Source organism: Bacillus sp. BML-BC051, assembly GCF_019656175.1.
Taxonomy (GTDB): Bacteria; Bacillota; Bacilli; order Bacillales; family Bacillaceae_G; genus Bacillus_A; species Bacillus_A mobilis.
On sequence record NZ_BPLI01000073.1, the window covers coordinates 1 to 44,153 of the forward strand.

34 protein-coding genes, 4 pseudogenes and 3 riboswitches are annotated in these 44,153 nt (G+C 33.9%); of the genes and pseudogenes, 28 read left to right on the forward strand and 10 right to left on the reverse strand.

What is annotated here, in order from left to right:
- Nucleotides 1-44 precede the first annotated feature (44 nt).
- The gene (locus K5S59_RS24325) at nucleotides 45-1,571 is read right to left on the reverse strand and encodes an FAD-dependent oxidoreductase (RefSeq protein ID WP_000199941.1); all 1,527 of its coding nucleotides are present in this window, start codon (nucleotides 1,569-1,571) and stop codon (nucleotides 45-47) included.
- Between the two features lie 582 nt (nucleotides 1,572-2,153).
- On the opposite strand from K5S59_RS24325, the gene desB reads away from it, so the two are divergent.
- Nucleotides 2,154-3,239: a Delta(10) desaturase DesB gene (gene desB / locus K5S59_RS24330; protein ID WP_098258448.1), complete on the forward strand. Its 1,086-nt coding sequence runs from the start codon at nucleotides 2,154-2,156 to the stop codon at nucleotides 3,237-3,239.
- A 52-nt stretch (nucleotides 3,240-3,291) separates the two neighbouring features.
- Here desB and K5S59_RS24335 read toward each other — a convergent pair whose 3' ends face one another.
- The 4 genes and pseudogenes from K5S59_RS24335 to K5S59_RS24350 form a co-directional block, all read right to left on the reverse strand.
- Nucleotides 3,292-3,984 (reverse strand): amino acid ABC transporter permease, encoded by a 693-nt coding sequence (locus tag K5S59_RS24335; protein WP_000461617.1) that lies wholly within the window; start codon nucleotides 3,982-3,984, stop codon nucleotides 3,292-3,294.
- Nucleotides 3,985-4,077: 93 nt separating this feature from the next.
- Nucleotides 4,078-4,872 carry an ABC transporter substrate-binding protein gene (locus K5S59_RS24340; protein WP_000823732.1) on the reverse strand — a complete coding sequence of 265 codons (795 nt, stop codon included), beginning with the start codon at nucleotides 4,870-4,872 and terminating at the stop codon, nucleotides 4,078-4,080.
- 100 nt (nucleotides 4,873-4,972) lie between these two features.
- The gene (locus K5S59_RS24345) at nucleotides 4,973-5,695 is read right to left on the reverse strand and encodes an amino acid ABC transporter ATP-binding protein (protein WP_120449413.1); all 723 of its coding nucleotides are present in this window, start codon (nucleotides 5,693-5,695) and stop codon (nucleotides 4,973-4,975) included.
- A gap of 170 nt (nucleotides 5,696-5,865) precedes the next feature.
- Nucleotides 5,866-7,590 (reverse strand): annotated as a pseudogene (locus K5S59_RS24350) (methyl-accepting chemotaxis protein).
- Between the two features lie 203 nt (nucleotides 7,591-7,793).
- Between K5S59_RS24350 and K5S59_RS24355 the strand changes: the two are divergent.
- A complete protein-coding gene (locus K5S59_RS24355) occupies nucleotides 7,794-9,086 on the forward strand; it encodes a methyl-accepting chemotaxis protein (RefSeq protein ID WP_000410020.1) in 1,293 nt (430 codons plus the stop codon).
- Nucleotides 9,087-9,117: 31 nt separating this feature from the next.
- Here K5S59_RS24355 and K5S59_RS24360 read toward each other — a convergent pair.
- Nucleotides 9,118-9,327, reverse strand: a pseudogene (locus K5S59_RS24360) (BBE domain-containing protein); the annotation flags it as partial.
- A gap of 178 nt (nucleotides 9,328-9,505) precedes the next feature.
- On the opposite strand from K5S59_RS24360, the gene K5S59_RS24365 reads away from it, so the two are divergent.
- The 6 genes and pseudogenes from K5S59_RS24365 to K5S59_RS24390 all read left to right on the forward strand — a co-directional run.
- Nucleotides 9,506-11,170, forward strand: coding sequence for a glycoside hydrolase family 13 protein (locus K5S59_RS24365; protein ID WP_000754570.1), 1,665 nt, complete (start codon nucleotides 9,506-9,508; stop codon nucleotides 11,168-11,170).
- Between the two features lie 205 nt (nucleotides 11,171-11,375).
- Entirely contained in the window at nucleotides 11,376-13,013 is a 1,638-nt protein-coding gene (locus K5S59_RS24370; protein WP_000705545.1) for a PTS transporter subunit IIBC, read from the forward strand.
- Between the two features lie 4 nt (nucleotides 13,014-13,017).
- Entirely contained in the window at nucleotides 13,018-13,809 is a 792-nt protein-coding gene (locus K5S59_RS24375) for an endonuclease/exonuclease/phosphatase family protein (protein ID WP_001238540.1), read from the forward strand.
- Between the two features lie 306 nt (nucleotides 13,810-14,115).
- Nucleotides 14,116-16,941: a YhgE/Pip domain-containing protein gene (locus K5S59_RS24380; protein WP_000810071.1), complete on the forward strand. Its 2,826-nt coding sequence runs from the start codon at nucleotides 14,116-14,118 to the stop codon at nucleotides 16,939-16,941.
- A gap of 192 nt (nucleotides 16,942-17,133) precedes the next feature.
- Complete coding sequence (gene topB / locus K5S59_RS24385) at nucleotides 17,134-19,323, forward strand: DNA topoisomerase III (RefSeq protein WP_120449415.1); 2,190 nt, start codon at nucleotides 17,134-17,136, stop codon at nucleotides 19,321-19,323.
- Between the two features lie 107 nt (nucleotides 19,324-19,430).
- Nucleotides 19,431-19,837 (forward strand): annotated as a pseudogene (locus K5S59_RS24390) (DDE-type integrase/transposase/recombinase); the annotation flags it as partial.
- A gap of 69 nt (nucleotides 19,838-19,906) precedes the next feature.
- Here the strand turns inward: K5S59_RS24390 and K5S59_RS24395 are convergent.
- Nucleotides 19,907-20,227 (reverse strand): PadR family transcriptional regulator, encoded by a 321-nt coding sequence (locus tag K5S59_RS24395; RefSeq protein WP_063262218.1) that lies wholly within the window; start codon nucleotides 20,225-20,227, stop codon nucleotides 19,907-19,909.
- Between the two features lie 463 nt (nucleotides 20,228-20,690).
- Between K5S59_RS24395 and K5S59_RS30305 the strand changes: the two genes are divergently transcribed.
- From K5S59_RS30305 to K5S59_RS24430, 10 genes are all read left to right on the forward strand, one after another.
- Nucleotides 20,691-20,819, forward strand: a complete 129-nt coding sequence (locus K5S59_RS30305) for a hypothetical protein (RefSeq protein WP_257145086.1) — start codon at nucleotides 20,691-20,693, stop codon at nucleotides 20,817-20,819.
- A gap of 18 nt (nucleotides 20,820-20,837) precedes the next feature.
- Nucleotides 20,838-20,966 carry a hypothetical protein gene (locus K5S59_RS30310; protein ID WP_257150070.1) on the forward strand — a complete coding sequence of 43 codons (129 nt, stop codon included), beginning with the start codon at nucleotides 20,838-20,840 and terminating at the stop codon, nucleotides 20,964-20,966.
- A gap of 204 nt (nucleotides 20,967-21,170) precedes the next feature.
- The gene (locus K5S59_RS30315) at nucleotides 21,171-21,305 is read left to right on the forward strand and encodes a hypothetical protein (protein ID WP_257145089.1); all 135 of its coding nucleotides are present in this window, start codon (nucleotides 21,171-21,173) and stop codon (nucleotides 21,303-21,305) included.
- A gap of 235 nt (nucleotides 21,306-21,540) precedes the next feature.
- On the forward strand, nucleotides 21,541-22,776 hold the full coding sequence (locus tag K5S59_RS24400; RefSeq protein ID WP_120449417.1) for a hypothetical protein: 1,236 nt from the start codon (nucleotides 21,541-21,543) through the stop codon (nucleotides 22,774-22,776).
- Between the two features lie 46 nt (nucleotides 22,777-22,822).
- A complete protein-coding gene (locus K5S59_RS24405; protein ID WP_235608005.1) occupies nucleotides 22,823-23,518 on the forward strand; it encodes a methyltransferase domain-containing protein in 696 nt (231 codons plus the stop codon).
- Nucleotides 23,508-24,743 carry an aminotransferase class III-fold pyridoxal phosphate-dependent enzyme gene (locus tag K5S59_RS24410; RefSeq protein WP_120449419.1) on the forward strand — a complete coding sequence of 412 codons (1,236 nt, stop codon included), beginning with the start codon at nucleotides 23,508-23,510 and terminating at the stop codon, nucleotides 24,741-24,743. The genes K5S59_RS24405 and K5S59_RS24410 overlap by 11 nt, the downstream gene beginning before the upstream one ends.
- Nucleotides 24,740-25,669 (forward strand): M50 family metallopeptidase, encoded by a 930-nt coding sequence (locus tag K5S59_RS24415; protein ID WP_063262185.1) that lies wholly within the window; start codon nucleotides 24,740-24,742, stop codon nucleotides 25,667-25,669. Before K5S59_RS24410 ends, K5S59_RS24415 begins: the two co-directional genes overlap by 4 nt.
- The gene (locus tag K5S59_RS24420) at nucleotides 25,666-26,382 is read left to right on the forward strand and encodes an SDR family oxidoreductase (RefSeq protein ID WP_063262184.1); all 717 of its coding nucleotides are present in this window, start codon (nucleotides 25,666-25,668) and stop codon (nucleotides 26,380-26,382) included. Before K5S59_RS24415 ends, K5S59_RS24420 begins: the two co-directional genes overlap by 4 nt.
- A 32-nt stretch (nucleotides 26,383-26,414) precedes the next feature.
- The gene (locus tag K5S59_RS24425) at nucleotides 26,415-27,314 is read left to right on the forward strand and encodes an ABC transporter ATP-binding protein (RefSeq protein WP_063262183.1); all 900 of its coding nucleotides are present in this window, start codon (nucleotides 26,415-26,417) and stop codon (nucleotides 27,312-27,314) included.
- Nucleotides 27,307-28,545 carry an ABC transporter permease gene (locus K5S59_RS24430; protein WP_120449422.1) on the forward strand — a complete coding sequence of 413 codons (1,239 nt, stop codon included), beginning with the start codon at nucleotides 27,307-27,309 and terminating at the stop codon, nucleotides 28,543-28,545. The genes K5S59_RS24425 and K5S59_RS24430 overlap by 8 nt, the downstream gene beginning before the upstream one ends.
- 372 nt (nucleotides 28,546-28,917) lie before the next feature.
- Here K5S59_RS24430 and K5S59_RS24435 read toward each other — a convergent pair.
- A pseudogene (locus K5S59_RS24435) lies at nucleotides 28,918-29,232 on the reverse strand (toprim domain-containing protein); the annotation flags it as partial.
- 228 nt (nucleotides 29,233-29,460) lie between these two features.
- A riboswitch (TPP riboswitch) is annotated at nucleotides 29,461-29,570 on the forward strand.
- Between the two features lie 72 nt (nucleotides 29,571-29,642).
- Between K5S59_RS24435 and thiM the strand changes: the two are divergent.
- From thiM to K5S59_RS24450, 3 genes are all read left to right on the forward strand, one after another.
- On the forward strand, nucleotides 29,643-30,449 hold the full coding sequence (gene thiM / locus K5S59_RS24440) for a hydroxyethylthiazole kinase (protein WP_001056089.1): 807 nt from the start codon (nucleotides 29,643-29,645) through the stop codon (nucleotides 30,447-30,449).
- Nucleotides 30,450-30,465: 16 nt separating this feature from the next.
- The gene (gene thiE / locus K5S59_RS24445; RefSeq protein WP_000086987.1) at nucleotides 30,466-31,125 is read left to right on the forward strand and encodes a thiamine phosphate synthase; all 660 of its coding nucleotides are present in this window, start codon (nucleotides 30,466-30,468) and stop codon (nucleotides 31,123-31,125) included.
- Between the two features lie 79 nt (nucleotides 31,126-31,204).
- A complete protein-coding gene (locus K5S59_RS24450) occupies nucleotides 31,205-32,140 on the forward strand; it encodes an alpha/beta hydrolase (RefSeq protein ID WP_120449424.1) in 936 nt (311 codons plus the stop codon).
- 58 nt (nucleotides 32,141-32,198) lie between these two features.
- On the opposite strand, the gene K5S59_RS24455 is transcribed toward K5S59_RS24450, so the two are convergent.
- Nucleotides 32,199-33,512, reverse strand: coding sequence for an anaerobic C4-dicarboxylate transporter family protein (locus tag K5S59_RS24455; protein ID WP_000498711.1), 1,314 nt, complete (start codon nucleotides 33,510-33,512; stop codon nucleotides 32,199-32,201).
- Nucleotides 33,513-33,796: 284 nt separating this feature from the next.
- Nucleotides 33,797-33,881: riboswitch (cyclic di-GMP riboswitch) on the forward strand.
- Nucleotides 33,882-34,024: 143 nt separating this feature from the next.
- Between K5S59_RS24455 and K5S59_RS24460 the strand changes: the two genes are divergently transcribed.
- The 7 genes from K5S59_RS24460 to K5S59_RS24490 all read left to right on the forward strand — a co-directional run bounded on the left by K5S59_RS24460 (nucleotide 34,025) and on the right by K5S59_RS24490 (nucleotide 41,525).
- Nucleotides 34,025-35,764, forward strand: coding sequence for a methyl-accepting chemotaxis protein (locus tag K5S59_RS24460; RefSeq protein WP_000761089.1), 1,740 nt, complete (start codon nucleotides 34,025-34,027; stop codon nucleotides 35,762-35,764).
- A gap of 61 nt (nucleotides 35,765-35,825) precedes the next feature.
- Nucleotides 35,826-35,927, forward strand: a riboswitch (TPP riboswitch).
- 100 nt (nucleotides 35,928-36,027) lie between these two features.
- Nucleotides 36,028-36,348, forward strand: coding sequence for an MTH1187 family thiamine-binding protein (locus K5S59_RS24465; protein ID WP_000082898.1), 321 nt, complete (start codon nucleotides 36,028-36,030; stop codon nucleotides 36,346-36,348).
- On the forward strand, nucleotides 36,320-37,093 hold the full coding sequence (locus K5S59_RS24470) for an ABC transporter permease (RefSeq protein ID WP_001057159.1): 774 nt from the start codon (nucleotides 36,320-36,322) through the stop codon (nucleotides 37,091-37,093). Before K5S59_RS24465 ends, K5S59_RS24470 begins: the two co-directional genes overlap by 29 nt.
- Nucleotides 37,090-38,088 (forward strand): ABC transporter substrate-binding protein, encoded by a 999-nt coding sequence (locus K5S59_RS24475; protein WP_000715564.1) that lies wholly within the window; start codon nucleotides 37,090-37,092, stop codon nucleotides 38,086-38,088. Before K5S59_RS24470 ends, K5S59_RS24475 begins: the two co-directional genes overlap by 4 nt.
- Complete coding sequence (locus K5S59_RS24480) at nucleotides 38,085-38,834, forward strand: ABC transporter ATP-binding protein (RefSeq protein ID WP_000016093.1); 750 nt, start codon at nucleotides 38,085-38,087, stop codon at nucleotides 38,832-38,834. The genes K5S59_RS24475 and K5S59_RS24480 overlap by 4 nt, the downstream gene beginning before the upstream one ends.
- A 67-nt stretch (nucleotides 38,835-38,901) precedes the next feature.
- Nucleotides 38,902-39,675, forward strand: a complete 774-nt coding sequence (locus K5S59_RS24485) for a hypothetical protein (RefSeq protein ID WP_000835396.1) — start codon at nucleotides 38,902-38,904, stop codon at nucleotides 39,673-39,675.
- Between the two features lie 305 nt (nucleotides 39,676-39,980).
- Nucleotides 39,981-41,525: an ABC-F family ATP-binding cassette domain-containing protein gene (locus K5S59_RS24490; protein WP_000025934.1), complete on the forward strand. Its 1,545-nt coding sequence runs from the start codon at nucleotides 39,981-39,983 to the stop codon at nucleotides 41,523-41,525.
- 446 nt (nucleotides 41,526-41,971) lie between these two features.
- On the opposite strand, the gene K5S59_RS24495 is transcribed toward K5S59_RS24490, so the two are convergent.
- Nucleotides 41,972-43,996 (reverse strand): glycosyl hydrolase family 18 protein, encoded by a 2,025-nt coding sequence (locus K5S59_RS24495; RefSeq protein WP_000837161.1) that lies wholly within the window; start codon nucleotides 43,994-43,996, stop codon nucleotides 41,972-41,974.
- Nucleotides 43,997-44,153 lie beyond the last annotated feature (157 nt).

The following is a 44,153-nucleotide window of genomic DNA, read 5'->3' on the forward strand; positions in this document are numbered from 1 at the left end:
AATAAAGAAGTTCAACAGGATTCCTGTTGAACTTCTTTATTTGTTTACTCATTATCAACTCGCTTTAACGGTTGATCTGCTGGACCTTCCATAACATCGCCCTCAATTGAAAAGCGGGAACCGTGACAAGGACAATCCCAAGTACAATCACCATTATTCCATTCAACCTCACAGCCAAGATGTGTACAAGTTGTATCGACAATATGTAATTTTCCATCTTTGTCCTTATAAGCACCTGCTCGTTTCCCATTAACATGCACGACAGATCCTTCACCAACTTCGAGATCTTCTGGTTTACGTAATGCGGTTTCGATCTTTCCTTCAATTAAATGTTTCGCAACATCAATGTTCTGGGAGAGGAACGTTTTTATATCTGGATTTGCATGGAAGCGTGAAGGTGCATATAGCTCTTTATAAGGACTGTGGACTTTTAGAATGGAGTCCTTCAGTAAATGAGCGGCAGCAGTTCCAGTTGTCATTCCCCATTTACGATATCCAGTTGCAACAAATATATTTGGATTCCTTTCGTTAATATGTCCGATATAAGGAAGCTTATCTAGCGTGATTAAATCTTGTGCTGACCATCTATAGGGAACCTCATCTACTCCAAAAGTTGCTTCCGCAAAAGAATACAGTGCTTCGTAATGAAGCATCGTGTTTATTCCTTGTCCTGTTTTATGGCTTTCTCCGCCAATTAAAATTAATTTTTCCCCATTGTTTGTTGTATAGCGTAAGGAACGTTTTGGATCGTCAATACTTAAATACATGCCACCTGGATAATCCGTTTTTGCTTTGATTGCTAGAGCATAAGATCGTTCAGCATACATTCGCGTAAAGAAAAAGCTATTCGCATCATAAAAAGGAAAATGTGAACAAGAGACAACATATTCACAAGTGATGCGATGTCCGCCCTTTGTAATGACTTGTGGATAATCACCCTTTTCCACATCAATAGCGGTTGTTTGTTCATAAACTTTGCCGCCCATCTCCACAAACTTTTCTAAAAGTGTTTTCAAATAAAGAAGGGGATGGAATTGTGCTTGGTTTTTCATGACCAGTGCAGATTGTACGGGAATAGGAATCGATAGAGATTGAACATAGTCACAAGATATATTTAATTTTTGATAGGCTTCATATTCTTTCGATAAATTTCTTAATCCATTATCAGTAGTTGTATATAAATATGAATCTTCATTTGAGAAATTACAGTCGATTTTATATGTTTGCACAGTCTCATTTATGAATTGTAGAGCATGATTATTTGATTCATAGTAAAGCCTTGCCTTTTCCAAACCGAAATGACTTATTAACTCATCATAAATAAGATCATGTTGAGCTGTTACCTTTGCTGTTGTATGCCCAGTTGTTCCGTTTAAAATAAGACCAGAATCAATTAAAACAACATCGATGCCTTCTTTCGCAAGTAAATAGGCAGTAGTAATACCTGTAATACCAGCACCGATAACAGCGACTTTCGTCTTTATATTTTCGGATAAAGGGGGAAAAGCAGGGATTTGAGTAGATTCAATCCAATAAGATAATGGGAATTGTGGAAATGTATCGCTTGTCATTATAGAAACCTCCCGATTTTAGAACAATTTTCCTTTTAATATTTCCATATGATATGAAATTCATGTGTGCTGTTTTAGAAAGAGTCTATTTTTATTAAAAGAAAGATGGAATTATTTTAATATAATTATTTAATGTCGTCGGTATGAAGAGATAGGAGTTGTGTAAAGCTAGATCAAGGTGAGTTTATTTGTTGTTTACATAGAGAATTCTTGAATAAGTTAGAGTCTATAGTATGTCAGTGTATGTAGATGCATAATGGACGAAACCTTATAAATCCTATGTTTTTTCTTTAGTGAAATAAAGTATAATTATAAAAATATAACCAACTTTTATTACTAGGTCATAAAAGTTGTTGACAATATGGAAATTCTATTGATATGATTCATCATGTGGAAAGGTTGATAGAGAGTAAAAAGAGAAATGTTTTTCATTGATAATAAAAGCGAAAAAATAAGTGACGATAGAGTGAGTATATTTTCCTTATACATAGATGCTTTTTAATCAGCTAGTAAAATCAATCTGGAAGCAAGAATTGATATATGTAAGTTGCGCGAGACGCGGCATAAGAAAGGGGCAAAAGGATGAAGGAGCTTCATACGTTTGGGTGGTATGCAGCACGTGTATCACCACATTTGCCGAAAAAAGCATTTAAACCAGTTCCTACTCGTTTATTTGGTGGACTGGCTTATTTGCTTGTGGCATTGGCGGGATTAATATCGATTGGTGTATTTGAATTGAATGTGTGGGCGAATCTAGGAATTGCGATTGTTCTTGGGTTATGTTTTGCTTCACTTGGGTTTTTAGGGCATGAAATTTTACATGGAACTGTTGTAAGAAAGGCATGGCTTCGAGATTTCTTAGGAGCAATTGCGTTTATGCCATTATCAACAGGACCTAAACTTTGGAGAAAGTGGCACAATGCAACGCATCACGTTCATACACAACATGAAGAGAATGATCCAGATGCATGGCCGACACTTGAGAAGCTTAAAAAGAGTAAGTTTTTGAGCTGGGTATATCGTATGCCTCTTCATGTACGTTCATTCTTTAGTTTTCTGTCACTAACCATTCAATTTACATTGCATTCGACTCGAATGTTCTTTCATTTTATAAAAGAATTTAAGTCATCCAATCAAAAATCTGTATGGCTTCAACTTCTTTTGCCTTGGACAGTTTGGATTAGTTTATTGTTTATTATGGGACCAGGAAAATGGTTATTTGCATATGTGATTCCGTTGTTAATTGCTAACTTTATTGTAATGGCATATATCGCAACAAATCACCGCTTAAATCCAATTGTTCCAGTAAATGATCCGTTAGCAAACTGTTTATCAGTAACAGTGCCGCGTTGGGTAGACGTTTTACATTTCAATTTCTCATATCATACGGAACACCATTTGTTCCCTGCTATGAGCTCTAAATACTATCCGTTAGTAAAAGATAAAATTAAAGAAATGTGGCCGGAACGCTATCATGAGATGCCAATGACAAAAGCTTTGGCAGCGCTATGGAATACACCACGTGTGTATTATCAAGGAAGTGAATTAGTGGATCCGCATAGAGAGCATTTCTATGGTTCTTTAGGAAATGGACTAGATCCTCATAATATTTCATATCGTGAGGAACATATAGAGGAAGAAGAGAGTATTAAAAAAATAAATCAGTAAAAATTGATATATTTTGCAGTGAAAAAGCAAGCCATTCAGGCTTGCTTTTTTTTTATAAAGAGACTTCTTTTTTATTCTTTTTGCTAAATTGAACTGAATTTGTTTCTTTTCTTTGTAATCGTTTCTCTAAAAGATTAACAAAATAAGTAAATAGAAGAACAAGTACGAGGTAATATAAACCAACGATTATGTATGTATCTAATTGTTGGAAGTTACCTGCAGCAATTGATAAACCTGATCCCCATAATTCGGACAATCCTACATATGCAACGAGCGAAGAATCCTTTAATCCAATAATAAACTGATTTCCTAAAGGAGGAAGAGATTGACGAAATGCTTGCGGCAATATAATACGGCGCATTGCTAAAGGGTAAGGCATACCTAGAGAGCGAGCGGCTTCTAATTGTCCACGGTCGACAGATTGAATGGATCCGCGGAAAATTTCAGTAATATATGCACCGTTATGGATTGCTAAAGCAATTGCTCCTGCCCAAAAAGGAGTGAAAACAACAACGGATGTAATCCCAAAATAGAGAATGGCAATTTGAACAATTAAAGGTGTACCGCGAATAATGGCGATATATACATGAGCAATACTATTTAAAATCTTATTGCTAGAGATTCGAAAAAAAGCGAATAGTAATCCAATTAGTGAACCGAGTACTAGGGAAGTTAATGTTAATTGTAATGTGACAATAGTAGCCTTTAAGAGTGTGGGATAAGTAGACATGAAAATTTCAAACATATGTGTCACCTCATATTGTATGGATTTTGGTAGGGAATGAAATACCCCACATAAAAAGTGGGGCATAATGTATGAAACATTTGACTAGCAAATTTACTTTGTTTTTTCCTCTTCACCGAGAATATTACGCCCAAACCATTTTTTACTGATTTTTTCATACGTACCATCTTTAATAATTTCATCTAAAGCTTTATTTACTTTCTCAACCATTTCTTTATCATCTTTCCGAATAGCAATTCCCATTTCATCCAGATTTAATGGTTTTCCAGCTTCTTTTATATTTGATTTACCTTCTTTGATCATACGTAAACCGACCATTTGATCAGTGATTACTGCGTCAACACGCCCAGGCTCTAGGTCCATAAGTGCAGTAATATCGCTGTCATATTCTGTGATTTGATCTGTATGTTTTGCAACAAGGGCTTTAAAGGTACTAGCCTTTACAACACCAATTTTCTTACCTTTCAAATCTTCTGGAGAAGAGATAGATGTATTCTTTTTAGCCACAAAAATTTGGGCACCAGAACGATAATAAGGATTTGAGAAATTAACAGCTTTTAAGCGTTCTTCTGTAATTGCCATACTGCCCAATATAGCATCATATTTTTTCGATTGTAGACCTTGAATTAGTGTTTCCCACGGATTTGTAATAGGAGTGGGTTTCATATTCATTTTTTTCGCAAGTGCCTCACCAATTTCCACATCAAAACCGGCAAGCTTTCCGTCATTTTCTTTATAGTTAAAAGGTTTATATAAGCCACTCATCGCATAACGGAATTCTTTTTCACCATTTGAAGAAGTAGTAGCACTTTCCTTACTACAGGCTCCTAGTATGAAGGATGTACATAATGTAATACTCGCAACAATGGTTAATAGTTTTCTTTTCATAAAACCCCTCCTATATATTGATCATACGGATGGTTTTAAGTATGTTATTGAGTTGTGCACCGTATGAATGTATTTCTTTTCGTTTGAAACAGAAGTTACATTATAAAACGTTGCGTAAAAATTGTTTTGCTCGTTCATGTGATGGAGCTGAAAAGAATTGCGTTGGCGGAGCGTCTTCGACAATTTTCCCATCATCCATAAAAATGACGCGATCGGCTACATCCCTTGCGAAATTCATTTCATGAGTAACGATAACCATGGTCATTCCTTCTTCAGCAAGTTCTTTCATAACTTGCAATACTTCTCCAACAAGTTCAGGGTCTAAGGCTGAGGTAGGTTCATCAAATAGCATAATTTTAGGGTTCATAGCAAGAGCTCGTGCAATGGCAATGCGCTGTTTTTGACCACCTGACAGGAGGTGAGGCGTCACATCTGCTTTATCTTGTAGGCCGACTTTTTGCAAAAGCTGATTTCCGATATCCTTTGCATTTGCTGCTTCTAATTTTTTTACATGAATAGGTGCTTCTATGATGTTTTCTAGTGAGGTCATATGGGGAAAGAGGTTAAAGTGCTGAAAAACCATACCGACATTTTCACGGACTTTGTTTAAATTTGAATGCTTAGGATCAATTCGTTCACCTTGTAAGTGAATTTCACCTTCATCGTACATTTCTAAAAAGTTAAGACAGCGAAGTAATGTACTTTTACCGGAACCACTGGCACCAATTAAAACAACAACTTCTTTTTCTTTTACTTCTAAATCAATTCCTTTTAAAACATTAAGTGAGCCGAATGATTTTACTAGATTTCGAACCTGAATCATACAAAACCCCCAGTCAAAAATATATTTTACAAATGTTGCTCCTTATTTCTGTTATTAGCTATAAATTGTCAGAATCCTTCATTTTTTTCGGAGGACAGTTCTTATATAAGTAAATCTGAATGTATAATTAAAATAGAAAGACCACCTAAATTAGGTAGTCTTTCCCATGGTTACAAGTTTTTAATTTTAAATTGAGTTGCGAACGCTTCTAATTCTTCAACAAGTTTTTGCATTTGAAGGGACATATTTGTAATATCCTGTACTGATACCGACTGGGCTTGTGAAGATTGGGATGTATAATTAGTCTCCGAAACTATATTTTGTGAAATTGAAGAGATATTAATAAGGGCGCTATTTATTTCTTCTGAGCTTGCCGACATTTCTTCTGCACTTGCTGTTATATCTTGTATTTGATCTGTAACCTCATTAATATGATTCACAATATTATGGAATGCTAATTTTTCATTTTGAACGGCATGAATGCCTTCTTGAATTTCTTGTTGGCCTTTCCCCATAAAATTGACTACATCTTTTGTATCATTTTGTACGAGTAAGTTTAGTTTTGTTATATCTGTAGCTGCTTGTTTTGATTATTCAGCAAGCTTACGAACTTCTTCAGACACAACTGCAAATCCTTTTCCATGTTCACCGGTGCGAGCAGATTCAATGGCAGCGTTTAAAGATAATAGATTTGTTTGTTCAGAAATGTAAGTAATAGTTTGTAATGCTTTATCGATATCTTGTGTACGAGCAACTAATTGATCTACCACTTTATATATTTCATCCATGACGGTATGGATAGTTGTCATTTGAAAAATGGATTTCTCAATGATTTTGCTTCCTACATTTGCCTTATCAGAAGTAGAAATAGCTAAGTTTGAAATCGTTGTAGAAGATTCAGCTATGCTTTGCACGCTATTTGCTATTTCATCCATTGCTGTAGAACTATCTTTAATATTTGCAGACTGATCATTAATATGGTGAGACAACTGCTTCATTGCATTTGCAATGTTATCCATAGTGGAAGAGGAAACGGTTGCTGTTTCAACAATGTGGTTTGTAGAGCCTTTTACTTTTGTACTTGTTTGAATCACATTGTTAATAATTTGCTGTAAATTTAATATCATTTGATCAAAACTATTAAACATATGACCGAATTCATGACGATATTGTTTTGGTACAGCAACGGTTAAATCACCTTTTCCAGCTGTATTCATTATGTTCCGTAATGAGTTGATTGGATTGATAATAGATTTAGCAGTAAATAAGGAAATAAGAATACAAAGAACTAAACATGCAATGAATAAAGTAATGGTTACGCTTATCACTTGCTTATAAGAGTGTTCACTGTCGTTGTACAGACTTTCAGCTATCTTTTCGTTGTAATCACTAAGACTTTTTAAAGCATCTACTGTAGCCGATAAATTAGGTTCAACTGTAGTTAGATAAAATGAATATGCTTGATTAAGTTTATTCTCTTTAATGAGATCAAGCATTTGAGCACGATGCTTTTCATAGTTTGCAAGCTTTTCTTTATATTGGTTGAGGAGCTTTTTTTCTTCGCCTGTTACATATGTATTTTCATATTGAGCTCGTAATTTTTCGGTTTCTTTATTTGCATCATTTAATTTAGTTAAAATTGTAGTACGTCGATTCTCATCTTCAGTAATAATGAGTTCCTTTACATAACTAAACTCTTGATACATGCTACTTTCAATAGAGCCTAGCCATTTAATAGGTTGTAGACGATCTACATATACTGTTTGAAGCTATTTGTGCATTTGTTGTAAATTTATATAATTTACAACGCTAATAATTAGTATGGAAAGAATGGGTACTGCCACTAATAATACCAATCTGTTTATCACATTTAAACGATATAAAATTTTTAACATCGAATCACCTAACCTTACATTATTTAGTTGAATATATAATTGGCATCCAAATAAAAGTATACATTATTTTTATTTTATATACAGAAAAAGTAATGTAATGAATATGTAAATAAAAAAACAAAAATCGATATATCTTTCTATAAGGAAAATATGGATAATAATATATAGATAGTATGTATATTACTTATGAGGAGGAATGAGAAATGGAAAAGGAGAAGAAAACTTTTTCCTTTGGTTTACGTATACAACTTATGCTATTTACTACAGTTTTAGCTTTTATTACATATTCAACAAGCATATTTTTTATTTACGTAATATACGATTATTTTCAAAGCTATGTAAGTCAAACTGTCTATAATATTATCGTTATGTTATTAGGTGTAGTATGGTCTGGAATTTTAGCGTATGGAGCAGCAGTCTTTTTAATTAAACCGCTTCGAAAATTGGAGGAGGCTGCAAGGAAGGCGGCCGATGGCGATATTCGTGAAGATGTCCCATTACCAAAAACAGATGATGAGATTAAATCTTTAAGTGTTGCATTTAATATGATGCTAGGGAATTTAAGAGGTATGGTAAAAAATATTGATACTACATTTTCGTATACAAATAATCAAGTTCAGCAAATTAGAAGGCAAACAGGGGAAGCGACAAAGCAAGCACGCGGTGTGTCTGAAACCCTTGCAGAGATTTCTTCTGGCGCTGAGCAATCAGCAGCTTCCATTCAGGCGATTGTTTCGGCTGTTGATACAACAACTTCCATTGCGAGTGAAGTAGGAGAAAAAGCAAAACAGTCTGATGAGTTGTCTTTAGAAATGGTTCAAGCTTTAGGGCAAAGTACACGAGTCTTTACTTCTTTAATTCAAGGTATTCAAACATTGGCAAAAGAAAATGAAAATTCGATGCAAAATGTACAGAAGTTAGAAGAACGAATGAAACAAGTGGAACATATTGTTTCTGTTGTGAGTGAAATTGCTAGTCAAACGAATTTATTAGCACTGAATGCTTCGATTGAAGCAGCTCGTGCTGGAGAGCATGGAAGGGGCTTTGCAGTTGTAGCTGAAGAAGTACGTAAACTTGCTGATGAAAGCGATCATTCTGCAAGAAACATATCGCAGTTATTACGGAATATGCAAGAAGAAGTCCAACAAGTCGCATTAAAAATGACAGAGCAAGTGAAAACAGCTAAAGAAGAGGCACAACGTGGGGCAGCTACGGAATTAATTTTAAAAGAAATGTCGTCAAGTATTATGGAAGTTGCCGATGCAACGAAGCAAATTAGTGGCTATATGAACGAACAAGTGAGTCACATTCATCAAACAGGAGCACAGACGAAGGCTGTAGCAGCAATTGCTGAGGAAACATCAGCTGGTTCACAAGAAGTAGCACGTGTGACGTTGCAACAATCTAAAAATATGGTAGTAATCGATCAACTATTAAAGGATTTAGAGAAGCAAGCAGCGGACTTGAAACAAACAATTGAACGATTTTCAATGTAAAAAGGAAGAACAACATTCTGTTCTTCCTTTTTTACGTATGAAAAAGAGGAATGCTTTGTTGAAACCGAAAAACGTTGCACGGGTCATATAAGGTCTTCACCTTTCGTAGCTTTCGAAAATTAGGGCCATAATAACTAACTTGCCAATTTTTGATATCAATATCAGGCCAATTGACATAGTCACCTAGTGTATAAGGATCTAAGCTTTCTCGTAAATCTTTAACCCAGCGTATGTAACGTGAGTGGACAAGAGCAGGTGAGGAATGAGATTTGCTTTTGTGAGAAATAAATAAAGCATAAGAATAAGGAATCTACATAGAGTTCAATGAAAACAGTTGCAAACTATTCATATTTTGTTATGATAGTGTTACGAAAACGTTTGCATAAAATTCTGATGGGATGCAAAAGGAGAGAATGACTATGAAAAAGACATGGTGGAAAGAAGCAGTTGCTTATCAAATTTATCCACGAAGCTTTATGGATTCAAATGGTGATGGTATTGGAGATTTACAAGGTATTATTGCGAAACTAGATTATTTAAAAGATTTAGGTATAGATGTAATTTGGATTTGTCCAATGTATAAGTCACCTAATGATGATAATGGTTATGACATTAGTGATTATCAAGATATCATGGATGAGTTTGGTACGATGGAAGACTTTGATGCTTTACTAGATGAAGTTCATAAGCGTGATATGAAGCTTATTATTGATTTAGTTATTAATCATACAAGTGATGAACATCCATGGTTTATTGAGTCTCGTTCATCTAAAGACAATCCGAAGCGTGATTGGTATATTTGGCACGATGGTAAAGATGGTGCGGAACCAAACAATTGGGAAAGTATTTTTAATGGTTCGGCATGGGAATATGATGAAGTAACAGGACAATATTATTTACATTTATTCTCGCGTAAACAACCAGATTTAAACTGGGAGAATAAAGAAGTTCGCGAAGTGTTATACGATACAGTTAATTGGTGGCTTGATAAAGGAATTGATGGTTTCCGAGTGGATGCAATTAGCCATATTAAAAAAGAAGATGGCTTTAAAGATATGCCAAACCCAAAAGAACTAAAGTATGTACCATCTTTTGATAAACATATGAATGTGGATGGTATTCAACCTTTATTAGAAGAGTTAAAGGAAAATACGTTTTCTAAGTACGATATTATGACTGTTGGTGAAGCGAACGGCGTTAAAATTGAAGATGCTGAGCTTTGGGTTGGAGAAGAGCAAGGTAAGTTCAATATGGTATTCCAATTCGAGCATTTAAGTTTATGGGATGCAGAGAAGAAGAAAGATCTTGATGTTGTAGGATTGAAAAAGGTATTAACGAAATGGCAAAAAGGGTTAGAAAATAAAGGATGGAATGCTTTATATATTGAGAATCACGATAAGCCACGTATCGTTTCAACTTGGGGAGATGATAAACAATATTGGCGTGAAAGTGCAACAGCTCTTGGAGCAATGTATTTCTTTATGCACGGTACACCGTTTATTTATCAAGGACAAGAAATTGGGATGACGAATGTTCAATTCCCAAATATTGAAGATTACGATGATGTAGCAATTAAAAATTTATATCGCGAGAAAATTGCAGAGGGTGTATCACATCAAGATATGATGGAGATTATATGGGCTTCTTGCCGCGATAATTCACGTACACCTATGCAGTGGAACGATGAGATGAATGCTGGCTTTACAACAAGTGCACCTTGGTTTGGTATGAATCCAAACTACAAAGAAATTAATGTTGAAAAGCAAAAGAATGAAGAAAACTCTATTTTCAACTTCTATAAGAAAATGATTGCCCTGAAAAAAGAGCATGATGTACTGAATTACGGTACGTACGATTTACTTTTAGAAGATGATCCGCAAATTTATGTATATACTCGTACATTAAACGATGAAAAAATCGTTGTAATTAGTAATATCTCAAAAGAGGAAGCGGTGTATAATGAGGGTTCATTTGCACTGGAACGCAAACGTTTGCTTTTAAATAACTATAAAGTTGCGGAACACGAACAAGTAACTTCAATCACGTTAAAACCTTATGAAACAAGGGTTTATCGCATTTCGTAATAAAAAAAGATGCTCTTAGAGCATCTTTTTTTATGAAAAATAATAAATTTCTATTGCAAAGTGAAAACGCTTTTATTAAAATAGATTTATGAAAACGGTTGCGTAAAGATAAAAATAAAGTAACATAAGGAATCGTTTTCATAATGGAAACAGAAATTATAATTTAAATCATTATGTTGTTATAAATAAAGGGGAGGAAGAACAGATGAAAATTACGTCTTTTGATTTTTGGCAAAAGTTCGGGAAAGCATTATTAGTTGTTGTAGCTGTAATGCCAGCAGCTGGTTTAATGATTTCTATCGGTAAGTTAATTGGGATGTCTGCTGGGGATATTAACGCAGTTCATACAATCGCTCGCGTAATGGAAGACATCGGTTGGGCAATTATTACAAATCTACACATCTTATTCGCAGTAGCAATTGGGGGATCTTGGGCGAAAGATCGCGCAGGTGGTGCATTTGCAGCGCTATTAGCATTCGTCTTAACGAACAGAATTACAGGAGCTATATTTGGCGTAAACGCTGAAATGTTAGCGGATTCAAAAGCGAAAGTTTCTTCAGTATTAGCAGGAGATTTAATTGTAAAAGATTACTTTACTTCTGTACTTGGTGCACCAGCATTAAACATGGGAGTTTTCGTAGGGATTATCACAGGTTTCTTAGGAGCTACTCTATATAACAAATATTATAACTATAACAAACTGCCACAGGCATTAGCATTCTTTAACGGAAAACGATTTGTACCATTCGTTGTAATTGTTTGGTCTACAGTCACTGCAATTGTATTATCACTTTTATGGCCATTCATCCAAAGTGGATTAAATGAATTTGGTCGCTGGATTGCAGCATCTAAAGATAGCGCACCAGTTGTTGCACCGTTTGTATATGGAACGTTAGAGCGTTTACTATTACCATTTGGCTTACACCATATGTTAACGATTCCGATGAACTACACAGAGCTAGGCGGAACATATACGATGTTAACTGGCTCAAAAGTTGGACAAATTGTAGCAGGACAAGATCCATTATGGCTTGCATGGATTACAGATTTAAATAACTTATTAGCAAATGGAGATACAAAAGCATATAACGATCTATTAAATAATGTTGTACCAGCTCGTTTCAAAGCTGGACAAGTTATCGGTTCAACAGCAGCGTTAATGGGGATTGCATTCGCGATGTTCCGTAATGTTGATAAAGAAAAACGTGCAAAATATAAACCAATGTTCTTATCAGCAGCATTAGCAGTATTCTTAACAGGTGTAACAGAACCAATTGAATTCATGTTCATGTTTATTGCTCCAGTATTATATGTTGTATATGCAATTACAACAGGACTTGCATTCGCATTAGCAGATTTAATTAATTTACGTGTTCATGCATTTGGATTTATTGAGTTAATTACTCGTACACCGATGATGGTTAATGCAGGACTAACTAGAGATTTAATCAATTTCGTTATCGTTTCATTAGTATTCTTCGGTCTGAACTTTACATTATTCAATTTCTTAATTAAAAAGTTCAACTTACCAACACCAGGCCGTGCAGGTAACTACATTGATAATGAAGATGAGTCATCAGAAGGAACAGGAAATGTACAAGATGGTTCATTAGCAACAAAAGTTATTGATTTATTAGGTGGTAAAGAAAATATTGCTGACGTAGATGCTTGTATGACGCGTTTACGTGTAACAGTAAAAGATTTAGATGTTGTTGCACCAGAAGCACAATGGAAACAAAATGGTGCTTTAGGACTTATCGTAAAAGATAAAGGTGTACAAGCAGTATATGGCCCGAAAGCTGACGTATTAAAGTCAGACATTCAAGATATGTTAGGTGCGTAATAAGATGAGATTGCTAACTTTAAACTGTCACTCTTGGCAAGAAGAGAATCAACTAGAAAAGATAAAATATCTTGCTAAAGTCATTCAAGAAGAAGATTATGATGTGATCGCATTGCAAGAAGTAAGTCAGTCTATACAAGCTGAAAATGTATGCGGTCACAAGAAAAAAGATAATTTTGGACTTTTACTATTAGAAGAGTTAAAAGCGTTACACGTAAAAGATTACAATATTACTTGGGATTTCTCTCATATTGGATATGATGTGTATGAAGAAGGATTAGCGATTCTAACGAAACATAATGTTATAAAAGAAGATACGTTTTTTGTATCAGAAAATAAGGATACAACGTATTGGAAAACACGCAAAATTGTAAGTGCAACAATTGCTTATAATGGTAAGAACATCACGTTTTACTCTTGTCACCTCGGTTGGTGGAATGATGAAGAAGAGTCATTCAAAGGTCAAGTTGATCGTTTAATGGAGCGTGTAAATCGCGATGAACTTTCCTTCTTAATGGGTGATTTTAATAATAATGCCCGCTTGCAAGGAGAGGGTTATGAGTATATGATGCAAAAAGGTTTGTATGACACATATGAACTAGCAGCAGAGAAGGACGAAGGAACGACTGTCCAAGGTGAAATTGCTGGTTGGGATAAAAATAAACATAATTTACGAATCGATCTAATATTGTGTAACCAAAGTGAAAAAGTTCGTTCTTCAAAAGTCATTTTTAATGATACGAACAGAAATGTAATTTCAGATCATTTCGGTGTAGAAGTACAAGTAGATATATAATAGAAGAAATCCTCACAGATGATGAAAAGCTGTGAGGATTTTTTTGAGGAATACAAGTATTTCCAAGAGAAAATACTTGTACTTTTTATGACATTTCCTATATATTTGTTATTATTGAATGTAAAACTAATTTGGTCATTTTGTATGCATACTTTTTTTACTTCGTTATATAATGAAGTAAGTGAAATATTTAATGGGAAAAATAGTGTATTTTCGTTTAATCCACGATGTAGAAAGTGATATAATTGCAAAATGTATGTATCATTTTCTAAAGAAGGAAAAATATATAATTAGGTGATAACTTCTATGAAACAAATTTGGCGTATTTATAAGACAGATTTACGGAATGTAGCTAAACATTGGGCTGCAATTGTTATTGTTTTAGGATTAATGATTTTACCATCGTTATATGCATGGTTTAACATTAAAGCTTCTTGGGATCCTTATGGAAATACAAAAGAGGTTCCCATTGCCGTTTCTAACCAAGATGCAGGCTCTAATTTAAGAGGGAAAGATATCAATATCGGGGACGAGATTGTAGATTCTCTAAAGAAAAACAAGAATCTTGGTTGGAAATTTGTAGACCAAAAGCAGGCGATTTACGGAGTTGAGCGTGGGGATTATTATGCAAGTATTACAATCCCAAAAGACTTCTCTGAAAAAATTGCAACTGTTCTGGATGAAAATCCACAAAAGCCAGAACTTGATTACTATGTAAATGAAAAAGTAAATGCGATTGCACCGAAAATTACAGCAAAAGGTGCATCAGGTATTACGGAAGAAATTAGTAAAAACTTCGTTAAAACAGCGAACGGTGAGATTTTTAAAATCTTCAATGACCTTGGAATCGATTTAGAAACAAACTTACCAAGTATCGAGAAAGTAAAAGACCTTGTCTTTAAGTTAGAAGCGCAGTTCCCAGAAATGAATACACTTATGGATAAGGCGTTAGATGATGCGACTCGAGCAGAGGATCTGGTAAAAGTAGCTCAGAAAGAGTTGCCAGTTGTAGAAAGTGTTATCAATGATGGGCAAGAAGCGTTAGGGAACTTAGATAAGTTCTTTGCAAACAATGATGAAACATTAAAGAATGCACCTGGAACAATGAGAAATAATTTAACTGTAGCAAAAGATGTAATGGATAAGGCCAATGCTTTTACGAACTTTTTAATGAACCCAGGGATAGACCTTTCTGGTATGAAGGGATTGCCGGAGTTTCCAGCACGCCCGGATCTTTCAAAGATGAACGATGAAGGTTATAAAAATATTGCAAGAAACATTAATCAAACAGTGAATAATGTTTTAAACTCAGCACGTGCAGGAACAGCATACGGAAAAAGTGTTGTGAATGGATTGCAAAATGGCCAGTTTGATCCAGAAAAGGCAAAACAAGACCTTAATGCGGTTTCTGAAAATCTTCAAGGTCGTACAGATAGTATTGCATACCTTATTAATGTATTTACTGAACTTCAAAAATCGGCGACGACTGATTTTGGTCAAAGCTTTTTCCAAGGGCGAGTGGATCGCTTAACCAGTCTTAAAGGAAAAATGGAAAATGCAAACAACGGTATTAAAGATATTGTAAATGTTATCGGTACAGGACAAGAAGTAAAGAAAGATGTAACAGATGTAGCGAATCAAAAATTAGATGCAGCAAATGGATTAATCGATCAAGCGGAAAAAGATTATAATGAAACGTTTGTAGCAGATTACAAAAAAGCAGTTAGCACAGTCGATCAAGCTAAAGCTGATGCAAATGAAGCATACGATAGTGTGAAAAATGAATATGAAAAGGCAAAAAATAATTTAGAAGGTGTTATAGCAGACGTAAATAATAGAGGTGTTAATGGATTAGATAGTACAAAAGTAGCCTTAAACGATTTAAATGGTCAACTACAAGCTACTAATAATCTAATTGGTGATGCGATTCCGGTTCTAGAAAGCACAAATAAGGTATTAGCAGATGTAAATAGCGGAAAAAACCTTAATGGCGGAATTGCAAAATTGAACAAAATACAAAATTCTGTTCAAAAAGGTATAGACGCTACGAATAAAGCAACTACACTAATTAACAATGGACAGAAGCCTACAAAAGAGGTTGTAGAAAGTATTAATGAAGCGACTAAAAATGCTTCAGCTCAATTAGGCGATTTCTTAGCAACGTATGATTCAGAAATCGTTCCAAACTTTAACACAGCAATTGAACGTACGAAACGTATGTCTAAAAACACATCTCAAATTTTAAAAGAAGCAGACAAAAAGCTTCCAGATGTTAAAAAGCTACTAGAAGATTCATCAAAAGGCTTAGTAGATGGCAAAAAGAAATTAACAGACATTAAGGCTGACATGCCAGAAACTGAGAAAAAGATTAAAGACTTAGCAAATAGAATTCGTGATTTTGAATCGGAAGAGGATATAAAAGACATCATACGCTTATTGAAAAATGATGTTGAAAAACAAAGTGATTACTTTGCGAATCCAGTAAATTTAAAAGAGAATAAATTATTTGCGATGCCGAACTACGGTTCAGCGATGTCACCATTCTATACAGTGCTTGCATTATGGGTAGGCGCATTATTAATGGTTTCATTATTAACAGTAGAAGTACACGAAGAGGGCGCGAATTATAAGAGCCATGAAATTTACTTTGGACGTTTATTAACATTCTTAACGATAGGTCTTTCACAAGCGTTTATCGTATCGATGGGAGATATATTCTTGCTCGGTACGTACGTAGTCGATAAGTTCTGGTTTGTGTTATTTAGTTTATTTATTGGTGGAGTCTTCGTTTGTATCGTATACTCACTCGTTTCTATTTTCGGAAACGTTGGGAAATCGATGGCGATTATTTTACTTGTACTGCAAGTAGCAGGATCGGGCGGAACATTCCCAATTCAAATGACACCAGCGTTCTTCCAAGCAATTTATCCGTTCTTACCGTTCACATATGCAATTAGTGCAATTCGTGAAACAGTAGGTGGAATGCTTTGGGATATAGTAACTAGAGATTTACTTGTGTTAAGTGCTTTCGTAGTAGTTATGATTGTTGCTGCATTATTACTGAAAACACCAATTAACAAATCAAGTGAAAAGTTTGTTGAGAACGCAAAAGGAAGTAAAATTATTCATTAATAATAAAAGGTTCCTACCGAGAGTGGTAGGAACCTTTTTGTTTAATCAAATTTTAATTTTTTTAATGCTTCTGTTTGGTGATTCTTAAACGAGTTATGTCAATTATGGCTGATATATAAGGTGTCCCTTACTGTTCTTCTTGAAAACTGTGGTATATTAAACGGTATATAGTTAGTAAAGGAGTTTGAATAAATGGCAAAGAGTGTAGTAATTGCTGAGAAACCATCAGTTGCACGTGATATAGCAAAAGTATTAAAGTGTACAAAAAAAGGTAATGGATTTTTAGAAGGTGACAAATACATCGTGACTTGGGCTCTTGGGCATTTAGTGACGCTTGCAGATCCTGAGGCTTATGATAATAAGTATAAAACATGGAATCTTGAAGATCTTCCAATGCTTCCAGAACGTATGAAATTAGTTGTTATAAAGCAAACGGGAAAACAGTTTAATGCTGTGAAACATCAACTTACTCGAAATGATGTTAATGAGGTAATTGTGGCTACCGATGCAGGAAGAGAGGGCGAATTAGTCGCACGTTGGATAATTGAAAAAGCAAAAGTAAATAAACCAATTAAGCGTTTATGGATTTCTTCTGTAACAGACAAAGCAATTAAAGATGGTTTTAATAATTTGAAACCAGGTAAAGCTTATGAAAATTTATACGCTTCAGCAGTTGCACGTTCAGAAGCAGATTGGTACATCGGTTTAAATGCCACTCGTGCACTAACAACAAAATTCAATGCTCAATTAAACTGTGGGCGTGTACAAACTCCAACTGTCGCTATGATTGCTAGTCGTGAGGAGGAAATTAAAAATTTTAAAGCTCAAACATACTACGGTATCGAAGCTCAAACAACCGATAGGTTAAAACTAACTTGGCAAGATGCAAATGGCAATAGCCGTAGTTTTAATAAAGAAAAAATTGATGGTATTGTAAAAAATTTAGATAAACAAAATGCTACCGTTGTGGAAATTGATAAGAAACAGAAGAAGTCATTCTCTCCTGGTCTTTACGATTTAACAGAATTGCAACGTGATGCAAATAAAAAGTTCGGTTACTCTGCGAAAGAAACATTAAACATTATGCAGAAGTTATATGAACAACATAAAGTGCTAACGTATCCTCGTACAGATTCACGCTACATTTCATCTGATATCGTTGGAACACTTCCAGAACGTTTAAAAGCATGTGGCGTTGGAGAGTACCGTCCCTTCGCACATAAAGTATTACAAAAGCCTATCAAGACTAATAAATCATTTGTTGATGATAGTAAAGTCAGTGATCATCATGCGATTATTCCAACAGAAGGATACGTTAACTTCTCAGCATTCACAGATAAAGAACGCAAAATTTATGATTTAGTTGTAAAACGTTTCTTAGCTGTTTTATTCCCAGCATTCGAATACGAGCAACTAACATTACGTACCAAAGTTGGTAATGAAACGTTCATTGCACGTGGAAAAACGATTTTACATGCTGGTTGGAAGGAAGTATACGAAAATCGATTTGAAGACGATGATGTAACTGATGACGTAAAAGAGCAGCTTCTACCCCACATCGAAAAGGGCGATACATTAACTGTAAAGTTAATTATGCAAACATCAGGTCAAACGAAAGCACCTGCACGCTTTAATGAAGCAACTTTACTTTCAGCAATGGAGAATCCTACAAAATATATGGATACTCAAAATAAACAACTTGCTGACACGTTAAAATCAACTGGTGGATTAGGTACTGTAGCTACAAGAGCTGATATTATCGACAAGTTATTCAATTCGTTCTTACTTGAAAAACGTGGTAAAGATATTCATATTACTTCAAAAGGCCGTCAGTTACTTGATTTAGTGCCAGAAGAACTGAAATCTCCTACACTAACTGGTGAATGGGAGCAAAAGTTAGAAGCTATCGCTAAAGGAAAATTAAAGAAAGAAGTATTCATTTCAGAAATGAAGAACTATACGAAAGAAATTGTTGCTGAAATTAAATCGAGTGATAAAAAATATAAACATGACAACATTTCAACGAAGTCTTGTCCAGACTGCGGTAAACCGATGTTAGAAGTAAACGGCAAAAAAGGTAAAATGCTCGTTTGCCAAGACCGTGAATGTGGTCATCGTAAAAATGTATCTCGTACAACAAATGCTCGTTGCCCGCAATGTAAGAAGAAACTAGAATTACGCGGTGAAGGCGATGGCCAAATTTTCGCATGTAAATGTGGCCATCGTGAGAAATTATCTACATTCCAAGAAAGACGTAAAAAAGAATCTGGAAACAAGGCTGATAAACGCGATGTTCAAAAATATATGAAACATCAGAAAAAAGAAGAAGAGCCATTAAATAACCCGTTCGCAGAAGCATTAAAAGGATTGAAGTTTAATTAAAGTGGATTCTTAATGAATATCAACGGATTGTCAAAAGATAAATTGTTTTAAACTTTAAAAGAAACCGATGTACTTTTATTTTAAAGTTTAGTTCTTGTTTAGAAGCTTCGAAAGGAAACATAATTGATTTTTTCCTAAACAAAACAAGAGACCAGAAGGCTGCAAAGTGCTTTTTCAAGAAAGCTTTGCGGTCTTTTTATGTTCCAAAGCCATGTGTTATAACAGTCGATAAGAACCCGGCTTATCCTGTAGCAATTGAACAGTTAAAAAAAGAAAAAAGCATACCTGATGGTATGCAATTTAGACAACAAAAGTACTTGAATAACATAGTAGAACAAGATCATCGCCTTATAAAGAAGCGATGATCTTGTTCTATGCTAGGGTTCAAATGTTTTGATACAGCTACATCCATTCTTTCTGGAGTAGGAGTCAAAAAGAACAGCTTGATTTACGGGACCAGTCTGTCCAAAATCAGAAAGAATTCATTCAGCAATTGTTTGGATTTGCAGCATAAGCTACAATTCCGTTAGGAATATATGCGCTTTATGCTCTTTTATTTTAGCAATAGAACTAGAATTACTTACTATTCTTTATTAAAAATACTCAGGCCATTTTGAACAGTGCGTTGTAATCGTTTAAATTCAAGTTCTAAAACTTCTTTACCTAAGGAGGTTAGTACGTAATATTTCTTCCTATCCATGGATGCTACCTCAACAATTAGCTTTTCATTCAATAACTTTTTTGTATTCCCATACAATGTACCAGGTCCAAGTTTGACTTCTCCATGTGTAAGAGTTTCTACCGCTTGCATAATTCCATAACCATGTAGGGGTTTTAGTAATGATAATAAAATATAGTATTTTGCTTCTGTTAATGGGATGTATTGCCCTGCTGCATTATTTATTATAGCCACCTCCGATATATCGTTAATCGATATTTTAAGGCGTTTTTCCAATAAAAGCAACCAATGTTATTTTTAATATATACATTGGAAGAAAAAATTGAGGCACGTTCAATTAATCTGTTTTGAAAGTGCACTCTAAATAAAGGTGGTGCTCATGCCGTTAATTTTGGGCATAGATAGTTTTAGTATTAAAGGACAGGTTTGAATCTTTATATTACCACTAAATTTTTTTTGATTACTAGTTACTAAATGAATATGCATTATTGCATATTCGTTATTCGCAATTTTGTGTTATCCTTAAATTGTTATATATGGTATTTATTTATTTTTTCTCCCAGATGATGGGTGGAAAATAATAATTAAAAATCATATATTGAATCATTTATTTTGTTTATATATATAATTTAATAAATGATTTTTAGTTGATGCCTCTGAAGGATAAATGAAAGGAGATGAACGAATAATGTTATGTCTAAAATTCTTAGAAATTGAAACTGAAGAATTAAATTGCGGCTGGTGCATGGGCGCTGGAGTAGTTGCAGGTGCAGGTGCCTCTGTAGGAATCGGTGTTGGCATTGCTATATTAACATAAGGAATGATTAATGTAATTATGAAAAAATTATACTTTAAAGAAATTCAATTAGAAGAACTGAACTCGACACCATTATGGGCTCAAACAGCAGCTATGGCTGGGGTAGGAGCAGCAGCAGGCGTTGGGGTACTTATTATCGTAACCTGATTATGTGTATATTTCATTTTGTAAGGAGGTGAAAAGAATGAAGAAATTATATTTTAAAGAAGTTGAATTAGAAGAGTTAAATTCGTTCTGGGAGGGAGTAGCTACTGGAGCAGCTATTGGAGCAGGTCTTGCCGGTGGATTACTTGTAATTACATGATCACAGCAGTAAAAAAATAAAAAATTCAAATAAGGAGGCGAAAAAGTATGAAGAAATTATTCTTTAAAGAAATTGAATTAGAGGAATTAAATTCACATGGTACGGACTTCTGGACTGGAGTGGGCATTGGAGCAGGTGTTGTGGGTGCAGGAGCTACAGTAGCTGGAGTAATACTTACATGATTAATATCCATAATCAGTATATATATATTATAATCCCTGCATTAATAGTGTTAGGATTGGTTGCTATTATTAATAGTACTAATTTATACATTAATATTCTTTTAGGAACGTTAATGACTATAGGCTCTGGGATTTTAGTAAGTAATGTACTACAGAAACGTAATAATTAAATTAAATAGATTGTAAGATAAAAAACTTCAGAGGTATCAACTAGAAAAATCAGGGGGACAAACTTATGATTGGAATTTCTTGTGTAATTGAGGAGCAAGGTTTATTTAAAAATGCATTAGAAAGTAACTCAAAAGAGTTACTTTCTAATGCATCTATCGATATACATTTTGATAAATTTGATTTTGATAATAACACATTTATTGATTTTGTTGACTATCTAGATTTTCAAGAGTATCAAAAATATATATTTATCGTCAGTGGTAGCTTGGAAAGAATATATAAGTTAGTGGGATTTTTAGAAAAGGAAGTAGAAGGAACTGAATTTTATATAGTAAATGATAATTTAGAAATGAAACATGGTAATTTAGAGTTGCTAGATGTATTACAGCCTTTAAAAGGAAAATTCCAAATAGATCAAGAAAAGATGAAGATGACTCATTTACTATATTTAAGAAATGGGTTAATGTCATTGTTCTCAGGGGTATACCCGCATACTATAAATAAAAATTTATTAAAACATCTATACATGGATAATAGCAAAAATATTAAAAGTATTAACGCGGAAGTTTACTATAATATGGCAATTAACAGCTCGGTTTTTATAGATCAATCAAGTGAGGAAGTTGAATTTGAAGCGGATTCCTTGAAACAAGTACCTAATATTATTCTTTTTAACAATACATTAACAAATTTTCAAAAAGAGGATTTAATTTCTGTAGATAAAGATGAGTTCGATACCTTAATAAGCAAGTTTAAACAAACGAGTGTAGTCGAGAATATGCAAAGTAAAAAAGCAATTTTTGATTATGCAAGTTTGACAGAAACTATTACAAATAATAGATTATTTTTCTTTTCGGATGGAATTTTCAATGATTATATGAAAGAGAATCTAGTTTCAAGAAATATTAATTTAAGTTATTTTGATATTTTGTCAAAATATCAGACGAATAATGGAGAACAAGATAAGTATGATTCTGTAATTAAGAGTATATTTCCATTGATATTCAATCTATCATCATCATTTAAGGGGGATGAAACCACCTTTATTACACCATATACAAAGAATACATTGGATCCATTAATAGATACAATTGTTGAATTTAAGCTAATTGGTATTAAAAACAATAAAGGTTCTTTTGTTTATAATATCCAGACAAATAAAATTTTTGAAACAAACGCAACGTTCCTTGAAATTTTAGAAGCGGATCAAAAAAATAATCATAATTTTCTAAAGGAACGTTTTAATGAACAATATGATGAGATTTTGAATGAATATAAGGGATTGGTGGAAAATGCATAGTAAGTATATATTTGGTCCCTTTTTGAAGAAAATACAGAAGGGGAACGTGGAAATTTCAGATAACATTTATTCAGATTCACATTTTGCTGAATTTTATAACCTTTCGGTAGGTGATAAATTTGAAATAAATGATTTAGATTTTTATAGAGAAAAAATAACTAAACGGGATGTAGTACTGGAAATAGGATCTGGTAACGGAAGGGTATTTAATGTTTTATCTAGAGAAGGTTTCAATATTTATGGTGTTGAACCACAATTGGAAATGATAAAATATATAGACCCTAAATATAGAGAGAAAATTTTTACTATTGGCATTGAGGATCTAGAAACTATTAATAAAAATAATTTCACAAAAATTATTATACCAGCTACAACTGTATCTTTATTTTCAGAAGAACAGTTTAAAAGCTTTTTAATAAAGGCTAAAGGTATTTTGGATAATCATGGGGAGATAATATTTGATTTTCTTAATCATAATTATATCAAAGATAATTATGGAGAAGTTTTGAATTATAAAACAGATGATAGTATGTTTTTTATAAGTAATTCCATTATAGATAATAAGTATGTTTTGAATATTTACATGGAGGGAAATGGTGTGAAAAAGGTAGGGTATTCAGTAAAGTTTTTACATACCATGGAATTCTTTAAGGAAGTTTCCCGAGAACTAAATTATAAATTAAAGTTATTATACAATGGGAAAATGTTGTATTTTTTGGAGCTGAAAAATAATGAAAAATAATACTTATGTTGTTCCAATGGGAAGTATTACTCAAACCACCTTTTATAATATCGAACTTGAGGAAGCTAAAGATAGTTATTTATTTGATACTAATGGAAAAAAATATTTAGACTTAAGAAGTGGTCTATGGAATGTCTCATTAGGATATAATAAAGAGTTATATCAAAGAGTATCATCTCAATTTGATTCGTATTTACAAAAATCATTGCCTTTTTTAGATATCCATGCTTACAACCATCATATTTACAGTGATTATAGTGATGCTTTGTTAAATTTTATTAATGAAAAAGATTTTGTATATAATAAAGTCTTTTTTACTAATAGTGGTTCGGAAGGAACAGAATTGGTTACAAAAATTGTAAGGCATTTAAACATGAATGACAAAAAAATAGTTACTTATGATAAAAGTTATCATGGAACATTTTTTGCGGGTATATCAGCTAGTGGATTAGATGATCAGATTACTGAAGAATACAAACCTAAATTAGAAGGGTTTTGGAGTATTAAAACACCTGAAAATCAGGATGATGAAGAAAATGTGCTGAATTTTATAGAAGAAAATCATCAAAATATATCAGCCTTTTTATTTGAGCCCATTATTGGTTCAGGTGGGGTTTTTATTTTTAATAAAAAATTTATTATCGAATTATATAGAACATTAAAAAAATTCGATATATTACTGGTTTTCGATGAGGTTGCAACAGGTTTTTATAGAACAGGTAATCGTTTTTTCTTTAAAGAATTAGGAGTGCATCCTGATATTTTAATTTTAAGTAAATCTATAAACAATGGAATTCTTCCTTTTGGGGCAGTAATAATTTCAAAAGAAATAGAAGACGCGCTCAAAAATAAACATATAGAGCACTTCTCTACTCAAAATGGTAATTTGCTAGGAGTTTTATCAGCGAAAATGACATTAGACTATATTCTAGAAAATGAACAATTCATTATTAGTAATGTACAAGAAATAGATAATATTGTATCAAATACTCTAAGTAAGCAAAATATCACTTATACGGGTATTGGAGGAATGTTTTCTATCCCTATAAATGATCAAATCAAAACTATAGAATTAGTTAACAAGTTAAAAGAGTTAGGTATCTTAGTATATCATTATATGAATAACGAAGATGATAATGGTATTACATTATTTCCTACGCTTTTAATAAATACTAATGTATTGTCAAAAGCTATGAAAATAATTGCAAAGAGGGTATTAGTTTGAAAGAGGTACATAATTTAAATGTTTGCAATGTAAACCTTGAATACTACATAGAAGATTATGTTTATATATATAACCCTAAAAATGAAAGAATGTTACAAGCAGATCAGAATACATTAGAGTATCTTAAAAGTTATAATATCGAAACAAGTGAAAAAGTTGAAGGGTTAGAAAGATTTTTATTTGGTAATAAAAAATATAACCTTTTAAATTTCAAGTTACTAACTTTAAGTGTAAGCACAAAGAGGTTTGAGACATTATATAAAATAGAAAACATTAAATTTTTTAAATACTTATTCCTATGTTTACTTATAATTTTTGGAACGACTTTTCCTTTTGTTATTAAGGAGGCTTATTCATTTTACAATAGCAACTCAATGAACTTTAATGTGTATTATTTATTGTATATATACATAGCTCAGCTATTTATAATTTCGTTTCATGAATTTTCTCATTATTATACCTATAGAAAGTATATAAATTCTAATAATATGCGTTTTGGAATAATAATTAGATATTTCTTTTTATTGTTATTTTTCACAAATGTTAACTATATGAGAACGCTTGAAAGAAAACAGAAAATATCTATAATGTTATCAGGTATTGTTGGCCAAATGCTTTTAGGAAGCTTATTAGCCATAGTGTATTTCCTTTCAAAATCCGATGTAATATTATATGTATATTTAATAAATTGTATAATTATTTTTATTAATATGATGCCGTTTTTAAAATTAGATGGTTATTGGGTTATAAATCTAATTATAGGTTCAGAAGATTATATGAAAAACTTCAAAAAATTTATATTAAATAGACAAAAGATAAAGTCTTCTGAGTTACTGTTAGGGCTAGTAAATTTTATTCTCATAACAGCAGTTATTTCGAGTGGTGTATATTGGGTATTCGATATTGTAAGGAGAGGAATAAATTGAGTGGTAATATACTGATACTAGGTGCTAATGGATTTATCGGTAAAGATTTACAATTAGAAATTGAAGATACAAAAAATATATACTGTATCGATAAAACTTATAAAGAAAAAAGAATGAAAGATACTAATAAATTCTATTTTAAATTAGATGTTAATCAAGAAGAAGATATTAGATTTTTATCCAATTACTTAGAAGAGAATAATATAACTATAGATTGTATTATCAACTTGATAGGGCTTAATACTTTATCTAATTTTTATAATGTGACAAATGCAGAGTGGGATAAAACATTTGATTTAAATATCAAGTGTTTTGTTTTTTTACTCAAATCCTTATACAGTTCATTTTCACAACGTGTCTCAATAATTAGTGTAGCCTCACAAAATGGTATAGTGGCACATGAGGATAGAATTGCATATGGGGCATCGAAAGCGGCTCTAATTCACTTAACTAAAAATTTAAGTATTGATTTTTTGAAGGATAAAAAGAGAGATATTAAAGTTAATTGTGTGTCACCTTCCTATATTATAAACGATAGTAACGAAAATTTATTGAAATCTTTTGAAGGGGATAAGTTATTAAAAAAGATACCGTATAGAAAATTTGTTGAAATTTCCGATGTTACAAATGTCATTTTATTTTTAATGTCTGATAAGAGCGATGCAATTAGGGGACAAAATATTGTGGTTGACTATGGATATACAATTGTATAAAAAAATCATTTTGGGGATTAAGGGTGTGGATAATGACTTTAATAATTAAAGATTTAACAAAGAAATTTGATGATCATGTCGCGGTAAATAATTTGAATATCGAGATACCGAAGGGTGAAATATTTGGATTCCTGGGTGGGAATGGAGCTGGTAAAACTACTACATTTCGAATGATACTTGGACTATTATCAAAATCAAGCGGATCTATTTCATGGAATGGTAAACCTATAAATTATGATGTTACTGATAAGATTGGCTATTTACCAGAAGAACGTGGTCTTTATGCGAAAATGACTGTCAAAGAACAAGTTAACTTTTTTGCAAAACTAAAGAACATGAAAAGTAAAGATGCAGAAAAGGAGCTTCTATATTGGCTGGAGCGTTTTAATATATCAGAGTATTTGAACAAAAAAGTAGGAGAACTTTCAAAAGGTAATCAACAGAAAATCCAGTTAATAACAGCGATTATACATAAGCCTGAACTTTTGATTTTAGATGAGCCATTTAGCGGTTTAGATCCAGTAAATGTTGAAATGTTAAAAGAAGCTGTTCTTGATATGCAAAAACAAGGTTCGTCAATTCTTTTTAGTTCGCATCGTATGGAACATGTGGAAGAGTTATGCCAACACATTTGTATCATGCATAAAGGAGTACCTGTTGTTCAGGGTGACATTGCTAAAATTAAAAGTGATTTTGGTAAAAAGAATGTTGTAATCGTTGGCGATCATGACTTTGACCATTTGAAAGAAATAAAAGGTGTAGAAAGTATTAAGAAACGTAAGAATGCGGTTACTCTTAAAATTTCGTATGAAGAAGTTTCACATGTTTTATTTAAAGAAATAACGAAGTTAGGGTATGTTAAAAAGTTTGCAGTAGAAGAGCCTACACTAAATGATATCTTTATTGCGAAAGTAGGTGCACAATATGAGTAGTTTCTGGACAATTTTTTTACAAAACTATAAATCTAAGGTGAAATCAAAATCATTTATTGCTATTACAATAATAATTTCTATGTTAATTATAGGATTGATGAATGTTGACAAGATTTATGACTTTTTTGTGGGGAATGGGGAAGAAAACGTTGTTGTTGTTACAGAAAAAGAAGAATTATATACAACAATTCATCAAGTATTTAAAAATGTCGATAGTAAATTACATGTAAAGCACAGTACGGATAAACAAAAGGCAGAATCGGGCGTTAAAAACGGTGAATATACATATGCAATAGTTATAGAGGAATTGGATAATAAACAGCTGAATGCTACGTATATAGCTGAGACAGATGTAAATCAGGAAGATGTTACAAAGGTTCAAACTATTTTATCTCAAATACAATCTTCAAATTTCGCTCAGCAATTGAATCTTTCGCAAAGCGATTTAAAGGTACTAACTACGCCAGTAGAAATACAGACCAAAACAGTTTCAGATAAGATTAAAGATGGAGAACATAAAGAAAGTGTAGCAATTTTAATTAATGTATTTATTTTCCTTAATTATTTAATGATACTAATGTATGCTGCACAACTAGCTACAGATGTTGCAACTGAGAAATCTTCGCGTGTAATGGAGTTAGTTGTTTCAAGTATATCGCCTACAAAACATTTATTTGCAAAGCTCTTTTCAACATTATTAGCTGGGATTACTCAAATAATAATTTGGGGCTTTGTCGCAACTGTAGGCTATAAAACAGCAATTAATGGATCGAAGAATGATATTTTAAATGGAATTGATTTATATTCATTCGCTCCTACCTTAGTGGTGTATGGGATTATATTCTTCACTTTAGGATTTTTATTATATGGCTCATTATCTTGTCTATTCGGCTCCATTATTAGCCGTATAGAGGAAGCTTCTCAAGCTGTTATGCCGCTGACAATCATGTTACTTGCTGCTTTGTATATCGCACTTTATGGGGTTTCAAATCCAAGCAGCTCTTTTATTACCATTACTAGTTATATACCATTCTTCACTCCTATTGTTATGCTCGTACGAATTGGATTCTTGAATATCCCAGTATGGGAAATTGCTCTTGCATTAGTTATTCTATTAGCAACAATATTTATAATGATAGGTTTAACGAGCCGTGTTTACCGCGGGGGGGTACTATTATATGGTAAAGGTGCATTCAGTAATATAAAAAAAGCAATCAAGTTAGGAAAGTAATTGTAGTCCCATATGGTGTATTGAGAATTGTTAGCTAGGTAGTCAACTTGATTAATTCATCTGAATACTCATTTTCATTTTCAGATTCTTTTAGCTTGGCAGATCTGTCTATTTTGGGTGAGCACACTTTTAGTTCTGAAATTAAAGCGATACGGTTAAAATCATTAATGTTTAACCTCGTACTAGAAGAATTTTTGAAGAGTGTATCTAATACTTTTATTACATTAAATAAATAAGAGGCACATAATTTAAAGATAAATTATGTGCTTCTTTTTATGTACAATTATAAAAGTATTAGATACCACAGTTAAATTAAGGATGAAAGGTGTTTTAGGATTAATGTGCAATTATATTTTATAGAGATAAATCTATGTCTGTTGCTACAATAATTTCATTTACATCTTTTCTAAGTAGCTGACTTTTTACAGCATTAAATTGTTTCCCAGTTTGTTTAATAACCGTTAATTTCAAACGCTCAGGTAGCATAGGTAAATCTTCTAAATTCCATTGTTTATATTTCACATCATAGCTTTCTGGATCTGCTAACGTAACAAGGTGACCTAAAGCCCAAGTTACAATATATTTACTACCTTCAAGATAGCCGTTCCCTTTTTTATCACATTTCAGTACACGTGCGATATCACGTGCAACAGAAGGTTTTTCAGCAATTACAATACTTTTTGCCATATTTAAAAACATCCTTTCAAATTTCCATACGTTAAATATAGCATACATCTTTGTTCTATTCAGTCTTGCTGACGGTTTGAGTTATTTGTGATGAAATATAAGTGTGAGAGTTTTACCTATATAAAGGGGAAGAATGGTTGAACCAGAAGAGTTATGATCTCTATCATTCTATAAAAGGAAAGAACTTGTTATTTTATTAGAATAAGAGTAGACTTTGAAGTAGAAGAATACTAAACACATGGGAGTTTGTGGATGCAAACTGAGAGTATGACTAATCCGTCATTGACCATTTGAACCTGTTGGATAATGCCAGCGTAGGGAGAGTGTAAAAGCACATGTTCAGGCACTTTGCGTACGCGCAAAGTGCCTTTTTGTGTATCTCCCATCACTATAGTTAGGAGATGAGAAGGATGAATATGAAAGAAATTAGTAAAGTAGTGGATTTGGTGAGAGAGTCTAATCCGCTCGTTCATAATATTACAAATGTTGTTGTAACAAATTTTACAGCTAACGGTTTGTTAGCGCTAGGAGCATCGCCTGTCATGGCGTATGCAAAAGAAGAAGTAGCAGAAATGGCTAGCATTGCTGGAGCGTTAGTATTAAATATGGGAACACTTCGTCCTGACGAGGTAGAAGCGATGTTACTTGCTGGTAAGTCGGCTAATACGAATGATGTACCGGTACTGTTTGATCCAGTTGGTGCAGGAGCAACATCGTATCGAACAGAAGTTGCGAGACATATTCCGGCTGAAATCGAGTTAGGGATTATCCGTGGAAATGCAGCTGAAATAGCGAACGTTATTAATGAGAGATGGGAAATTAAAGGGGTAGACGCTGGTGCTGGAAATGGTAATGTCGTAAGTATTGCAAAGCAGGCAGCGGATGAATTGAATACAGTTGCGGTAATTACTGGAGAAGAGGATGTTGTTACAGATGGGCAGCGAACTATTGTTATTCAAAATGGCCATCCTATTTTAACGAAAGTTACGGGTACTGGTTGTTTACTAACTTCTGTAATAGGAGCATTTGTAGCGGTAGAAAAAGATTATGTAAAGGCAGCGGTAGCGGCATTAACGTTTTATGGCGTAGCTGCAGAACTGGCAGCTGCTAAGACAGTGGAAAAGGGACCTGGTAGTTTCCAAATTGAATTTTTAAATCAGTTAGCGAATACGACTTCGGGTGATATAGAGAAGTATGGGAAGATTGAGGTTATATAGTAAGGAGGGAAAATAAATGTCGCGTATTTCAAAGGCAGAAATGTCTAGGTTATTATCAGTATATTTTATTATGGGAAGTAACAATTGTACGAAGGATCCACTGCAAGTATTGAGAGATGCACTTGAAGGTGGTATAACAATTTTTCAATTTCGTGAAAAGGGGGAAGACGCTTTAACGGGAGAGAAACGCATTTATTTCGCAAAAGAACTACAAGCAATTTGTAAGGAGTACGGTGTCCCATTCATCGTAAATGATGATGTGGAATTAGCTCTCGAGTTAGATGCAGATGGCGTGCATGTTGGACAAGATGATGAAGGGATTACCTCTGTTCGTGAAAAAATGGGAGATAAAATTGTTGGTGTATCTACACATACAATTGAAGAAGCAAACTGGGCAATTGAAAACGGAGCTGATTATTTAGGTGTTGGCCCTATTTTCCCAACGAGTACGAAAAAAGATACGAAAGCAGTTCAAGGAACGAAAGGTTTAGCTCATTTTAGAGAACAAGGAATTACAATACCGATCGTTGGGATTGGTGGTATTACAATTGAAAATACAGCTTCAGTTATAGAAGCAGGTGCGGACGGTGTTTCCATTATTTCTGCGATTAGTTTAGCGGAATCTGCTTATGAAAGTACGAAGAAGCTAGTAGAGGAAGTAAGTAAGAGTTTGTAGAAGAAGGCTATGTAGTATTAAAACGCTACATAGCTTTTTATTTTTTGATATCGGTAGTTAGAAAAAGGGGGAGGATTGTTTGAAAAGGAAACAGTTTGTAGAGTTGCAAAATGAGTTGTTTCATTTATTCGAAAAAAGGGAATTCGAAGCGATTTATAGATGCATAGATAAAGCAAAAAGGGAGTTTCCTGAAAGAATAGAAAAAACTAGTTTTTGGGAAGCGTGTGCACTTTCGGCAGAAGGTAAGTATGAGGAAGTAATTGTTAGTTTAAACGAAGCTTTAGAAAAGGGGATTTGGTGGAATCCACATACACTTATGCAGGATGAAGATTTAAAGGGATTACGAGAGAATGCAGCTTTTAAAATAATAGTGAAAAAGTGTGAAGAAATCTTTAAGAAACAGCAGCTAACAGCCGAACCGAAATTATTTACTTATGGAAATAAAGAGGCGAAGATAGGGTTATTTTCTTTACATTGGAGAGGATCAAATATAAATGATTTTGCACCATATTGGTGTGGGGAAGAAGTACTACGGGAGTATATATTAGGTTTTTCTCAGTCCTCACAAATATACGGAATGAATTCTTATAGCTGGGATAATCATGATATAGCTATAAAAGATATTATGAAAACTTTTAATGATTTTATAGATAAATATGACTTGGAAGACACCATTCTTGCGGGAGCTTCTCAAGGGGGAAATATAGCGATAGAGTTAGCGTTAAAGAATATGCTAGCGACTCAAAAATTTGTTGCAGTTATACCTGCTATTCGAGATGTTAAGGCAATTGAAAGTATAGTTGCATCAAATGATATAACGAATGTAGAAGGATATATTGTTACGGGAGACAAAGATCTATTTTACGAAAACACACTTCAATTAATATCAATGTTCGAGGAATATAATGTGAACTGTAAATTAATTGTGAGAGAAGGTTTAGGTCATCTTTTCCCAGAGGACTTTAAACAAATATTAAAAAACATAATGGAAGAATGGACAGTTAAAAATATTTAAACAAACGTTTGATTAAAAAAGCACAAACCCTTTAAGATTGTAGGTTTGTGCTTTTTCTTTAAAACATAATTGAAATTAAGAGCATTCCAATTCCGATAGAAGTGAATGTTGCGATTAGGCCTGGAATCATAAAGCTATGATTTAAAACATATTTACCAATGCCAGTTGTACCAGTGCGATCAAAGTTAATGGCAGCAACGATTGTTCCATAGTTTGGAATGAAGAAATATCCATTTACTGCAGGGAACATAGCGATTAGTAGTGCTGGTGGAATACCGAGTGATAATCCAAGAGGCATTAAAGCACGTACTGTTGCGGCTTGGCTATATAGTAAAATAGATAGAATGAATAATGCGATGGCAAATAGCCATGGTGCACTTGTTACTAGGTGCTGAATTGATCCTTGAATCATATTTAAGTTTCCGTTAAAGAAAGTATCTCCCATCCAAGCGATACCGAAAATAGCAACAACTGCTGTTGCCCCCGCTTTAAAGACGTTACCAGATACGATGCTTTCTACATTTGGTTTGCAGAAAATAATAATAAGAGCTGCGATAGTTAACATAACCATTTCAATTGTGTTTGGCATGGAAAGACGAGCTAACTTTCCGTCGACCATCCATCCTGGACGAAGTGCTTCAAAGGAACCGAGAAGTACGACAAGGAAAGTTCCTACCAAGAAAAGGATAACGGATAGTTTAGCGCCTTTTAAACCAACAAATTCTTTTTTCTCTTCAATTTTAGGAATCATTCCTTCTTTTAAACGTTTCAAGTATTCAGGGTCTTCATTTAATTCTTTCCCCATTTTGCTAGCAACAAATGCAGCTACCATACAAGCGATGAAGGTAGAAGGGATACTTACTTTTAAAATATCTAATAAGGTGATTTTATAGTCAGCTAGCATTGCTAAAAGTGCAACTGTTGCAGCTGATATAGGGCTAGCTGTAATTGCTTGTTGGGAAGCGATTACGGCAATTGACATTGGTCGTTCTGGTCTAATCCCAGATTCGCGAGAGACTTCTGCGATAACAGGAAGTACAGAATAAGCAACGTGACCAGTTCCTGCGCACAGTGTAAATAAATAAGTAACAATTGGAGCAAAGAATGTGATGCGCTTTGGGTTTTTTCGCAATGCTTTTTCAGCCAGATGAACAAGGTAGTCCATTCCTCCAGCGGCTTGCAGTGCACCGGCAGCTGTAATTACTGCTAAAATCATAAGCATTACATCAATAGGAGGAGCTGTAGGTTGTAAGTGGAAGACGAAAACAAGTATTGCCATACCAACGCCACCCATTACTCCTAGACCAACTCCGCCTAGGCGTGCGCCAATAAAAATGCAGAGTAGTAACGTAAGAAATTGTAGCCAAAACATGATAAACTACCTCCGAAATTCATTAGTTAAGATATATTTGAATAATTTAATTTGATTGAAAAATTAAAATAAATACTCAAAATAATCCTTGTGTTATATACATTTTTTATTATATAACACAAGAAATGTAACATTCACGAACTTTGTTAAATTATTTCGAAAAAATAATACATTGAAACTTTACATTTGCATCTTTAAATAGGTAGACATTTTAATTTTTATGTTGTAATCTTTGATAGAGAATAATTTAATTCTCATAGAACTCCCATATCGTTCAACTCGTTCAGCGAGAAAGGCAAACTGATGGAAACATTAGGACGCAAAACTACAGGAGCTAAGGCCGAAAGGCTATGCTAGCCAGTTACCGGACGGATAGGGTTGGTCTTGACCAATGCTCTTTTCATTGGTCTTTTTTTTATTTGTAAACAAATGAGAACTTTTATCATTTATTAATAAGGTTTATATTTTAATAGTTTTACTTTAAATTAAGTTAATTAAGAAAGGTGATGTTAATGAAAAAATATTGGCATAAGCTATCATTTCTTCAAAAAAATGTATTGTTAACTGTGTTAGTTATTTTGACGCTTGTTGGTACTATGGGAGCGTTAAGTTTTAACATGTTTCAAAATAGTATGATGTCTATATTTGAAAGGCATTCTTTTGAAACGGGAGATACGGTATTACATAAATTAGATGCAGAAATATTGAGAGATGTTGCAAAAGACCCAGCGGCAGAAAGAGAAAAGAGAGAGAAGTTAACAGAGAAATTAGATGAATCAACGGAAGAACTGAATAGTGTTGGACAAACGTATATTGTTGGAGCGAAAAAAAATGAAAAAGGTGAGCTACAAATCATCGATTTGTCTACAGGTTTAGCAAATGTTGTTGAAGTAAGGCCGGGAGAATATTATAAACAACCAGATCTTTGGATGGAAGCATATGATAAAGTAATGAGCACAAAAAAAGCAAACATGACAGTAGTATATGAAGACGCATTAGGATCATGGGTAACGATATTAGAGCCAATTAAAGATGGAGAAGGAAACATTGTGGCACTTGTTGCAGCTGATGTAGATGCTTCTATTGTTCCTATGACAAAAGAAAAGTTCATTATACAAGGTTTAATGTTTATTTGTATTTCTGTTTTAATTGCAACGGTTATTCAATTCCTAATCGTACGTAACGCACTTGCTCCATTGCGAGATTTACGTGAAGGATTACGTAAAGTCGGTGAAGGTGATTTAAGTATTAAATTAGAGGAAAGACCAGATGATATTGGTATTATTAATGCGTATTTTAATAATACCATCGAAAAGTTTAAAGGAATTATAGATAAAGTGAAGCAGACAGCAGAACAGGTCTCCTCATCTTCACAAGAATTGTCAGTGAGTACGAAAGAAAATAGCATGGCAGTCCAAGGAATCGTAAGTTCTATAGTTGAGTTAAGGGCTGGCGTTCAACTACAAGAAACTGCAGTACCAAAGTATTTAGACATTATATATGAAATGGAAGATAGGATGGAAGAGATAACGAATACTGCAAAACAAATGGCGAAAGAGTCTGAAGGTACAAAGCATCATTCAGTAAAAGGAAATGGTATTATTGAACAGACGATTAATCAAATGAACATAATACAAAATGCAGTACAAGATTTATCTTCTATTATTTATTCTTTGGAAACAAGATCAAAAGAAATTAGTGATATTGTAACAGTAATTACCGGTATTTCAAATCAAACGAATTCGCTAGCTCTAAATGCTTTTATTAAATCTTCACGTGTTGAGGAAACTGGTGAGGGATTTGTCGTTGTTGCGGATGAAGTGCGTAAATTAGCAGAGCAGACCGAAGCATCAGCAAAAGATATAGCAAAATTAATAGGGGAAACACGAGCTGGTACGGAAGAAGCTGTTGTTTCAATGAAAAATGCTTTAAAAGAAGTAGAATCGGGTATGAAACTTGTTGAAAGTAGTGGTGCTTTCTTTGGTGGGATTTCAAAATCAGCACAATCTGTTACAAATCAGGTTAGAGTTGTTTCTGCCAATTCAAGTGATATATTGCAAAATAGCCAAAATATTGTTCGGGTTGTAAATGAATTATCACTTATCGCAAATACGTATGCGAATAGTAGTAGTAATGTTGAAGAAAGTATGAAAGAACAGGAAATGTCTGTACAAGATATTGCGGAATTAGCTAGTTCTTTAAGCTGGCTTTCGCAGGAGTTACAAGAGTTAATAGGAGAATTCAAAAGTTAAATGAAATGATTATACGCGCTTTTGTTTGTTCAATAAAATAAATCATGCTACAATGAAAACGAATTAAGGACCGGGGAGCCAATTGGCTGAGAGGATGTAAACAAACATCGACCCTCAACCTGATCTGGATAATGCCAGCGTAGGGAGTTACTTAAAGTGATGTAGCATATGTTATTCTATAATAACTTGCATACAAGGCTTTCCTACGCAGTAGGAAAGCCTTTTCTTGTTTTAATATTTCATTTTATAAGGGGGATTTTACTATGTCACAACAAGTTACAATTTCATTTTCAGTAGTACCACAAGCGAAGAACAAAGATGTGTATTCTGTTGTTGATAAAGCAATTGAGGTTGTACAACAATCGGGAGTTCGTTATGAAGTAGGGGCAATGGAAACAACGCTGGAAGGAGAATTAGATGTACTTCTTGATGTCATTAAACGTGCGCAACAAGCTTGTGTGGATGCTGGAGCAGAGGAAGTGATTACTTCTATTAAAATCCATTATCGTCCAAGCACTGGTGTAACGATAGATGAAAAGGTTTGGAAGTACCGTGATGAATATGCAAAACCAGAAGCAATCTAAAATAATTACAACTATTTGGCTTATTCTTCTCATTGCGATATGGGAAGGATCTGTTTCATTATTTAAAATTGAACCGTGGATTTTACCGAAGCCTTCTGCCATTGTTCAAGAATTAATTGGAATGAAAGATTTATTATTACCGAATACGATGCAAACGTTACAAGAGGTTCTAATCGGACTGTTTTTTGCGATTTTAATTGGGACAAGTATTGCAATTATTATGGATGTTATCCCTTTATTTCGTATTTTAATAAATCCGTTGCTTGTTATTTCGCAAACGATTCCAATCGTTGTACTTGCACCGTTATTTATTATTTGGTTTGGATATGGAATGCTACCGAAAGTAATGGTAGTCATACTCGTTTGTTTCTTCCCGATTGCGCTTAGCATTTTAGAAGGTTTTCAAACGGTAGATAAAAATATGTTGAAGTTGTTGCAAACGATGAAGGCAACGAAATGGCAAGTTTACCAGAAAGTAAAGTTTCCAGCAGTACTTCCATACTTTTTCTCAGGTTTAAAAATTGCAGTTACATATAGCGTAATGGGAGCGATTATTGGGGAATGGCTCGGTGCCAGTGAAGGATTAGGAGTTATGCTTACGAGGGCTACGAAATCCTTTTTAACAGCCCGAGTATTTGGTGTTGCAGCAATTATTGTTATGGTGACATTATGCTTGTATTTTATCGTAGAGTTTATGGCAAGAATAACAGCACCATGGATATATAGAAAGGACGGCAGAAAATGAAAAAAGGTTTAAAAGTTATGTTGGCTGCCTTATTAGCAGTAGGTGTGGTTGGGTGTAATCCGGCGAAGAAAGAAGAAAGTGCAAGTAAAGATCAAAAAGTAAAAGTAGTATTAGATTGGTTTCCAAATACGAATCATACTGGCTTATATGTAGCGCAAGCGAAAGATTATTATAAAAAGCAAGGCTTAGATGTAGAAATTATTCAGCCTGGTGATAATGTGACAGCGGAGCAAATGATAGCTTCAGGAAAAGCTGACTTCGCAATAAGCGCACAAGAAAATGTAACGTTGGCTCGTGTAGAAGGTATTCCTGTTGTATCTGTCGGGGCGATTATTCAGCATAACACTTCAGCTTTTGCATCGCTTAAGAAAGATAACATGACTTCACCGAAAGATTTTGAAGGTAAACGTTACGGAGGCTGGGGAGGACCAGCAGAAGAAGCAACGTTAAAGACAATTATGGAGAAACATCAAGCTGATTTTAATAAAGTTGAAAAAATCATCTTAGGACAAACCGATTTCTTTAAATCAATCGGCCGTGATGCAGACTTTGAATGGATTTATTACGGATGGGATGGAATTGAAGCGAAGCGCCAAGGAAAAGAGTTAAATACGATTATGGTGAAAGACCTAGACCCAGCGCTTGATTTCTATAGTCCTGTTATTATTACGAGTGAAAAACATACGAAGCAAGATAAAGACTTTGTGAAAAAGTTTATGAGTGCAACGACAGAAGGGTATAATTTTACAATTAAAGAACCGAAAGAAGCTGCTGATATTTTAATTAAAGCTGTTCCAGATGTAAATAAAGACTTAGTACAAGAAAGTCAAAAGTGGTTAAGCACGAAGTATCAAGATGATGCAAAAGCATGGGGAGTACAGAAGGAAGAAGTTTGGACGAATTACATGAATTTCTTATATGATAACAAAGTTATTAAGAAGAAAATTGATGTGAAAGATGCCTTTACAAATGAGTTCCTTCCAAGTGAAAAATGAGTGGATTACAAATAAACGAGGTTGTAAAAGCTTTTGATGGAAAGAATGTATTAGCAAATATTAGTGCTTCTATACGAGAGGGAGAGTTCGTTTCTTTTGTAGGCCCAAGTGGTTGCGGGAAAAGCACATTATTAAATATGATTGCAAATGTTGAAAATCCAACAAGTGGGAATGTAACGTATAACGATAAGCAAATGCAAGAGCAAGATGTTGTAAGTTATATGCCGCAACAGGATTTATTACTGCCGTGGCGATCAGCTTTGCAAAATATAGTTCTTCCATTGGAAATCGAAGGGAAGCCGAAAAAACAAAGGCTAACAGAGGGAATGGAAGCATTAAAGCAGTTTGAACTAGATGAATATGCAGATCATTATCCAGATGAATTGTCTGGTGGTATGCGTCAAAGAATTAGTTTTCTGCGCACATATTTATGTGAAAAGCCAATTATGCTACTTGATGAGCCTTTTGGAAAATTAGATGCCTTTACAAAAATGGAAGTACATAGCTGGCTTTTAAACTCTTGGCACCAAGAGAAGCAAACAATCGTTATGGTCACACATGACTTGGATGAGGCAATCTTGCTTTCGGATCGCGTATTTATTTTATCTCAAAGACCAGCCTCAATAGTTGGTGAGGTACAAGTGAAATTACCTAGGCCGAGAACGATGGATATGTTAACATCACTTGAGTTAAAGAAGGATAAGGAAGAAATTCTGAGAGTATTAGCCCCGTATATGAAAAAATAGAAAAAGCCTTTTAACAGTTTTTGGTATAATTACTGTTAAGAGGCTTTTTTATATAGGGGGGAGAAAGATGAAATCTATAGAGCAAATAGTTGACTCGTTAACAGCTGATAATCTTGAAGAAGGAAAGTCCTTATTAAAAAATCATATTTTATTAATGAAGTACGGTATGGAACATCCTGAATTAAAAGAAGAAGAAATGACAGAAGTTTTAAAGTGGGTTCAAGGCCGGGATCAATTGAGAAAAGATGTTCCAGAATTACGTGATTTACATTTAGTTAAAAAGTTTCAAGCGCTATTAGATGAATTTATTCATTCTATAATTTCAAATGGTTATGTGGAAGATGCGGTAGAAATTCTAGAGAGCGTATTAAAAAGTATGGGAGCAGTCGCTCATATTGTAAAAATTATGTTTGTTGGCAAAAGGAAAGTTAATAGAAATTCTTTAGAAATGGTAGAAGAGTTAAAACGAGAGTGCTACAACTTAATGGAACAGCGTGCTGCTGTCGGGTTGCATGCTCAAATCTTTCACGTTTTAGGTTTTGTTCATTCCATTCAGTTTGATTTAGAAGAAAGGTCGCAGGAACATGGACGAACTGTAATAGGCCTTTTAACGGATTTTAAGACGAAGGAATTGAAATCTGTACAACAATTTCAAAACGAAGAACATATTCCAGAAGTGAAAAATATGGTTAGTAAAGAGTATGGGATAGAACTACAAAGAAGAATTTATATGTGGAAATCGTTAACGCTCATCTTTACAAGTCCATATGCATTAGAAAAGATGTGTAAAGAAATTTACGTAGAAAATGAAAAAATGGAGAAGGAACAAAAGAAAAAATAGAGAATAGAATATAACAGAGTAGTTTATACTCTTAATATAACAAATGTTAAAGGAGTGAAAGGATAAAATGACTTTATCAACTGTTCTTCAAATGGTTTTAGCTTGATGCGGGAGAAGTCTGCCCATTTTTAACGATTAAGCTAAATTGAAGACAGCAGGTAAAGAACCTTAATCCTTTTTTACGATAATATGTAATGGGTAAGGTGTATTCACCTTACCCATTTTTTATATATACAATTAAATAAGGCTTTATACTGTTGCTCTCTCTATTTAGCTTATGAACTATAAGTAGAGGAGAGAAAAAAATGAGTATATTAACAGTAGAAAATTTAAGTCATTCGTATGGTGAGAAACCCATTTTATATAATGCGTGTTTTCGACTATTAAAGGGCGAGCATGTTGGGTTAGTTGGGAAAAATGGAATTGGAAAATCAACATTGTTAAGGATTTTAACAGGAGAACTTATACATGATGACGGAAACATTGAATGGTTTCCACATGTGAAGATAGGTTTTTTACAGCAGCATATGGATTTACAAGAGGGAATAACAATTGAGGGATACTTACAAAGTGCATTTTCTAATTTGTATGCGATTGAGTGTGAAATGTTAAAAATTGCTGAAGAAATGAATGGAGCAGGAGAAATAGAAAAACTGTTAGTAAAGTATGGAGAATTACAAACTATATTGGAAAGTTCTAATTTCTATCAAATTCATACAGAAATTGAAGAAGTAGCAATCGGCTTAGGCTTACTTGAAATAGGCTTGAAAAAGGATGTTTCACAGTTAAGTGGAGGACAGCGAACAAAGTTATTACTTGGGAAGCTCCTTTTAGAAAAAGCTGATGTTTTATTGCTAGATGAGCCAACAAACTATTTAGATACAGCCCATATAGAATGGTTGCAATCGTATTTGAGACAGTATGAAAAAGCTTATGTGATCATTTCACATGACGAAGTATTTTTGAACAGTATTACGAATGTTATTTATCATCTAGAAGAACGGAAAGTGAAGCGGTACGTAGGAAATTATGAAAAATTTGTGCAAAGTTATCAATTGCAAAGGAAACAATTACAATCGGCGCGTGCGAAACAACAAAAAGAAATTGCTCAGTTAGAAACATTTATTCAAAAAAATAAAATTCGAAAAGCGAAACAGGCCAAAAGTCGAGAGAAAGTATTGGAGAAAATGCAAAGGATTGAAAAGGTTAGTCATGTACCTCGATCCCGTTTTGATTTCAATGTTTATGAGGAGCCAGTTAGTCGCGTATTACAGGCTGAAAAACTAAGGATAGGATATAGTTCTCCGTTATTTCCAGAATTGAATTTGCAAGTCAAAAAAGGAGAAAAGATAGCGATTGTTGGTCATAATGGAATTGGAAAAACGACAATGTTAAAAACGTTATTAGGTCAAATAAAGCCGCTAAGCGGTTCAATTTCTGTTGGAGAACGAGTAAATCCTGCTTATTTTGCGCAGGAAGAGTTTGCTTCAGAAACAACACCATTAGAAAAAGTTTGGGCAGAACGACCAGATATGACAAAGAAAGAAGTACGCCAAGCATTAGCAAAGTGTGGATTGAAAGAAGAACATGTATTAAAACCTATTCGTTTATTAAGCGGCGGGGAACAAACGAAAGTACGTTTATGTGAACTTATCGTAACAAAAAGCAATGTTTTAATTTTAGATGAACCGACTAATCATTTGGATATAGAAACAAAGAAGTCTTTGCAGGAAGCGTTACAACAATATACAGGAACGGTTTTACTGGTCTCACATGAGCCTTCTTTCTATGAAGCGTGGATCACAAAAGTATGGAATATAGAAGAATGGAACGCTGAACAATATGAATAAAGAAAAGGCATTAGCTTATATAAGCTAATGCCTTTTCTTTGTGATTAACATGATTTTCGAGAACTCTTACATGAGAATTGTATGAAGAAGCACTCTTATGGTGCGCTTATAAGCGTGCTTTTTCTTATGTTATGTTTATATTTAGATGCCTTTCCCTAACAGGCGACTATCTTTCTTTGTATATATAGATAGTTTGAAATGGAATAAAAATAATTCCTATATGTAAAGGATAATGTGATTAGTATAGGAAGACAATAGAACTTAAAGGAAATTCATGTAAAATTCAGATGAACTTCACATGAACTTCATATTAGAAACTAAATATGATTATAATAGATTATTGTAATATTGATTTGTGATTTTTCATAAAATTAAAAGTTTGAATTTAGGATAGAGCACTCAAACCTAAATTCAAACTTTAGTGAAATAATTAATGGAGGTTACGTTTAGTTTCCGTTAATGGATGCATTTAAGAGTTCAGTAGGATTCCCTGTTCCTGCTCCTCCGATTGTAACAGACCCACCAGGAAGAATTTCACCATTCCATCCTGCATTCGTAATTACGTAATGATTATTTATTTTACTACTAATTTTAGAATCCCAAACTTGTGTTAAATTGCCGTTATAATCAAATTCTAATTTCCAGTTTTTAATAGGAGTCGTTCCGCTATTTTTAATTACAATCGAGAAGTTGTAACCACTCCCCCAATTGGAAGTGACTGAAAAGGTAGCATTGCCATTTCCACCAGGAGGTGTTGTGCTAGCGTCATCTGTTTTTACAAGAATGGAAGTAGGCTGTGATTTATTCCCCGCAGCATCCTTTGCTAATATTGAAAACGTATATTCTGTATTAGGTTTTAAGTTTTTAATTGTAATACTATTTGTTGTTGTACTCCATTTTTCTTCTCCGGCAGTAATTTCATATTCAGTAACGCCTACGTTATCAGTAGATGCAGTCCAGTTTAATTGAACTGAGTTTGAATTTTTATTTGTAACAGCAATATTTTTTATGTTTGTTGGGGGCTCAGTATCTTTTTGAGCAATAGGTCCACCAAGTAATTCTTTTACTAACGTATCAAGTAATTTTGGTCCACTACAACTATATTTTGGACTTGTACGGCAATCCCCGCTTAGTTCCCAAAACATTGCGCCACTTAAACCCTTTGTCTTTATATAGTCTGTTTTATATTTCATAGATTCGTTGTCATCATAGCTAATAAACGTTCCTGTAGTCGCATTATATAAATAAGGTACTTTCGCTACATCGTTCCATCCGCGAACAAAACCATTTTTATTCACATAATTAGCTGCTAAATCACCGTAATCGTACACACCTGTGTCACCGGTAGAATAATCATCCCAAGTACCTTTAGAAGCTAGCTTTCCGTCACTACCTGGTTTACAAGGTTGGTATTGCCCATTATTTTCTTTTCCGCAACTTTTCCATCCACGTCCGTAAAAAGGTACACCTAATACGAGTTTATCCGCTGGAACCCCTTCATTTGTATAAATGTCTATCGCACCATCTACGTAAAATTTCGTATCCGCTGCTGGGTCATTTGGATCTTTGTATAGTGCTGCATTATGGTTAGAAGTAGCTTCCCATCCACCATGGAAATCATATGTCATAATATTAATCCAATCCAGTATTTGAGAGATCTTCTTTAGCTCTGTATGATCCGCATAACGTTGGCTTGCACCTGACGCGATTGTTAGTAAATATTGTTTTCCATCTTCTGCAGTAGCTTTCGTTAATGCATTTCGAACATCTTGAAGGAGTAGGGTGAAGTTTTGCTTATCTTCAGGACGATAACTACCGCCAGGAATCGTTTCAACGCCCGGGTATTCCCAATCTAAATCAACGCCGTCAAATCCATATTCGCGAAGAAAAGCTACTGTAGATTCAGCGAACACTTTTCTTGTTTTTTCATCAGCGGCCATATCAGAAAAGCGGTTAGACCAAGTCCAGCCACCAACGGAAATAATTGTTTTTAGGTGAGGATACTTAGCTTTTAATCGTTTCAGTTCTCCGAAATTTCCACAGCGGGCGTATTTATCACAATCTTCCCAAGTTGTACCTGATCCCGGATAAGATTTTGTGACATCAGCCCACGGTTCACCAAGTACAAGAGTACCATTAGGAACCTCTTTATTTTGCAGTGGTACACCAGATTCTTTACAGTTCCACGTTTGTTTATTTGGATTATCGGGGTGAGTAGAAGGGTTTCCATGTTTTCCATTCCAGCAAATATCAGCGAAAGCATAGTTTAAATGAGTTAGCTTTGATGCATCAATGTCTCCAACTTGATAATTACGTCCATAAATGCCCCACGAAGGAAAATACCCAACAATTTTTTGACCTTGCTTTGGTGAATCTGCTAATGCGAAATTTGGAGTAATAAAGTTTGTGAGAAAAAGAGGTAAGAAGAGTAGTAGGGATAGTAATAGCAGCGTGAATTTTTTTGATTTCATAGTCATTTCTCCTTTCAAAATAAAAGATGTATTTAAAGGCATGCGCCAATAAACCAAAATGAATCTAGACGTATGAAATGTCTAGATAAAGTGAAACTTTAATCAGTGTGAGGGCTTCATCCCCCACTGATTATCATCCCTCACCAATCGGACTTTA

What these genes read in the sequence shown, in the direction of transcription:
- K5S59_RS30305 (WP_257145086.1), top strand. Translation starts at nt 20,691, where the DNA reads ATGTTATGTCTAAAATTCTTAGAAATTGAAACTGAAGAATTAAATTGC.
- K5S59_RS24425 (WP_063262183.1), top strand. Translation starts at nt 26,415, where the DNA reads ATGACTTTAATAATTAAAGATTTAACAAAGAAATTTGATGATCATGTC.
- K5S59_RS24370 (WP_000705545.1), top strand. Translation starts at nt 11,376, where the DNA reads ATGAAAATTACGTCTTTTGATTTTTGGCAAAAGTTCGGGAAAGCATTA.
- K5S59_RS24485 (WP_000835396.1), top strand. Translation starts at nt 38,902, where the DNA reads ATGAAATCTATAGAGCAAATAGTTGACTCGTTAACAGCTGATAATCTT.
- K5S59_RS24480 (WP_000016093.1), top strand. Translation starts at nt 38,085, where the DNA reads ATGAGTGGATTACAAATAAACGAGGTTGTAAAAGCTTTTGATGGAAAG.
- K5S59_RS24470 (WP_001057159.1), top strand. Translation starts at nt 36,320, where the DNA reads ATGAATATGCAAAACCAGAAGCAATCTAAAATAATTACAACTATTTGG.
- desB (WP_098258448.1), top strand. Translation starts at nt 2,154, where the DNA reads ATGAAGGAGCTTCATACGTTTGGGTGGTATGCAGCACGTGTATCACCA.
- K5S59_RS24465 (WP_000082898.1), top strand. Translation starts at nt 36,028, where the DNA reads ATGTCACAACAAGTTACAATTTCATTTTCAGTAGTACCACAAGCGAAG.
- topB (WP_120449415.1), top strand. Translation starts at nt 17,134, where the DNA reads ATGGCAAAGAGTGTAGTAATTGCTGAGAAACCATCAGTTGCACGTGAT.
- K5S59_RS24455 (WP_000498711.1), bottom strand. Translation starts at nt 33,512, where the DNA reads ATGTTTTGGCTACAATTTCTTACGTTACTACTCTGCATTTTTATTGGC.
- thiM (WP_001056089.1), top strand. Translation starts at nt 29,643, where the DNA reads ATGAATATGAAAGAAATTAGTAAAGTAGTGGATTTGGTGAGAGAGTCT.
- K5S59_RS24495 (WP_000837161.1), bottom strand. Translation starts at nt 43,996, where the DNA reads ATGAAATCAAAAAAATTCACGCTGCTATTACTATCCCTACTACTCTTC.
- K5S59_RS30310 (WP_257150070.1), top strand. Translation starts at nt 20,838, where the DNA reads ATGAAAAAATTATACTTTAAAGAAATTCAATTAGAAGAACTGAACTCG.
- K5S59_RS24340 (WP_000823732.1), bottom strand. Translation starts at nt 4,872, where the DNA reads ATGAAAAGAAAACTATTAACCATTGTTGCGAGTATTACATTATGTACA.
- K5S59_RS24460 (WP_000761089.1), top strand. Translation starts at nt 34,025, where the DNA reads ATGAAAAAATATTGGCATAAGCTATCATTTCTTCAAAAAAATGTATTG.
- K5S59_RS24410 (WP_120449419.1), top strand. Translation starts at nt 23,508, where the DNA reads ATGAAAAATAATACTTATGTTGTTCCAATGGGAAGTATTACTCAAACC.
- K5S59_RS24490 (WP_000025934.1), top strand. Translation starts at nt 39,981, where the DNA reads ATGAGTATATTAACAGTAGAAAATTTAAGTCATTCGTATGGTGAGAAA.
- K5S59_RS24375 (WP_001238540.1), top strand. Translation starts at nt 13,018, where the DNA reads ATGAGATTGCTAACTTTAAACTGTCACTCTTGGCAAGAAGAGAATCAA.
- K5S59_RS24380 (WP_000810071.1), top strand. Translation starts at nt 14,116, where the DNA reads ATGAAACAAATTTGGCGTATTTATAAGACAGATTTACGGAATGTAGCT.
- K5S59_RS30315 (WP_257145089.1), top strand. Translation starts at nt 21,171, where the DNA reads ATGAAGAAATTATTCTTTAAAGAAATTGAATTAGAGGAATTAAATTCA.
- K5S59_RS24355 (WP_000410020.1), top strand. Translation starts at nt 7,794, where the DNA reads ATGGAAAAGGAGAAGAAAACTTTTTCCTTTGGTTTACGTATACAACTT.
- thiE (WP_000086987.1), top strand. Translation starts at nt 30,466, where the DNA reads ATGTCGCGTATTTCAAAGGCAGAAATGTCTAGGTTATTATCAGTATAT.
- K5S59_RS24400 (WP_120449417.1), top strand. Translation starts at nt 21,541, where the DNA reads ATGATTGGAATTTCTTGTGTAATTGAGGAGCAAGGTTTATTTAAAAAT.
- K5S59_RS24345 (WP_120449413.1), bottom strand. Translation starts at nt 5,695, where the DNA reads ATGATTCAGGTTCGAAATCTAGTAAAATCATTCGGCTCACTTAATGTT.
- K5S59_RS24325 (WP_000199941.1), bottom strand. Translation starts at nt 1,571, where the DNA reads ATGACAAGCGATACATTTCCACAATTCCCATTATCTTATTGGATTGAA.
- K5S59_RS24430 (WP_120449422.1), top strand. Translation starts at nt 27,307, where the DNA reads ATGAGTAGTTTCTGGACAATTTTTTTACAAAACTATAAATCTAAGGTG.
- K5S59_RS24475 (WP_000715564.1), top strand. Translation starts at nt 37,090, where the DNA reads ATGAAAAAAGGTTTAAAAGTTATGTTGGCTGCCTTATTAGCAGTAGGT.
- K5S59_RS24335 (WP_000461617.1), bottom strand. Translation starts at nt 3,984, where the DNA reads ATGTTTGAAATTTTCATGTCTACTTATCCCACACTCTTAAAGGCTACT.
- K5S59_RS24365 (WP_000754570.1), top strand. Translation starts at nt 9,506, where the DNA reads ATGAAAAAGACATGGTGGAAAGAAGCAGTTGCTTATCAAATTTATCCA.